The following is a 54,463-nucleotide window of genomic DNA, read 5'->3' as shown; positions in this document are numbered from 1 at the left end:
GCGGTCTGCATCGCTGTGGGTCCTTCTGTCGGTCCAGTGCCCGGGCCGGCCCTCATGGGCACCGGCGCTGCGTTCTGCAGCCAGGCGACGTTAGGGAACATCGCCCAACAAAGTCTTGACGGGCCAAGCGCCTGCCCCGCTTCGCTGTTTCATGTTGAAGAAAGCCTTGACGGCCCGTCCGGCCTCAAGACTGCCGGGCGAGCATCGCGGAAAAGGGGCCATCGTGTCCCGCGAGCTCTGCGAAGCTGCCTTTCTCGACGATGCGGCCGCGCTCCAGCATGTAGATGCAGTCGCAGCTCTGCAGCGTCTCGAGACGATGCGCCACGGCGATGACGGTGATCCCAAGGGCGCGGATGGTGCGGGTGACGGTCGCCTGCGCGACCGGATCGAGCGCGCTCGTCGCCTCGTCGAGGATCATCAGCTTCGGCCGGGTCGCGATGGCACGGGCGAAGAGCAGACGCTGGACCTGCCCGCCCGACAGCATCGGATTGGTGTCGCCGATCACCGTGCCGAGCCCGAGCGGCATCGCGGCGATGTCATCGGCGACACCGGCCAGGCGCAAGGTCTCCCAGATCTCAGCGTCCCGCAGCCCGGCGCCGAGGGCGACATTGTCGCGCAACGTTCCCGGAAACAGGCTCGCCCCCTGCCCGACGATACCGATGCGTCGGCGCATCGCCGCCATGTCGAGCTTGCGGGTATCGACCCCGTCGAGAAAGACGGCTCCCGTTTCGGGCGTGGCAAGCCCCAGGATCAGCCGGATCAGCGTGGATTTTCCAGCACCGGAGGCCCCGACGATGCCGACATACTGGCCCGGTGCGACGGCGAGATCGACACCCTGAAGTACGGCGGGGCTGGCTTCGTCATGGCGATAGGTCAGCGAGACGACCGAGACCGCGCCCTGCGGCTCCGCCAGCGGCTCGCCATCCGCTTCCACGCCTGGCACGCCGAGCAGCAGCGGCCGGGCAATTCGGCGCTGCAATGCCAGCATGGAGAGCTCGGAGGCGCTGGCGATCATGGTCGAGACGGCTCCGACGACGACGCCTGCCGCCACCACGAAGGAGACGGTGCGGTCCGGCTCGCTCAGGACCCCCGCAAGGACCACGGCGCCGATCGCGGCCAGCAGGAACAGGCTCTCGACCGCCGCCCCGATTCCCGCCGACCAGGCGCCCAGCCGCGCCGTCCGCAACTGCTTGACCTGAAGGCTCGAGAAGCCGGCCGCCCAGCGGTTGAACATCGCGGTCTCGGTGGCCGTGGCGCGCACCGTGTCGATGTTGAAAAAGGTCTCGTAGGCGGTCGCCATCCAGCTGACGGGCGAACCGGGGCCCGGCGCGATCATCAGAGCCTGCTGATGCCGACCGATCGACCAGGCGGCCGCGAAGGCGACCGCGCCCACCGCCAGCACCGCCAGCGCCGCGCCAGGCAATGTCGTCGCCATCACGAACAGGCTCGGCAGCGCCATCAGAAGGCTCGCGAGCAGGCCGAGGCCGAGAGACCAGACACCGCGATGCCAGCCTTCCACGGCGCGGATCGCCAGCACCATGATCGGCGGCGGCACGGGCGCATGCTGGCCGGCCGGAATTCTGACCGCGCGGTCGATCGCGGCCGCGCGCAGCATCGAGCCGAGCCTCCCGCGAATCCTGAGCAAGGCGAGTTGCGACGCCATGCTGACGGCCACGTTCACGACCGCGAGCACGCAGAGGAAGAGAGCGATGTCGATCAGCAGACCGAGTTCGCGCCCCGGCACGACGGTGCCGACGATCGTGCCGGTCAGGATCGGGATCAGGGCGGCGACCAGACCTGCGAGGGCCGTCATCAGCGCATAGCCTGCAAGGTCCGGCCAGACGCTCCACCAGCCGAATGTCAGCAGTTCTCGCGGGGTGATCGCCTTTGCCGGCAGCGCCAAACCGATCTGAAAACCGCTCGTCGGCAAGGACGCACGGGCCTGACCGTCGAGGTGTGGCGGCGGAGCCAGGCCGCCGGGCTCGTGCAGCAACCAGCCTCGCCCTTTGCGAACCAGCGCCAACACGGCCCCGTCCGCCCGCCGACCGATCACCGGGCCGCTGCCCGAGGCGAGATACCGATCGTCAAGCGCTACCGGCCTTGCCAGGAGCCCGCCCTGCTCCGCGAGCCGATGAAGCGCGGTGTCCAGCGGCTCTTCGGGCGGCGGAGCCGGAAGCTTCGGCCACGTCGCACCGAGAGCCCGGGCCGCGATATCGAGCGCGCCCAACACGGCATCATCGCCGGCATCGCTGAAGCGGTCGTCCAGCAGGCGTTCGATGCGGTCGAGACGGGCTGACAGCTCGTTCGGCTCCGCCCGGCTGCCCCGCATCGGGCCGTTGCCATCGAGATGCGCTGTCAGGCTCATCGGCTTGCCGCTCCGATGGCGGCTCGCGCCTCGGCCCGATCCGGCCGCGGCAGCGAGGGGTCGGCCGCTGCCATGGTCTCGCGCAGGAGGATCGCCCCCGGCGCGCCGCAGGCGACGATCGCGCCCTGATCGAGCAGGATGGCATCATCGCAGCGCAGCGCGGTGCCGGTGCGGTGGGTGACGATGACCACCGTGGCCCCGCTCAGGCGCAGCTGGTCCAGGATGTCGGCCTCGGCGGCGAAGTCGAGCGCACTGGTGGTCTCGTCCAGCACCAGCACCCTGGGCGCTCGCGACAGCGCCCGCGCCAGAGCGAGGCGCTGGATTTCGCCGCCGCTGAGCGCCGGCGAATGGCCCGACAGAAGCGAGTGCATGCCGTGAGCCCGCGCCGCCACGACGCCGTGCAGCCCGGTCCGGAGGATCGCCTGCGCGCTGTCCTGCTGACGGATCGCGTGGTCCCAGAGATGGAGATTGTCGTCGAGCGATCCCGAAAACACAGCCGCCTGCTGCGGGACATATTGCAGGGTGCGGCGCAGCAGCGGCTGCGGCCAATCCTCCAGACCGATACCGTCCAGCAGGACCCGGCCGGCATCCGGCTCGGTCATGCCGGCGATCAGCCGGGCCAACGTGGATTTGCCGGACCCGGACGGTCCGAGGATGGCGAGGATGCGGCCCGGCGGAATGTCGAGCGTGATGTCGCGCAGGAGCGGTTGACCGGGAGCGAAACCGAACGACACCGCTTCGAGCCGCACATGGCCCGTGATCCGAAAAGGCTGGCGCTCCTGGGCCTGCCGGTCGGGCTCGAACGCGCGGGCCAGCGGATAACGCTGCAGATCGTCGATCCGGGCGAAGGCCCCGCCAGCCTCCTGGAGATGCGGCATGGCGGCGGCGAGCGAGACGACCGGCCCGTTGATGAGGCCTGCGATCATCTGGCAGGCGATCAGCCCGCCCAGCGTCAGAGCGCCGTCCATGACAAGCACCGCGCCGACCGTCAGCACCGCGATGGTCATGGCCAGCCCCGATGCCGCAGGCGCCGCGAGGCCGATCGCGCGAAGAACGCCGATGCGCTGTTCGCGATCGAGAGCCGTATCTTCCGCTGCGGCGATGCGCTCGACCAGAAGCCGCTCGCGCCCATGCAGGCGGTAGGTTGACAGAGCCGCCATGCCTGCCGTCGCAATGCCGGCCGCGGCGCCCTCCGCCACCTGCGCCGCCGCATTGGCCGCGGCCACGCGTCGGCTGAGCGCGGTCATCGAGATCAGGTTGACGCAGCAGACGACCGCCAGAACCGCAGCGAGACCCGGCGAGAAGAGGGCCATCACCCCGAGATAGCCAAGCGCCTGAACACCATCCGGCACCAGCCGGGCCAGAGGCCCGCCGACGATCTCGCCGACGGAGGACCCGAGCCGCAGGCGCGAGACGATCTCGCCAGCGCTGCGCTGGGCGAAGAAGGAGGCCGGCAGATGCAGTGCGCGCCAGAAGCCGGCGACCGCGACATGGGTCGCGATCTTGCTCCGCAAGGCGGCGACGATGCGCTCGCGTAGCACGCCGAGCACGAACTGCAGCAGGCCCGCGCCGAGAATGGCGCCGAGCAGCGCGAGCGCCCAGGCCAGGCGCGACTGCCCGACGACATGATCGGCAAAGACGCCGATCGCTGCCGTCAGGGCGAGCGCCGGCACGATGCCGACCAGCCCGAGCAGCGCCGTCAGCGCGATCGCATCGGGAGAGCGCCGGGCCTCGTCGAGTAGCAGACCGAGCGTGGTGCGGCGCGGAGGCCGGCGCTCGAAACCGGGCCCCGGCTGAAAGCTGAGCGCGACACCGGTAAAGGAGCGCCCGAATTCGGCCCGATCGACGAGCCGCCGGCCGCAGGCCGGATCGAGGATCACGAAGCCGCTGCGCGTAACGCGATCGAGAATGACGAAATGGTCGAAATTCCAGTGCAGGATCAGGGGCATGGGGAGCAACGCCAGATCCTCGGGCTCGCGCCGCAGCCCATGGGTCTCCAGCCCGAAGCTGCGGGCGGCGACGACAAGTCGGGCGGCATCGACGCCGTCGCGAGCGGTCGCGCAGGCTACCCGCGCCTCCTCCAGCGTGATCGGCCGACCATGAGCCGCCAGAACCATGGCAAGGCAGGCCGCGCCGCATTCGGTCGCCTCCATCTGGAGGATGACGGGGGTGCCGCCGCCGAAAATGGACATCAGCCGCGGTCCGTCCAGACCGAGCGAGACGGTTCGAACAGGCGCCGCAGCGCCGGCAGGGCAAGCGAGAGCAGGCTCGTGTGCTCGGTCGTGATCTGCGCCGAGACGGGGGTGCCGCGGGTGAGCGACAGGTTGGGACCTCCTCCCGACGTCCAGGCCAGACGGCTCGGATCGCCGTCGCGCTTCTCCAGCTCGACGACGAGGCGGAAGACCGGCCCTTCGCGGGCGGCCAGTTCGGCGAGCTGTTCGCTGCCGAGCGTCGAGCGCAGGGAATCCCGCGTCGTGACGGTCGAAGAAACCGTGCCCACCCGCCCCAGCAGCCGGTCATGCTCGCCCTGCGGCAGGGACGCGGGCGCGATCAGCACGCGGTCGCCCTGGGAGACGCGTTTGCCGGCGCCGAGCGGCACGAACAGAACCGCCTCGAGATCCTCCGCGCGGCTGCCCCCCTGCGCCATGACAACGACGATGGCCTCGCCGCTGGAGACCGATTCGCCGACACGCGCCGGAACCTCGGCGACGACCCCGTCGACGGGCGCGCGCAGCACCTGGCGGACTGCCTGATTGGCTTCGGCCGCGGCGAGATCGATCGCCGCCTGCTCGATCTTCAGAGCCCGCCCCAGACGCTCCCGCTCGCGCCGCGCCTCGGCCTCGAGCGCGGCCGATTGCAGCGAGCTGCGCTCAAAGCGCATCTGGTCGCGCTCCGCGATCGCCTCCTGCAGCGCGATGCGGGCCGCGATAATGCGGGTCTCTGTCGAGATGCCCTTGCGCAGGAGCTCCGCCTCGGCGTTCTGGCGCTGCTGCAGCCAGCCGATCCGCTGCTCATGGCTGGCGATCCGCGCGTCGAGATTGGCGGCGTTCCGGTCGCGCACGGCCTGCTCGCTGCGCCGGTCCTGCTCGGCCAGGGCGGCCATGGCGAGATCGTCGCGCTTCAGCCCCTCCAATGCGCCGCGCAGGCGCGTGATCGTCTCGGACTGCTCGGGCAGCGTCAGCCGGCCAAGTTCCTGGCCCTTCACGACATGGTCGCCGGCCCGGACTTTCAGCGCCTCGACAAAGCCGCCCGCCGAGGCCGGGACGGCTGTGAGCAGATAGCCCGAGCGGTCGACCACGACGCCGCTGGCGGGAATCTGGATCGGGATGATGACCTGCGTGCTCGCGACCAAGGCCGCCAGCACGGCCAGCGCCACCCCTCCGATCACCGCACGCGTCCAGCTGTCGGTGACATGCATCGTCGTCGGCAGCGCCTCGATGCGGCCGCGCGCATCCAAAGCCTCGCTCCGGAACATCGACGCTGTCGTTGAATCCGCCATTCCACCCTCTTCGGGAAAGCGAAACAGCCGACGACTTCCCCATGGTCATGGTAAACGGACAGGGTTAAGGAAACCTGCAGGCTCACCGGCTGCATCCGATGGCCGACCCGCTCACGGCACTGACGCCCAAGACGACGCAGAGCTGTCCGGTCATCAGCGCTGGCCTGCCGGCCACAGGTGACCGCGGCCTTGCCGTTCCTTATGTCTGCTTCCGGTTGCCGACGCCGCTGCGCCGGCTCGGGTCCCGGTCATCGGAGCGACATCATGAGCAGACTGCGCATCGGCATCGTCGGGCTCGGCATGGCGGTGACGCCCCACGCCAAGGGTCTCGTCGACCTTCAGGACCAGATCGAGGTCGCCGGTGCCTACAGCCCCAGCCCTGAGCGCCGCGCCGCCTTCGGCGCGCGCTTCCCCTTTCCGCTCTGCGACGATCTCGAGGCGCTGCTCGCCGACGAAAGCGTCACGGCGATGCTGGTGCTCACTCCCGCCAACACGCATCTCGACGTCGCCCGGCGCTGCGCGCAGGCGGGCAAGCATGTTCTGCTGGAAAAGCCGATCGACATCACCACCGCGCGGGCGAAGGACCTGGTCGCGACCTGCCGCGCCGCCGGCGTCACGCTCGGCATCGTGCTGCAGCACCGCTTCAAGCCGGCGGCCGTGGCGCTGGCCGAACAGCTCGATTCCGGCCGGATGGGCGAGATCGTCGGCTGCTCGACCGTGATCCGGCTCTGGCGGCCCCAATCCTATTACGATGAGCCCGGCCGCGGCAGCTTCGCGCGCGACGGCGGCGGCGTGCTGCTGTCGCAGGGGATCCATACGCTCGATCTGATGCTGAGCCTGGCCGGCTCCGTTACAGAGGTCTGCGGCTATGCGCTGACCAGCCCGGTCCACCGGATGGAGACCGAGGACATGGTCTGCGCTGCGGTCCGTTTTGCCAATGGGGCGGTCGGCACCATCGATGCGACGACCGCGGCCTATCCCGGTTTCCCGGAGCGGATCGAGCTGATCTGCCGGCACGCGACAGCCTCGCTCGTCGGCACCGCGCTGGACATCGCCTGGCATGACGGCACGCGGACCACGACGGACCCGGACCGGAGCGCCGGCGGCACCGGCGCCGATCCGATGGCGTTCCCCCATGACTATCATCGCGCCGTGATGGCCGATTTCGCTGAGGCCATCCGACAGAAGCGCCCGCCTCGCATCACGGGCGAGGAGGCGCTGCGCGTCCATCATCTGATCGACGCACTCATCGCTGCCGGGCAAAGCTCAGGCCGCGTGATGGTCGCGACCGGCTGAGCAGCGTTCATGGCGTGCGGCTCCTCGGCATGCCGGGAGCATCGAGAAGCGGACCCGCCGGAGGGCGAGCCTGTCTTTCCGGGAATCATTTAACCGGCCATGCACGAAACATTCCGATACCCCCGATTCGACGAAAGAAAATTGCTGCCGAATCATCTCATTTGGAATATTTCTAATCAGCTGCACATTGTTTCGTCGCCGGATTCGCCATGTTTTCCACCCGCAATCTCACCGCCGATCTCGTGCAGCAGGCAGACGTGCCGGCCTGCCTCTCGACCGCCGGTCCCAACGGTTCCCAGTATCTCGCCGCCAATGCCGGCTATCTGCGCCTCGTCGAACGGGTCTGGCCGGAAATCCAGCACAAGGAACTGCTGGCGGCCGGCACGGCCCTGAGCAGCGTGCAGCGTGACCGGCGGCTGTGGCTGCTGGAGACCAACGGTTATTACGACGCCGAACGGGCCGAGGTGCGCAGCGCGACCGGCCGCATCGTCGATGTCGAGATCAGTTCGCAGCGGGTCTGGTGCAGCGGCGTCGCCTGCGATCTCGAATATTTCCTGCCGCTTTCGGCCCCGATACCCCTGGATGCCCGGCCGGGTCCGGGCGCGACCGCACCAAAGCGGGCGGCCTTCACACCGCGCTTCGGCGGCAGCCTGCGGACGATGAGCCTGTTGGACAGGCGCATCGTGATCGGGCGGATCATGTCGCTGGCCGCGGAAGGCGCCGTGCTGGCCCGCAACCTCGCCGGTGCTGCGAAGCCCGGTATGGCGCTGACGGAACTGGTGCAGCGCCTGAGCCCCTTCCAGGTCCCCAACCGCGCCAGCCCGACCACGGTCGGGTTCGATTTCTCCGACCTCGAATACGACGAGATCGAGGATCTGCTGCTGCGCTTCACCGGCGACATCTGGTCGCTGATCATGGCCAGCGAGGATCGCGACATCGTCGACACCCTTCGCTGCCTGGTCTCGAAATACACGATGCCCCGGCCGGTCATCGTCACCTGGTAGGCCGGGCGCGCCGCGGTTGGAACACCGCGGGCACGCCTTCTCTCACTGCTTCGGCACGTCCTTCAGCACCGCCTCCCAGCGCTCGACCTCGGCCTTGACCAGCCGGTCCAGATGCGCGGGGCCACGGACGGAGGCCGGCGGCACCGGAACGGCCAGGCCCTCGAACCGCGTCCGCACGAAATCGGAGGAGAGGCTCTGGTCCAGCGCCGCGACCAGCCGCGCCACGATGGCGGGATTGGTGTCCTTGTGGACGGCAAGCGCGTTCCAGACCTTCATGCCGAAATCGGGCAGCCCGGCTTCCGCGAAGGTGGGCACATCCGGCGCCTGCGGCAGGCGGCTGTCGCCGGTCACGGCGAGTGCGGTGACGGTGCCGGAGGCGTGCAGCGGCAGCAGCGTTGCCGTCTGGTCGATGACGCCATCGACGAAACCGCCGATCAGATCCTGGATCGCCGGTCCCGCGCCCTTATAGGGCACGATCGTCGCCTTCAGCCCCGAGAGATGCAGCAGCAGCCGCGGCGCCAGATCCGAGGTCGCACCGAAGCCCGCCGTACCGAAAGTGACCTTGTCGCCTTCCGCCTTGACCTTCGCGACGAAGGATTTGAGGTCCGCGACCGCACTTTTCTTGCTCGCGGCCATTACCATCGGCACGTCGGCGACGAGACCGATGGGGGCGAGGTCGGTGCGGGGGTCGTAGCGCTGGTCCTTGAAGAGCGCCCGGCTGGCGGCCATCGGCCCCATATTGCCAAAGAGGACGGTGTAGCCGTCCGGCTCGCCCCGGGTGACCCGCTCGGTCCCGGTCCGTCCGCCGGCGCCGCCGACATTCTCGACTACGATGTTCTGGCCCAGCGCCTTGCCCATCTCCTCGGCGAGGATGCGGGCGAGCACATCGGTGGTGCCACCGGCCGCGAAAGGCACCAGCATGGTTACAGGGCGGGTCGGATAGCTCTGTGCCGAAGCGGGCGCGATCGCCAGCGTGGCCGCGGCCATCAGGCCGAGCAACAGGGTTCTCATGAAGCCTCCCATCCATATTGTCGTTAGATTGCCTGCTATCAGACAATCTGTTCGCGCAAGGGTCAAGCGCGGAGATTGACGGTGGCCGCGCGCGCGGCAATGTGTTCGGCATGAACGAGATGAATCTTCGCATCCCGCGGCAGGCGGCCACGCTGCGTCTCCTCGTGGAGGACCGGATCCGCGAGGCGATCGCCTCCGGGCATTTCCGGCCGGGCCAGCGCCTCGTCGAGCGGGAACTCTGCGAGCAGATCGGCGTGGGGCGGACCTCGGTGCGGGAGGCGCTGCGGCAGCTCGAGGCCGAGGGCCTCGTCGTGACGGTGCCTCATCGTGGGCCCGAGGTCTCGTCCATCACCTTCGACGAGGCCCGGCAGCTCTATGAGGTCCGGGCCCTGCTGGAGGGCTTCGCCGGGCGGGCTTTCGCCGAGCAGGGCAGCGACGCGGCGATCCGGGATCTCAAGGAGGCCGTCGCCGGCTTCAAACAGGCGGCCCGCAACGGCGACCGCGCCCAGCTCGTCGCCGCCAAGACGCGCTTCTACAGCGTGCTGATGGAGGGGGCGGGCAACATCTTCGTCAAGCAGTCGCTGACGATGCTGCATAACCGCATCACCCTGCTGCGCTTCACCTCGATGACGCAGCAGGGCCGGCTCGACGACAGCGTGGCCGAGATCGAGGCGATCCATGACGCCATCGCGGCGCGCGACGGCGCCCGCGCGGAACAGGCCTGCCGGCATCACATCGCCATGGCCGCGAAGGTCGCGCTCGCCGTGCTCGAGCGCGAGCCTCGCCGCGGCTGACGCCGCGAATTGACAGATTGTCTGATAGCGCCCAGAAATCCGCCGGACGCCGCGCTGCCCTTGACGCGACGCCGGAGGATCGATCCATGCCTGACAGCGCCAGCTCCCCTGCCCCCATCGCCTTCATCGGGCTCGGCCAGATGGGACTGCCGATGGTGCGACGGCTGATTGCGGCCGGCTTCACGGTGCGAGGCGCGGACCCGGCCGAGGCGCCGCGACAGGCGTTGGTCGAGGCGGGCGGCTTGGCCTTCGCCGATGCGAAAGAGGCAGCCGAAGGCGCCGGCATCCTGATCACCATGCTGCCCAATGGCCGCATCGTGCGCGACGTGCTGCTGGGTGCCGGCGCGGCAGGCGCATTGGCCAAGGGCGCGCTCGTCATCGACATGAGTTCCTCGGCGCCCACCGATACGGTTTCTCTCGCGGCGGACCTCGTTCCGCTGGGCCTGCCGCTGATCGACGCGCCGGTCTCGGGCGGCGTGAAGCGCGCCATCGACGGCTCGCTCGCGATCATGGCGGGCGGACCGGCCGAGGCGGTCGAGCGCGCCCGGCCCGTGCTGGCGGCGATGGGCAAGTCGATCTTCGCCACGGGTCCGATCGGCTCCGGCCATGCGATGAAGGCGCTGAACAACTATGTTTCGGCGGCCGGGCTGGTCGCGGCCTGCGAGGCGCTGCTGGTCGGCGGCCGCTTCGGCCTGGCGCCGGAGACGATCGTCGACGTGCTCAACGCCTCGACAGGCCGCAACAACTCGACAGAAGTGAAGATGAAGCCCTTCGTGATCTCCGAGGCCTTCAATTCGGGCTTCTCGCTCGCTTTGATGGCGAAGGATCTGCGCATCGCCGCCGATCTCGCCGATCATCTCGAGCTTCCGCTGCCGCAGATCCAGTCGGTGGCTACGCTGTGGGAGGCGGCCAAGTGCGGGCTTGGCGCGCAGGCCGACCACACCGAGATCCACCGCCATCTCCAGGCGCTCGCCGCCAGCGGCCCGCGCGGCTGATGGGCCTGCGGGCGCGCATCGCCGCGGCGGCCGGCGACGCCGAACTGCGTCGCCTCGGCGCCGGCCTCGTCGCGGTGCTGCGGATCGAAGGCGCGGGCGACGACATCCTGCTGCGGCTCGATGACGGCGTCGTGGTGTTCGAGGGCACGGCCGCGCCGGACATCGTGCTCTCGGCAGCCGCAGAGGACTGGGCGAGGCTCCTGACCCTGCCGCCGCCGCCGCGCTTCCAGGCCTTCACGGCGCTGGCGATCGCCAACCCCGCCTTCACTCTTTCCGGCGACGCGCGCGTGATCGCGCAGGCGCGGGCCGTGATCGAGCGGCTGTTCGAGCTCGTCGTGCTGTCGCCCCCGGCTCCGGCGCCCTCCGTCACCCGGCGGATGGGCCAGATCGAGGGGCGCTATCACCAGGTCGCCCTGCCGGAGGGCGCAGCCGAGATTTATGTCGAGCGCGCCGGAAGCGGGCGGCCGGTGCTGTTCCTGCACACGGCCGGCGCCGATTCCCGCCAGTTCCACGGGCAACTCGCCGATGTCGCACTGGCCGCGGAGTGGCGCCTGATCGCGCCGGACATGCCCTTCCATGGCCGCTCGATGCCTCCCGAAGGCTGGCAGGGCGAGCCCTACCGGCTCTCGGGCGCGCGCTATCTCGGCTGGTGCGCGGCGATCATCGAGCAGGTGATCGGCGCGAAGGCGATCGTCGCCGGCGGCTCGATGGGCGCGGCGCTCGCCCTGCTGCTGGCGGCGGAGCGGCCCGATCTCGTCGCGGGCGTCATCGCGATCGAGCCGCCCTTCCGCTCGAAGGGGCGGCGCAACCCGTTCCAGCACCATGTCGGCGTCCATGCCGGGCTGCACAACGCCGCCTTCGTGCGCGGGCTGATGAGCCCGACGAGCCCGATCGACAGCCGCCGCCGGGCCGCCTGGATCTATTCGCAGGGCGCGCCCGAGATCTATGCCGGCGACCTTGTCTTCTATTCCGACGAGTTCGACGGGGCGGAGGTGGCGCCCCGCATCGACGCGGCGCGGACACCGGTCTCGCTGCTCTGCGGCACCTATGATTATTCGGCGACGCCGGAGGACGGAGGCAAGCTCGCCGCGCTCATCCCCGGCGCCGATCTGCGCGTCATGGAGGGGCTCGGCCATTTCCCGATGTGCGAGCACCCCGACCTGTTCCGCCCGCATCTGCTGGCGGCGCTGGCCCATGTCGGAGGGCCACTCTGATTAGCGCAGCGGCGGCAGGTGGAGCGCCACCGTCTCGCCCTCCGAGCCCTCGACGGGAGGATGGAGCTCCCGCACCAGCGGGTCGTGGCCGGCGATGATCCGCTCCTCAGCCCCGGCGAGGCGGCGCGCGGCGCGCCAGCCCTGCGCCAGCGCGCCGAGGTCGAAGAAGATCGGGAACGGGTTCTGCCGCTCGATATTGGCCATGAAATGCGCGGCGTCGCTGGCCAGCACCAGCGGCCCGCGGGCGGTCTCGACGCGGACCATCTGCAGGCCGGCGCTGTGGCCGCCGACCTTGTGCAGGCTCAGCCCCTCGTCGATCTCGGCATCGCCGTCATGGAAGACGACACGCTCGGCATAGACCGCACGCACCATCCGCACGACATCCTCGACGTCGAAGGGGTAGCGTATGCAGGCCTGGCACATGTGCCGGCCGGTCGCGAAGCCCATCTCCGCCTCCTGAAGGTGGAAGCGGGCCTTCGGGAAGAGATCGAGATTGCCGGCATGGTCATAGTGGAGATGCGTGATGACCACGTCCTCCACCGTCCCAGGATCCACGCCGAGTTGGCGCAGTGCGGCCTCGACGGGGCGGATCAGGGTGCGGCCACGCTTGGCTCCGCCCTCTGGGGTGAAGCCGGTGTCGACCACGACGACCCGCCCGCCGCGCCGCACGACCCAGACGAAATAGTCCATGGGCATGGGCGCGTCGTGCGGATCGGGCGTGCGGATGAAGTTCTCGAAGGCCCGGCGCTCATGCACGGCATAGCGCAGGGCGAAGACCTCCCAGCCGGCCATCGCCGGTCTCACTTGTCGTTGGGCACGGCCCCCTCGGCCTTCAGCACCTCATGGGCCGCCTTGAAGGCGTCGAGGCCGGCCGGGATGCCGCAATAGACGGTCGCGTGGAGCAGGATTTCCTTGATCTCGTCGACGGTCACGCCGTTGGCGAGCGCCCCCTTGACGTGGAGCTTGAGCTCGGCCGGCTTGCCGAGCGCCGTCAGCATGGCGAGGTTCAGCATCGAGCGGGTCTTGTGCTCGAGGCCCGGCCGCGTCCAGGCATAGCCCCAGCACCATTCGGTGGTGATGTTCTGGAAGGCCATCATGAAGTCGTCGGCCTTGGCCAGGCTGCCATCGACATAGTCGCTGCCCAGCACCTTGCGGCGGACTTCGAGACCCTTGTTGAACTGATCGCTGTGCGACATCGGCCTTGATCCCTTTCGTGGTGGTGTTCGGAGGTCGTCAGAGCCCGAGATAGGCGCTGCGGACGGCGTCGTTTCCGGACAGCTCCGCGCTCGTGCCCTCAAGCACGACCCGGCCGCTTTCCAGCACATAGCCACGGCCGGCGACGGACAGCGCCAGCGTGGTGTTCTGCTCGACCAGCAGGATGGATGTGCCCGTCCGGCTGACGGCCAGGAAGGTGTCGTGGAGTTCGTCGACGATCTTCGGCGCCAGGCCATGGCTCGGCTCGTCGAGCAGGAGAAGCCGGGGCTGGAGCATCAAGGCCCGGCCGATCGCGACCATCTGCTGCTCACCGCCCGAGAGCGTTCCCGCGAGCTGGCCGAGCCGCTCGCGCAGGCGGGGGAACATCGTCAGCACCCGATCGCGCCGCGTGGCGAGATCGCTGGCGGAGCGCACTGCATAGGCGCCGAGCATGACGTTTTCCTCCACCGTCATCTCGGGGAAGACATGGCGACCTTCCGGCACATGGGCGATGCCGAGCGCAGGGATCGCATGCGAGGGGCGGCCGACGAGTTCGGTGCCATCGAAGCGGATGCTGCCGCGGGCGGAGACAAGCCCCGAGATCGTCCGCAGCAGGGTGCTCTTGCCGGCCGTGTTGGCGCCGATCACGCAGACGAATTCGCCCGGGCCGACCGCGATCGAGACGTCGTGCAGCACGTCGAGGCCGCCATAGCCGGCATGCAGCCCGGCGATCGAGAGAAGCGGAGGCTGGCTGGTCATCGCACCCTCCTCACGCCGCCGACCGGCCGAGATAGGCCTCGATCACGGCCGGGTCGCGCGCGATCTCGGCCGGGGTGCCGGTCGCGATCATCTGGCCGAAGTTCAAGACGACCAGCCGGTCGCACAGCGCCATGATGGCGCGCATGTGGTGCTCGACCACGACCAGCGTCAGCCCCTCCTCGCGCAATTGCCGCAGAAGATCCATGAAGGCGTCCATCTCGGCATGGTTGAGCGCCGCCATCGCCTCGTCGAGCAGCAGGACCCGCGGCTCGGTGCAGAGCGCGCGCGCCACCTCGACACGCGCCCGCTCCGGAAAGGAGAGATCGCGCGCGAGTTTGCCGGCGATCGCGCCAATGCCGACGCGCTCGAGGCAGCGCTCCGCCAGCTCGCTGGCCTCGGGAATCGCGTGGCGCATCAGCCCGCCGGTCAGGACGTTGTCGAGGACCGTCGAGTCGAGGAACAGCGCGACGTTCTGGAAGGTCTTGACCATGCCCGCCGCGGCGATCCTGTGCGGCTTGAGGCCGACGAGGTCGCGGCCGTCGAGCCGGATCGTGCCGGAATCGGGCCGGTGCAGGCCGACCAGCGTCGAGAACAGCGTCGTCTTGCCGGCGCCGTTGGGGCCGATCAGCCCGAGGATCTCGCCCGGCGCCACGGAGAGCGACACATCCGACAAGGCCTGCAGCCCGCCGAAGCGCTTGCCGAGCCCGCTGACCTGGAGCAGTGGCGCGACCATTAGCGTTCCTCCCGGCGCAGCAGGCGCCTGATCCGCGGGCCGATCGCCATGAAGCCGCGCGGCTCGACCAGGATCACGAGGATCAGCAGCACGCCGAAAACGAGTTGCGACAGCCCCGCCGCTTGGGCGGAGAAGACCTGGTTGGCGATCTCCTCAAGCGGGATGACGAAGAAGGCGCCGAGGATCGGGCCCGCCGCCGTGCCGATGCCTCCGACGATGGCGATCATCGCCATCCGCACCGAGATCGAGGCGACGCCGAAAACGGTGTCGGGATCGAAGAAGAACTGGAACTGGGCGTAGAGCGTGCCAAGCGCCGCCGTCAGCGCGCCCGAGATCACCGCAGCGATGATCTTGGTGCGGGTGGTGTCGACGCCGATGACCTCGGCCGCGTCGGCATTCTCCTTGATCGCGCGCAGCCGGTAGCCGAGGCGGCTACGCTTGATCGCGACGAAGATCACGGTCACCACGACGAGCGCCCCCAGCATCAGCCAGTAAGAGGCGCGGGTGTCGGCGAACTGCATCAGGCCGAGGCTCGGCTTGGCGTAGGGGACGGAGATGCCCACCGGTCCGCCGGTCAGCCCGCCCCAGCTGTTGCCGATGACGCGCATGACCTCGCCGAAGGCGAGCGTCGCCAGCGCGAAATAGTGGCCGCGCAGTCGCATTGTCGGCAGGCTGATCAGAAGCGCAGCGAGCCCGCCCAGCACCGCCGCCGCCATCATGCCGAGCCAGGGCGTGATGCCGAAATGGATGAGAAGCAGCGTCGAGGTGTAGGCGCCGATGCCGAAGAAGGCGGCGTGGCCGAGCGAGATCTGGTTGGCGAGGCCGGCGACGATGTTCCAGGCCTGCGCCATGGCGGCGAAGAGAAGCGCCAGGCAGAGGATGCGGATGCCGTAGCCGCGCGGCTCGAAGGCGAAAGGCAGGGCGATGGCGAACGCCGCGAGCAGCGCGAGGCCGGCCGTCTGCCGAAGGGATGGCGCGCTCATCGGGCCGCCCCCAGCAGGCCCTTCGGCCGGAAGGCCAGCACCGCGATGAAGACGATGAAGAGGACGAGGTTCTGCAGCTGGATCGGAAAGACGAGCGCCGAGAGCGACTGGATGATGCCGACGGCGAGGCCGCCGACCACCGCGCCCGCGACCGAGCCGAGCCCGCCCAGCACCACCACGGTGAACATCAGCACGGCGAATTGGGTGCCGACCGTCGGCGAGGCCGTCAGATAGGGCAGTATTACCGCGCCGCCGAAGGCGGTGAGCCCGACGCCGAGCGCGAAGGCGAGCATGTGCATGCGGTCGGCATCGATGCCCATCAGCCGCGCGGCCATCGGGTCCTGCGCGGTGGCGCGCATCGCGCGGCCGAACCAGCTCGACTTCAGGAAGAGCCAGAGCGCCAGCCCCGAGGCCACCGACATGGCGAAGGCGGCGAGATAGGGCACGGAGACGAAGAGCGGCCCGAGCTGCAGCGACGAGGTCTGGTAGGGCGTCGAGACGGAGCGGAAGCCCGAGCCGAACATCAGCAGCGCGGCGTTCTCCAGCACGATCAGCAGGCCGACGGTGAGGAAGATCTGCGCCACCTCGGGGGCCTTGAGCACGCGCCTGATCAGCATGTGTTGGAGCGCGGCCCCGAGCAGGAACACGACCGCGAAAGCGAGCGGCGCCGCCAGCAGCGGATCGAGCCCGAGCCAAGCCCAGGCATAATAGGCCACGAACATGCCGAGCATCAGGAATTCCGCTTGCGCGAAGTTCACGATGCCCATCACGCCGAAGACCAGCGTCAGGCCGATCGAGATGACGGCGTAGACACCGCCGATCATCAAGCCGTCCAGGATGGCCTGAACCACCGCCATGAGCGCCTCTCTCCCCTGCCCGGCCGCTGCCGATCGCGGCTCAGCCGGCCCAGACGGCCTTGGCCTTGGCGACGTCAGAGGGCCAGACGGTGACGAGTTCCTTGTTACGCCACTGGACCATGACGGGGACGGAGAGCGTGTTGAGGCCGGTCTTGTCGAACTGGACGGCCCCGCCCGTCATGGCCTTGGTCCAGCCGCCCTCGAAGCGACCGCCATGCAGCGCCTTGCGCAGATCCTCGGATTTGGCCGACTTGGCCTTCTCCATCGCCTGGGCCAGCACATCCATGCAGACGGCGTGCTCGAGCGCCTCATGGACCATGAAATAGCCGAAGCGCTTGCGGAAGCGCTCGGTCAGCTCCGGCGCGAGGTCGTAATTGGCCGGCGAGATCGAGAGCACGCCCTCGGCGAATTCGCCGAGCCCCTTCTCGAAATCCGGAATGACATAGCCGGCCGCGCCACCGATGGCGGGAATGGTGATGCGCTGCTGGCGCATCGCGCGGATGATCTGCAGGGAATCGTTGAGGTAGGAAACCGGGAACACCGCCTGGGCGCCGGAGGCGCGCAGCTTGTTGATCAGCGGCGTGACGTCGGTGATGCCTAGCGGATAGGCGTCGTCCATGACGATCTGGACGCCGGCCGCCTTGGCGCCCTCGCGCAGACCGCCGGCCTGCGAGGTCCCATAGGCGGTATCCTCATACATGATCGCAATGCGCTCGAGCTTCTGGCCGGCACTCGCTGCGATGGCGACCGTGCCGTCGAACTGCGCTTTGCCGATGACCGAGGCCTTGGCGACCACCTGGAAGATGTTCTCGAAGCCGCGGCCGGTGATCTGGTCCGAGAAGGACATGGTGAGCAGCGGCACGCCCCGGCGCTCCGTGACTTCCGAGATCGCGATCGTGAGCGACGAGGCAAAGGCGCCAAGGATCGCTACGACGTCGTTCTGCGTCAGCAGGCGCTGGGCGACATTGGCGGCCGTCGTCGGGGTCGAGGTCGAGTCGGCAACGACGAGATTGATCCGGGCGCCGCCGAGCGCCTTGATGCCGCCTGCGGCGTTGATCTCGTCCGCGACCAGTTCGATGCCATTGCGCGAATTGATGCCGAACTGCGCGTTGGCGCCGGAGAGCGGCAGGATGACGCCGACATTGACGGCCTTGCCCTGGGCGATGGCGTCGCGGACGACATAGGGGGCGGCGATGGCACCGGCGGCGCCGAGCATGAGGCCACGGCGGGTGGGCGACAGCTTGATCATCTCTTCCTCCACGATCTGCCTTCTGCGGGCATCAGCGGGGAGAGGCATCCCACAAGCGTCGACCCCCTGTCAACTGATTGACAGATTGTCTGACGATTAGCGATCTGAGCCGGCGGAGCCTGCGAGCGCTCCGCGGCCGTGGGACCATAACGGCGCGGTTGTCCGCGCCGCCAGGTTCAGGCGGCCAGCGCAGCCGGTCCCGGTGTCGATGCGATATCGATCCAGCCGTCGCCGGCCCGATAACGGGCGGAGACCTGGCCGGAATCGTCCATCGCGAAGAGGGCGAGCCAGCCCTGGTCGAACAGCGCCCGGAGGTCCGGGTGCTTCGCCAGGATGCCGAGGATCGCCTCGCGCGGGGCCGCGACGACCACCGACAGCCGCAGCGGCTCGTGCATCAGGCGTTCGCCGTCATGGACCGACTGCCAGGGCAGACCACCGCGCAGCAGCCCGCCATTGCCCTCGAAGACGCCGATGCCGCCGACGACGTTGTGCAGCAGCTTGTTGCCGGCGCCGAAGGCCGCCGGTGCGACGGCCGAGCCGTAGTATTGCAGGCTGATCCAGCTCGCGACGACGACCGGCGCCGTCAGGATGAGTTCGAGCACCTTGAATTCGGTGTCGGCACGCCAGTCATAGCTGTGCAGGAAGGCGCGCCCGGCGAGCGAAGCGCCTGCCGTGTGCCGGCGCGGTGCGGCGATGAAGGCTTTGCAGCCGGCCAGACCCCATTCCGGCCGCACCTGCGCCCAATCCCGGCCGCGCCGCGCGACGTCGCCCTCGCCCGCCGCGCCGGGCAGCCGCAGCGCCCGCTCGGTCCGGGCGAGCCGACCGGCGGAGGCCAGCAGCGCGTCCAGCTTCGCCAGATCGGCCGCGTGCGACGGCGGAACGGTTTCGCGGTCGAACAGCGTGATCTCGTCGCTGACCGTGTCATGCAGGCCGGCGACGAAGCGCGTATCGGCCGGAACCTCGATCCCCTGCCCCGCCAGCCCGGCGCGGACGTCCGCCTCGTTCAGCAGCCCGGCCAGCAGGCGGGCATTCACGTCGCCGGGAAAGCCGCCGCAGGCGCCGCATTGCAGGGCGCTGGCATGGGCGTTGTTGACCAGCCGCGCGCCATGGCCGGCCAGCAGCACCAGCCGGGCGAAGCCCGAGGTCAGGGACATGCCCCGCAGGACCGCCGCGGCCATCTCCGTCCGCTGCGCCACGGTCAGCGTCGCGTCGAGGCGCGGTGCCGTCCGGTCGCTCTCCGGGCGGTGATCGGCCGTGACGGAGTCGTGGAAGAGCTTCCAGAGATAGAGCGGGCCACTGGCCTCGACGAAGGCGAAGGAGGAGACGGCGGCGCGCTTGAAGCGGCCCCAGGCGCGCTTGGCCCGGGCGCCGATGCGCACCTTCTCTTCCGCGGCCTCGCCCGGAGCGTCGCAGGTGAAAGACCCCAGGCCCGGCTTCAGCAGGACCGGCAACCGCGCCTCGCCGCCCACCGAACCGAGCCGGCGATGCGAGACGCCGATGCCGAAGAAGCCGGCGAAGCCCAGCGTCTCCACGCCGGGATCGAGCGACTCCAGCGCGCGGCGGATGATTTCCGAGCGGACGTCGATGCAGAAGGCCGCCTGGACCGAAGGCCGCGCGGGCGCCGCCTTCGCGGCGGCCGGCTGCCATGCCGCGAAGAACCGGCGCTGGGCAGCGCGGTCATAGGCTTCCTGCAGCAGGGCGTCGATGATCTGGTCGTCGCTCGGCTCGACGGGCGCGGCATGGGCGTCGATCGCCTGCCGCCAGGCCTCGGCGATCTGCCGCCCGAACTGCGCGTGCAGCGCCGCCTCGAAGGCGAGCGCGATGGCCAGCAGATCGGTGATCGTCTGGTCGGTCCCGCCATCGCGCTCCGCCTGCCACTGAAGGTGGCGGGCATATTGGGCCCAGCCGCCGAGCCCTGTCAGCAGCGCCGTGAAGTAGCTCTCGGCCGCCGCCTGCGGCAGACCGAGGGCGAGGCAGGCGCGCCGGATCGCCGCCGGGGCGCCCAGCGGCTCCCGCGAGATGCGCAGGCAGAAGCCCTTCAGCCCCGCGATCTCGGGCGAGAGATCCTGCGTCGCGAAGGCGCGCCAGGATTCATAGGCGCCAGCGGCCTGGGTCTTCGGCCACATCGCCTGACCGAGATCGAAATGGCCCGAGGCCCAGGCGCCGATCCGGTCGGCGATGAAGCCCGGCCAGTCGACGCCGGTGGCCTCGGCGCAGAGCGCCGCGACGGTCGGAATCGGCGCCGCGGGCGCAGGGTTCTCGGACAGGGCCGCCTCGACTACGGCGTGGCCCGGCGCCCCCGGCCGCTCGGCGATCACCTCGGCGAGGTCGGCCGGCGTGATCTCGCCAGCCCGCCAGCGCTCCCGGTAGAAGGACCGCGGCATGGTGACGGGGATGCCGCCGGCCCGGCCGAGGCGCGCCGCCGCGCCGGCCAGCGTCTCCCCCGCCAGACCGAGGAAGGGATTGACCGCGACGGAGGCCGAGAGCGGCCAGAGCGGCGGAATGATGCGGGCGGCACGGTCGGCCTGCGCCATCAGGGCGGCCTGCAGGGCGTCCTGTCCGGGCTGCGCGGTCATGACGGGCTCCTTTCGCTGGTGAGGTGGGATGATGCGGGCCGGGCCCAGCCGCCGGTGAGACGGTCGAAGATGGCGTTGCCGTAAAAGCCGTTGGCGAGATGGACACGCAGGCCCGCGAGAGCGGGATGCCCGGCCCAGTGCGGGAACAGCGCCTGGGCGAAGGCGACGGCCCCGAAGGAGAGCAGCGTCAACACGATCAGCGCCCATTCCAGCGCGGTCGGCGGCGGGATCGGCGGCAGCGTCGGCGAGGTCAGCCACTGCGCGAAGCGCTGCAGCAGGAAGTAGGACAGCGAGGCGGCGATCGAGGCCGCCGACGTCCGCAGCGTCAGCGCGCGCGGTGCGGCGTCGGCGAGGCCCTGCGCGATCAGATAGGCGACACCGAAGACGAGGATGGCGCCGAGCGCGATCGCCTGAGGCGACTTGTCGGCGAAGCCGAAGCTCAGTCCCATCAGCGCATAGAGCGCCAGCGCGAAGGCGAAGGCCTGGGCGACGACGCGGAGGCTGGCGACCGCGACCGGCCCCGGCCGGCGCGTGGCCGCGACCTGCTCCACGGCCCAGCCCGACGACAGGAAGGCATGGGCCTTGTAGAGCGAGTGGGCGACGATGTGCAGCAGCGCCAGCGGGAAGAGCGCCAGCCCGCATTGCAGCACCATGAAGCCCATCTGCGCCACGGTGGACCAGGCGAGCGAGGTCTTGATCGCCGATTGGGTCAGCATCACCAGCCCGCCGAGCAGGGCGGTGAAGCCGCCGATCAGCACCAGCGCCGCCAGCGCGCCCGGCGTCGTCAGCAGCAGGTCCGCGAAGCGGATCAGCAGGAAGCCGCCCGCATTGATGATGCCGGCATGCAGCAAGGCCGAGACCGGCGTCGGCGCCTCCATGACCTCGACCAGCCAGCCATGGGCCGGGAACTGGGCCGATTTGAGCAGCGCCGCCATGACCAGCAGCGCCACCGCCCAGCCCGTTCCGGCGGGCACCGGCCCGCTGCGCGCCTGCGCCAGGATCGCGCCGATGTCACCGGTGCCGTAGCCCGCGAACAGGAGCAGGCAGGCCAGCAGCAGCGCGCCATCCGCCAGCCGGGCGACGACGAACTTCTTCCGCGCCGCGCGCTGCGCCGCCGGGCGGGCGGGATAGAACAGCAGCAGCCGGTGCAGGCAGAGGCTGGTCGCGACCCAGGCGACGAGAAGCTGCAGCAGATTGCCGGCGCTCACGAGCAGAAGCGCGGCGGCGAGCGTGGCGCAGATCCAGCCCGTGAAGCGGCTCTGCCCCGGTTCGCCGGCGAGATAGCTGCGGCTGAAGCGCAGGACGACCCAGCCGACGAAGGTGATCAGCAGCAGCATCGTCACGCCGACGATGTCGAGGCGGGCCGAGAGGCCCAGGCCGCGGGGGGCGAGCAGCGTCAGCGTCGCGGGGCCGAACCAGGCGAGTTGGACGGCAGCGGCAAGCGCCACCACGAAAGCAAGCGCCGCGGCGATCTCGGCCAACGGCCCCGGCCCCTTCGGCGTCGCCTCGCGGCGCAGCAGGTGGAGCGCCAAGGCGGCGAAGATCGCCGGGGCCAGAAGGGGTAGCGCGAGATGGGACATGGCGGTCTCACGGGCTGGTTGATCTCGCACCGCAATATCACCGGGCCCACTGCGCTAAAAATTCATTGTTTGTGCGTTTCCGTTCGCTATCATCGAAGAATGGCTGGCCTCAACTACAACCATCTGCGCTATTTCTGGACGGTCGCCCGGGAGGGCCATCTCGGCCGCGCGGCCCAGCGCCTGAACCTGACGCAGTCGGCGCTTTCGGTGCAGATCAAGCGGCTGGAGGAGCAACTCGGCCACCAGCTGTTCGAACGCGCCGGGCGCGGCTTGCTGCTGACCGAAGCCGGACGGATCGCCCGCGATCATGCCGATATCATCTTCGCGACGGGTGACGATCTGCTCGGCACGCTGCGCGAGAGCGGCCTGTCGCGGCATGTGCTGCGCGTCGGTGCGCAGGCGACGCTGTCGCGCAATTTCCAGCTCGCCTTCCTGCGCCCGATTCTCGGGCGGCCGGATGTCGAGGTGGTCCTGAAGTCGGGCGCGACGCCGGAGCTGCTGCGCGCCCTTGCGGCGCATCAGCTCGACGCGGTGCTGACCAACCAACCCCCGGCCGCGGATCCCGAGCGCGCCTTCCTCACCCACAAGCTGGCCGAGCAGCCGGTGAGCCTGGTCGGCCGGCGCGACCTCGTCGCTGAGGCCGGCGATTTCGAGGCCTTGCTCGCGCGCCATCCGGTGATCCTGCCGCCGCTGCATACGGGCCTGCGCGACGACATCGACGCGCTGATCGACCGGGCGGGCATCACGCTGCGCATCGCCGCCGAGGTCGACGACATGGCGATGATGCGCCTCCTGGTGCGCGAGGGCGTGGGCCTGGGCGTGCTGCCGCCCATCGTGATTCAGGACGAGCTGGCGCAGGGCGTGCTCGCGATCGGAGCCGCGCTGCCCGGCATCGTCGAGCGCTTCTACGCCGTCACAGTGGCCCGAACCTTCCGCAACGCGCTGCTGCAGGATCTGCTCGGACAGCAGGGGTAAGGCGCGCGCCTCAGAGCACCGCCAGCGAGATGGCCGGCACCAGCGCGATGGCGAGCAGGCCGAGCAGCAATGCGCCGAGATAGAACCAGACCGTCTTCATCGCCGCGTCGGGATCGACCTTGCCGATCGAGCAGGCGATGTAGTGGCCGATGCCGATGGGCGGGGTGAACAGGCCGATATTCATCGAGACGACCACGACCATGGCGTAGTGCACCGGGTGGATGCCGAGATCCTTGGCGATCGGGAACATCAGCGGCGCCAGCAGCACGATCGCCGGCAGGCCCTCGAGCAGGCAGCCCAGCGTCAGGAAGACCGCGATCGTCACCGCCATGTAGACGATCCAGCCACCCGGCAGCCCCTTCATCACCGCGGCGAGATACTGCGCGAAGCCGGTCTGGGTCAGCACCCAAGCGGCGGCCGAGGCCGTGCCGAGGATGATCAGGATCGCGCCGGTCATGGCGGCGGTCTCGATCAGCATGCGGTACGTCTGGGCGGCCTTGAGCCCGCCATAGAGGATCATGCCCGCGATCAGCGCGTAGACGACGGCGATGGTCGAGACTTCGGTGGCCGTCGCAACGCCCTCCGTCACCGCGCCGCGGACGAGGAAGGGCAGGACGAGCGCCGGCGCCGCGATCACCAGCGCCTTGCCGATCACCGAGACAGGCGCCCGGCGCACACCCTCCAGCGCCTCTCCCCGCGCCTTCCAGCGGGCGGCGATGGCGAGGATCAGCAGCAGGAAGAAGGCGACGACGAAGCCGCTGGCGAAGAGCGCCGCGATCGAGATGCCCGCGACGGAGCCGATAACGATGAGCACGATCGAGGGCGGCACCGTATCGGCCATGATCGCGCCCGTGCCGAGCAGGGCGACCATCTCCTCGGGCTTGTTGCCGCGGCGCTTCATCTCGGGGAAGAGCGCCGGCGCGACGGTGGCCATGTCCAAGACCTTCGAGCCGGAGATGCCGGAGACCAGATAGAGCGAACCGAGCATCACATAGGACATGCCGGCCCGGACATGGCCGAACATCGAGGCGAGGAAATCGACGATCGCCTTGCCCATGCCCGTCGCATCGAGAATGCAGCCGAGCAGCACGAAGACCGGCACCGAAAGCAGGATCAGGCTCGACATGCCCTCATCCATGCGCCCGACGATTACCGTCACCGGCAGCTTGGTCGAGAAGACGAGGAAAGCCATCGCGCCCGCGCCGAAGCAGAAGGCGATCGGCACGCCCATGGCGAGGCAGAGCGCGATGACACCGACGAGCAGGATCAGGATATTGGCCTTGCCGAGCCCGGCCAGCACCGGCGAGAGCAGCCAGAGCAGCCCGATGGTGGCCGCCACCAGCACCAGCGCTGTCACGAGGTCGCGGCGCGGCGCCTCGGTCCAGAGTTTCACCGCCAGCACGAACAGCATCAGCGCGATGCCGATCGGGATGCCGGCGATCCGCCAGGCGGTCGAGATGTTGAGCGCCGGGGAGGTCACCGGAAACTCGTCGATCCAGTGCTCGATCGCCGAGGGCAACAGCGCGGCGAGGAAGGCGCCGATGACGACGAGGCCAGTCGTCTCCAGCAGCGCGCGGGCGCGCGGGCCAACCGCGTTGATCACCAGCGCCAGGCGCAGATGCTCGCCGCGATCGATGGCGATGACCGCGCCGAGCATCACGATCCAGAGGAAGAGGAAGGAGGCGATCTCGTCGGCCGCCGTGATCGGCGAGGACAGGACATAGCGCCAGAACACGGCGACGAGGACGAGCCCGATCAGCCCGACCAGCAACAGCGCGGCGAACGCTTCCAGCGGCGCCATCAGGAAGCGAAGCCGCGCAGACGGGCGCGGCGGCACCTGTTCCTCGATGGCGAAGGCCTGGGTTTCGCTGATCGGCGTGGCGTCTGTCATCGCTGTCTCGCTGGGGATCGACGCTGGACAAGGCGGCCGCGCCTCTCGGCGCGACCGAATGATGAAGGGCGTCAGGCGAGCGTGCCGACGGCTTCTTCGAGCAGGGCCCAGGGCTCGTCACCGAACTTGCCGCGCCATTCCTTGTAGAAGCCCGCCTTCGACAGCGCGTCGCGGAAGGGCGCCGGGTTCACATCGTTGAAGATCATGCCGGCGGCGGCGAGATCCTTCTGAAGTGCGATGTTCTGGGCGGCGACGTCGGCGCGCTCGGCCTCGCAGGCGCTGTTCAGGACGCGGGAGACAGTCGCCTGGATATCGGCCGGCACCTGGCCCCAGGCGCGGCGGTTGATCAGGAACCACCAGCCATCCCACATATGGTTTGTGACGGAGCAGTATTTCTGCACCTCGAAGAGCTTGGCCGCAGAGATGATCGCCGGCGGATTCTCCTGCCCGTCCACAACCTTGGTCTGGAGCGCCGAATAGACCTCGGCGAAGTTCAGGCCGGTTGGCGAGGCCCCCAGCGACTTGAACAGCGAGAGCCAGAGCGCGCTGACCGGCACGCGGATCTTCATGTTCTTCAGGTCTTCGGGCTGGACGATGGGCTTGGAGCTGTTGGTGATCATCCGGAAGCCATTGTCCCAGATCTTGTCCATGACGACGAAGCCGCCGCGGGTGATCTGCTGGCGCAGATGGGCGCCGAGCTTGCCGTCCATCGCGCTCCAGAGCGCCGGATAGTCCTTGAAGGCGAAACCGACGCCGGAGATCGCAGCGGCGGGAATGATCGTCGAGAGCACGTTGACGCCCGAATTCAGGAAGCATTCGAGCGCACCCGAGCGCAGCTGCGAGAGCATGTCGGAATCGGCGCCGAGCTGGTTATTGGGGAATAGCTGGAACTCGAATTTGCCGTTGGTCTGCTCCTTCACCTGCTCGGCCGCCTTGGTGAGGTGGACGTTCAGCGGGTGCGAGGCGGGAACGTTGGTGCCGATCTTGAACGTGTGCTCGGCAGCGTGGGCATAGCGCAGCGGCAGCGCGGCAGAGATCGCGCCTGCGCCGGCGAGGGTGGCGAAGCGGCGCCGGCTGATGGAAAGCGTCATCGTTGTATCCTCCCGTTTGTTTTTGGTTGGTGGGCCGTTCAGGACGACGGCGCGGCCTTGCCGCCGCGGAACATCAGTCCCGCCTCGCGGAAGCCGCCATCGACATTGAGGGTGTGGCCGTGGACGTAGCGGGCCTCGTCGGAACAGAGGAACACCGCCGCATCGGCGATTTCCTCCGGCGTGCCGTAGCGCGTCATCGGGATCAGGTAGTTGTAGGCGGCGCGGGTGGCTGCATCATGGGCGAACTTCGCCATCTCGGTCTCGATGGCGCCGGGCGCGATGTTGTTGACGTTGATGCCATATTCCGCGAGTTCGACAGCCATCACCTTGGTCAGCAGCTCGAGCCCCGCCTTCGCTGCACCATAGGCGCCGCGGCCATGGCCGCCGCGCTGGCCCGAGAGCGAGGCGATGTTGATGATCTTGCCGGAGCGCTGCTTCGCCATCACCCGCGCGCAGGCCTGGGCGACGAAGAAGGCGCCAGTCAGGTTGATCGCGATGGTGCGGTTCCAGGTCTCGGCGTCGATCTCAAGGAACGGCGTGTTGCCGCCGATGCCGGCATTATTGACGAGGATGTCCAGCCGGCCGTAGCGGGCGACGATGGCGTCGATCAGCGCCGTCACAGAGCCCTGGTCGGCGACGTCGACCGCCGCCGCCATGCCTTCGGACGCGCCAAGACCGGCCAGCGCCTGACGGGCGCCCTCCTCGTTGATGTCGGCGAGCACCGGAACGGCTCCTTGCGCCGTCAGAGCGCGGGCGATGGCGAGGCCGATGCCCCGCGCGCCGCCGGTCACCAGGGCGATCTTACCTTTGAGCCTGCCCATCGCGTCCGTTCCTGTCCCTTGCCCGTTCATGCGGCGCCGCCTCGGCGGACTGCGTCGAAGACATCGTCGCCGCCGACCTGGCCGCCCTTGAGCACCAGTTCGAGCCCGTCCCGCTCCGACTCCGGCGCATGGGCGCGGCAGAGCGGCGCGCCGGGCGCAACCGGCGCGATTGCGGTCAGCGCGTCGATGCCGAGCTGGCCTGCCGCATGGCTCGAGGTGTCGCCGCCCGAGATCACCGCGCGCGTCAGCCGGGTCTCGCGCAGCACGCGATCCAGGATGGTGCCGAGCGCCGCGCCGATCCGGTCGTTGACCGCTTCGATCGTCAGCCCGGCGGTAGCCACCGCCTCGCGCAACCGCGCGACCGCCGGATCGTCGGGCCCCTGGACGGAAAAGACGAGCGGGCTTTGGCCCTCCGCCAGCGCCGCCAGCGCGCGATGGGTCGCAGCCTCGATTTCGCTCTCCCAGGCACGAGCATCGACCGCGCGCTCGGCCGCGATGCGGATCGGCGCGAAACCCCGCTCCTGCGCCGTGGCGATCTGCCGGGCAGTGACCGGGGACACCGAACCGGACACGACCGCGATCTGCACGACCGCCCCCGGCGAGGCCAGGGCCGGCGCGGCCGGCAGCAGGCCGGCGGCGCGCCAATGCGCGACGAGCGCCGCCTCGACGCCCTGCGAGCCGATGGCGAAACAGGGCCGTCCGGCGCGCTGCCAGAGCAGCCGGCCCGCCTCCTCCAGAGTCTGCGCATCCAGGACGTCGATCGAGACGATGGCTGCGCCATCCGCGAGGGCGGTATCGAGCGCGGCGTCGCCCGCGCCCCGCTTCATCGCGACGAAATCGACGAGGCCGATGGGCAGGTTGGTCTGGCGGGCGAGATGGCGGCCAAGATCGGCCTCGTCCATCGGCGTCACCGGATGGCGTGCCATGACGGGATGCCGGTCGAGCCGGTAGCCGCGGCCATGGGACAGCGCGAAGAGATGGCCGAAGCTCTGGAAGCGACCCATGCCGGGTTCGCCGACGACGAGCGGGATCCAGCCCTTGAAGAGCCGCGCACCGATCTCCGCGGCACGGCCGATCGAGCCGATATGGGGGGCGGAGTCGAAGGTGGAGCAGACCTTGTAGTGGAGGATGGGCGCACCGAGCGCCTTTAGCCCGGCGAAGATCGGCGGAAGGTGCTCATCCATCCAGGCCGGGCTGCGCGAGCGCGCGACGCCGGCGATGCCGATACCGCGGCAATGCCGGAAGGCCGCCAGGCGCTCCGGCGTCGGCGGGGTGAGGAACAGCACCGTCTCAAGACCGGCGAAGGCGAGCGCCTCCATCGAGGCGGAGGAGCCGGTGAAATCATCGCCATAGAAGGCGACGAGCGGCCCCGCCGGGAGGGGTCGCAGCGCGCTCACGCCGCAATCTCCAGCGCCCGGCCGAGTTCCGGATGGGTGCGGGCGTGCTCGGCGAGCGGAATGCCGGCGATCGCCGCCGCCCAGGCCTCGCGCAGCGAGCGCACCCCCGCCGCGACCCCGTCGGGATGGGCCATCACACCGCCACCGGCGGTCATGAGCAGGTCGGTGCTGCCGAGCGCGGCATAGGTGCCGTGCGCCTGCCGCACCGTCTGGCCCGACGAGAACACCGGCATCACCGTGCAGGGCTTGTCGGCGAACATCGGCGTCAGGCATTCGCGGGCCGAGGCGATGACGCTGTCGTCGGTCTCCGAGAACTTGTTGGAGAGCCCGTTGACATGCATGTGGTCGGCCCCCGCCAGGCGCCAGAGCTTCTGCCAGGCGACATAGGACCAGCCCAGCATCGGGTGGCGCGAGAGATAGCCCCAGCCATTGCGATGGGCGTGGATCGGCAGCTGGGCGAAGCGCCCGAGCTCGATCATCCCGACGAGGCCGACCGAGTTCAGGCTCGCCATCAGGCAGGTGGCGCCATGGGCGAGCAGCGTGTCGTGGCGGCGGCGCATCTGGTCGAGATCGCCGGTCAGGTTGAAGGCGAACATCGGCTTGCGGCCGGTACGGTCGGCATGGCGCTCGATCACCGCCATCACCGCGGCGACGCGCTGGTCGAAGGGGCAGGCCGGCCCGTCGGACTGCAGCTCGTCGTCCTTGATGAAGTCGATGCCGGCACCGCACAGCTCGTCGACGAGCGCGGCGGTGGCGGCCGGACCGAGCCCGACACTGGGTTTGATGATCGTGCCGATCAGCGGGCGCCCCTCCACCCCGGCGAGGCGACGCGTGCCGGCGATGCCGAAACGCGGGCCGGGATAGGCTGCGGCAAAGGCCGCCGGCAGGCGGATGTCGAGGATGCGCAGGCCGCTGGCGGATTTCAGCTCGAACAGGTTGCCGGCGACGGTGGCGAGCAGATTGGGCAGGGACGGGCCGATATTGGCGAGCGGCCAGGACAGGGTGACGCGCGCCCGGGTGATCCGCTCGTGGGGTGGGCTCGGGACGTTTGAGGGCAGCGAGCGGCCTGGAACGTCGCGCTCCAGGATATCGAGCGCCACCACCCGTGCAGCGGCGCGCGACTTCAGCTCCGGCGTCTCGCCGGGAATGGCGACGAAGGTGCCACTCGACTGCTCGCCCGCCATCGTCTCGGCGGCGCGCGCGGGATCGATCGGGGTCTCCAGCAGATAATCGGCCTCGAAGCGGTCCGTCAGCATCGATCGCGTCCTCTCAGGCCACGCGGCAGGTCAGGCCGCCATCGACCGGCAGCGCCACGCCGTTGATGTAGGCCGCTTCGTCGGAGGCGAGAAACAGCGCCGCATGGGCGATGTCCCAGGCCGTGCCCATCTTGCCCGTCGGGCTGGCGGCGTCGCGGGCCGCGATCATCTCTTCGGTGCTGGCATACTGCCCGGCGATCTGCTGGTGGATCAGCGGGGTGTTCATCATGCCCGGCATGATCGCGTTCACGCGGATGCCGTCGCGGGCATATTGCAGTGCCAGACCCATGGTGAAGTTGTTCACCGCCGCCTTGGCCGCGTAATAGGCGCTGTAGGGATAGCCCGTGTAGCGGATCGCAGCGACCGAGGAGACGTTGATGATCGCGCCCTTCTTCCGGGCGAGCATATGCGGCAGCACATGCTTGGCGGCGAGGAAGCAGGTGGTGACGTTGAGGTCCAGCGTGCGGTGCCAGTCGGCCTCGTCGAGCTCGATCGGCCCGCCCATCCCGGCATAGCCGACATTGTTGTGCAGCACGTCGATCCGACCATGGGCCGCGACGATCCCGGCCACCAGCGTCGCGACCTCGTCGGATCGCGTGGCGTCGCAGGCATGGGCGCTGGCGCGCCCGCCCTCGGCGGTAATGATGGCGACCGTCTCTTCGGCGGCAGCGCGGCTGACGTCGATGCAGGCGACCTGAGCACCCTCCCGAGCGAAGACGGCGGCCGTCGCCTTGCCATTGCCCCAGCCGGGCCCGACCGAACCCGCGCCGAAGACGATGGCGATCTTGTCCTGAAGCCGTCCGGCCATGCGCGCCTCCAGCCGCAGTCCCACGCCACCGCGGATGCGGAGCCTGGACTCATCGGCGTTTCCTCTTGGCGGGCGTCTGACGTTCGCTTGGTCACGCCGTCGGGGCGCTCCCTCTCCTCGCGTCTTCCGAGCCTGCTCGTTCGTCTCGTTGATCACAGGCTAAGACACGAGGCGGCGAGAACGACATCCCAATTCGACGCCGGCTGCTGTAAGGTTTTCTCACAGCAGAAGGCCCCTCCCCGATGGCATCTCCCCGCCTCCCTCTCAATGCGCTGCGCGCCTTCGAAGCGACGGCGCGGCTCAACAGCATGTCCGCCGCCGCAGCCGAACTGGGCGTCACACACGGCGCGATCAGCCGGCATGTCCGCAGCCTGGAAGCCGAGTTCGGCGTGCCGCTTCTGAAGAGACTGCCGAAGTCGGTCGAGCCGACCCAGCAGGGCGGGCAGCTCGCCGCGACGCTAGGCGACGCCTTTGCGCGCATGCAGCAGGGCGTGGCGGCGCTGGCACCCCTGCCCCTCACCCTTTCCTGCTCGGCCACGATCAGCATGCACTGGCTGATTCCCCGGCTCGGCGCGTTCAAGCGCGCCAATCCGGATGTCGAGATCCGGCTGAACCTCAACTATGGCGAGGTCGACTTCCTGCGCGACGAGATCAGCCTCGCCATCCGCTCGACGATGTTCAAGGCGCCGCAGGACGTGATCATCCGGCCGCTGCTGCGTGAGCGCGTCGGCCCGGTCTGCCACCCGGACTATGCGCAGCGGCTCGGGCTGAAGCAGCCCGCAGACCTGGCGCAGGCGAGGCTCCTCGGGACGGCGACGCGAGTCCATGCCTGGCGGGAATGGATGGACGCCTTCGGCTATCGCGGCGAGCCCCTGCAGCCGCAGGACAGCTTCGAGCATTTCTACCTGCAGAACCAGGCGGCGGCCTGCGGGCTCGGTGTCGCGATCGCCCCTGAGATTCTGGTCGAAGGCGAGATTGCGCGCGGCCATCTCCTCGCGCCCTTCGGCTTCGTCGACGGGCCGCACGAGCTCAATCTCTGGATCGCGCCGCATCTGCGCAGCCGGCCCGACGTAAAGCGTCTGGCCAACTGGATCGAGGAGACGATGCGCGCCTGACCCCGCAGCGACGGCCGGATCAGGACAGGCGCCGGTCCTGGATGTCGGCAATGCGCTCGAGCAGCGCGCGATGCTCGGCCAGCAACCCCTGCAGCGGCGTCAGGGGGCGGAAGGCGCGCTGGTCCAGCGCCTCCTCGCCCTCCTCGGCCCAGGCGTCGATCGCCGCATCGGCGGCCGCGAGATGACGGGCTGAGGCCGCAGTGGCGCCCTCTTCCCGGGCGATGACGCCGGCGATCTCGCCGCGCAGCCGCTGCTCCGCTGCGATCACCGCGTCGAGTTCGTCGGTGTATCTCGACACGATCAGGCCGTCGGCTACTGGATGACCCCGCGCTTGTCCAGGCCGTCGATGTTGCAGCGGCAGGGTGCGCCGCGCGGGGCCGGCGGCACCGGGCAAGAGCCACGTGAGGTCACGCAGAACGCGCCACCCCGACCGCCCTCTCGATAGCGCGGACGCTCTTCGTAATAACGGGGACGGTCGTCATAATAGCGAGGACCGCGATCATAGCCCCGGTCATAGCCGCGATCGTAACCCCGGTCGTAGCCACGGTCATATCTCCGGCGATCATCGTCGCGGTCGTAGCGGCCATCGGGCTGGGCCTGCTGCTGCCACTGGCGCTGCGACGGGGGCGGCGGGGGCGGCGCTTCGCGTCCGCCACCCGGACGGATGCTGGCGAAGGGATCGTAGACCTGCGCGCCCGCCGGCAGGGCGCCGAGCAGAAGCGCACCGGCGAGGACGATCCGGACGAGCTTGGACATCATCATGCAGTCTCCTGGCGTGGCCCATCCGCACGCGGTGGCTTGGGGGGATGGCCGTTGTGCCTTTCGTAGCGCAAGCCGGATGAATGGCGGCTGAAACGCGCCGCGGCGCGACGTCGCGCCTCAGGCGTCGTCGTCACGCTCTCGCGACGACGGGCCGTTCTCGTCGAGTTCGAGCGGCGCGCCAGGAATCACATAGCTTCCCTTCAGCCAGCGCCCGAGATCGATGTCGGCGCAGCGCGCCGAACAGAACGGCTTGTAGCGGGGCTGCGCCGGCTTGCCGCAGATGGCGCAGGGCTTGAGCGGCTTCGCCGGCGGCGGTTGGATCGCTGGCGGCGTGTTCTCGTTGTCAGCCATATTTGAGCGTAATCCCTCCATCGACGACCATGTCGAGGCCGGTGACATAGCGCGCTTCGTCGCTCGCCAGGAACAGGGCCGCGTAGGCGACATCCCAGGCCTCGCCCATATGGCCCATCGGCACCTGCGCGTCACGCGCCGCCCACATCGCCTCGACATCACCCTCGCCATAGGCCTGGGCGAGACCGGCGGAGTGCGCGACCATCGGCGTCTTCATCAGGCCGGGCAGGATCGTGTTCACTCGGATCTTCTGCGGGGCGTATTGCACGGCGGTTGTCCGTGTCAGCTGGTTCAGGGCCGCCTTGGTGGCGGAATAGCTGGCATACGGAACGCCAGTGTGGCGGATCGAGGCGATCGACGAGATGTTGATGATCGAACCGCCCTGCCCGCTCTCTTCGAACTGGCGCAGCATGACCGGGATGACATGCTTCATCGCCAGAAAGGCGCCGGTGAGGTTCACCCTGAAGACGCGGTCCCAGACCTCCTCCGGCAGGTCGACGACACCGCCGACCTCAGCGATGCCGACATTGTTGTCGAGGATGTCGATGCGGCCATAGCGGCCGAGCGTCCGCGCGACGAGATCGGCGACCTGCTCGGCCTTGGTGACATCGGCGTGGACGGCGAAGGCCTGGCCGCCCTCGTTCTGGATGATCGCCGCCGTCTCCTCCGCGGCGTCGCGGTTGATGTCCGCGCAGATCACTTTGGCGCCTTCGCGGGCGAAGACGGTGGCGGTGGCCTTGCCATTGCCCCAGCCCGGCCCGATCGACCCCGCCCCGGCCACGATCGCGACCTTGCCCCTCAGACGTCCCGACATGCGCGCTCCTCCCTGTGGCGCGCCTTGTGAGGCTGGCGCGCTGCTCATGGCCGCAGGATCGGGGCTCGGGGCCTGCGGTGCAAGACGCGCGGTTCGTGAGTACTTGTCAGAGCGTGCAGCCGGGGGTCTGATCCGGACAGCCCGAACTTGTCTGTGCCCGCCCCAGGCGAGCGCAGCGAAGGACACGCCGAAGCCCATGTCGCCCGCCGATCGCGCCCCGGACGAGCCGCCCGCGAGAGGGCGCCAACGGGTTTGTCTCGCCGGCGCAACCGGGACGATCGGCCGGGCCACGGCAGCGGCGCTGCTGGGCAGGGGGCATGAGGTGGTCTGTGTCGTGCGGCCGGGCCCACCGGGACGGACCGAACCTCCTCCCGGCGCAGCGATTCGGGTGGTCGATCCGTCGGACCTCGCGGCACTGATGCGCGACGGGTTTGCGGGAGAGCGCTTCGACGCGCTGGTGTCGTGCATGGCCTCGCGCACGGGCGCGCCCGCCGACGCCTGGGCGGTCGATTACCGGGCGCATCTGACCCTGCTGGAGGCTGCCCGGCAGGCGGGCGTCACGCATTTCGTGCTGCTGTCCGCCATCTGCGTTCAGAAGCCGCTGCTGGCCTTCCAGCAGGCGAAGCTCGCCTTCGAAGCGGCGCTGACCGCCTCGGGGCTGCGCTACTCGATCGTCCGGCCGACCGCCTTCTTCAAGTCGCTCTCGGGGCAGATCGGGCGCGTGCGGGCGGGCAAGCCCTTCCTGCTCTTCGGCGACGGGCGCCTCACCGCCTGCAAGCCGATCAGCGACCGCGACCTCGCGGATTTCATCGCAGGCTGCCTCGATGACGAGAGCCGGTGGAACCGCATCCTGCCGATCGGGGGGCCGGGCGAGGCGATCACGCCCCTGCAGCAGGGCGAGGCGCTGTTTGCGCTGCTCGACCGCCCGCCCCGCTTCCGCCATGTCCCCGTCGCGCTGCTCGATGCGATCATCGCGGGATTGAACATCGGGGGCCGGGTGATCCCGTCCCTCGCCGCCAAGGCCGAACTGGCCCGGATCGGCCGCTACTACGCCACCGAGTCGATGCTGGTGCTGGACCCGCAGACGGGCCGCTACGATGCGACGGCGACGCCCTCGACCGGCACGGATACGCTGTTCGACTTCTACCGCGCCGTTCTCAGCGGAGCCGCCGCGCCGGAGCGCGGCGACCACGCGGTGTTCTGACGGGAAGCCCTAGAACTCGTCCCAGCCGCTCGCCTGCGGAGCGCCGTTGACGACCTGCTTCGCGGCCCTCGTCGGGGCGAAAGCCGCCGCCGCGAGTTTGCGCAGTCGCTCGGGCTCGGAGGCCGGGGCGCCGCTTCTGCCATCGCCTCCCGACCGCGCGATGACCGCGAGACCGGCCTGGTGACTGGTGCGGAAGGCAGCGACCAGTTCATTGAGCTCGCCGATCTTCGCGAAGAGCGAACCGGCGGAAGCGGCGCTCTGCTCGGCGAGCGAGGCGTTCTGCTGGGTCATCTGGTCGAGTTGCGCGACGGCCTGACTCATCTCGTCGACGCCCGTGGCCTGCTGCGCGGCGGCGGCCGAAATCTCGACGATCGTGTCCGAGACGGCGCCCGAATCGACCACGATCTGGGTGAGCGCGTCGCCCGCCCGGCGCACCAGCGAGACGCCCTGCTGAACCTGGACGTTCGACGAGGCGATCAGAGCGGCAATGTCCTTGGCGGCCTCGCCCGACCGTTGCGCCAAAGTGCGGACCTCGCTGGCGACGACCGCGAAGCCGCGACCCGCCTCGCCGGCGCGGGCGGCCTCGACCGCGGCGTTGAGTGCCAGCAGGTTGGTCTGGAAGGCGATGTCGTCGATGACGCGGATGATGTCGGAGATCTTGTGCGAGGCGTCCTCGATCATCCCCATCGCCTCGACCGCCTGGGTTGCGATCTCGCCGCCGGAGCGGGCGCTCGACATGGCGCGAGCGGCGAGGTCGGCGGCCTGCCGGGCCGCCTGGGCGGAGGCCTTGACGGAAGCCGCCATCTCCTCGCTCGTCGCCGCCGTTTCCTCCAGGGCCGAGGCCTGCTGCTCGGTGCGCGAGGACAGGTCATGCGCGCCGGACTTGATGTCGGCCGACTTGGCCTGCGCTTCGGCGGACGCCGCCTTGATCGTCGTCATGGTGCGCGCGAGCGTCTCGACGGTGTGGTTGAAGTTGTCCTTCATGCCTTCGAAGATCGTCGGCACCGCGCGATCGATGCGGACGCCGAGATCGCCGGCGGCGAGCCTGTCGAACGCGTCGCCGAAAAGACCAACGACCTCCTGCTGGGAGGTGCGGATCGCCTCCGCCGCGACTTCGGCCTGCTTGGCCTCGGCTTCGAGCCGCGCCTTCTCGGCGGCCTCGAAATAGACGCTGACCGCCAGTTCGATATCGAGCAGAACCACCTTGCTCAGGCTGGCCAGCGAATCGGCGAGTTGGTCGCTGTCGTCGCCGCCTCCGAACCAGCCCTTGCGACGGCTCTGGGCGGAGATGGCGGCACGGATCAGATCCTCGAGGACCAGCGCATAGCCGCCGATATACCAACGGGGTTCAAGGCCGATGCGGGCATGGGTCTGACCAACGGTGGAGACGCGCCGATAGTAATCGTCGCCGAATTCGCCCTCGACGATAATGTCCCAATGCGAGATCTGGCGATCCCGCGCCGACTTCATCATGGTTTCCGAGGAGAAGAACTTGCGCGTCTCGGGATACCGCTTGATGTGTTCGTAAAAGCGCGCCAGAGCGACCGGCATCTGGGCGGCCACGATGGGCTTCAGGCGCTTGACGTCGTCTTTCGTCTTCTGGTCGATCTGCAGAAAGTCCAGGCGGTCGTGAATGGGCGACGTCACAGGGGCTCCTCCAGGGAACGAGAATTATCTGGCATAGTTTTGGGCGAACGGCCGCTGCACGCGCGCCGGCGCCAGCAGGCAACACCCGCCAGCCGACAGATTACAATAAGAAAACACTAATAAATGATTAAATCGAAATTTTAGACACTAACAAACGTGCATTCCATTACGTCATCTCAAATTTACACAGCGTCTATTCAATTTTACACTGCTACCGTCAAATGCTGCTGACACTCTCCCCTGCGGCAGCTCCCGGCCGGGGTTCAGCCGACATTCATCCAGCCGAAGCGGACCGGAAAGCCCTCGCCGCCCAGCAGGTTGACGGTTTCGTGCAGGGGCAGACCGACGACGGCGCTGTAGGAACCGACGAGTTTGACGACGAAGGAGCCGGCGATACCCTGGATGGCATAGCCGCCGGCCTTGCCGCGCCACTCGCCCGAGGCGAGATAGGTCTCGATGTCCTCGGTCGACAGCCGCTTGAAGCGCAGCCGCGTCTCGACGACGCGCTCGCGCACCGCCCCGCCCGGCGTCACCAGGGCGACCGAGGTGTAGACCCGGTGGGCGCGGCCCGAGAGCAGGCGCAGGCAGGCGGCGGCCTCATCGACGATCTCGGCCTTGGGCAGGATGCGGCGACCGACCGCGACGACGGTGTCGGCCGCGACGATGTAGCAGCCTTCGAGGTCCGGCCGTGCGGCGGCGCCGATGCGGGCGGCTTGGGCCTTCTCGCGTGCGAGACGGCGCGAAAGATCGCGCGGACGCTCGCCTTTCAGCGGTGTCTCGTCGAGATCGGCCGGCAGCAGCGCATCGGGCTTGAGGCCGACCTGTTCGAGCAAAGCGAGCCGGCGCGGCGAGGCCGAGGCCAGGACCAGCATCGGGCGCCAGCCGGGATGTTTGGGAGCGGCGAAAAGATTCAAGGGAAACCAACCGGTTGGGCGCGGACCGGGCGCCGCGCGGCACTGCCATGGCTCTAGAGCATTTTTGATGGCGGATAAATCCGCCCTTCTTCGCCCCGCGTCGGACGCGCCTCACTGCCCCGATTTTGGCCACACCATTCCCTGTGCGCATATTTGATGCAGGCCATCGCCCTCTGTGCGATTGCATGTCGCCGACGGCGGGCGCACAGTCACGGGTCGCTGGATCATCAAGGCCCGCCCCGCGTTGGGTTCAGGGCGATCCGCGCAGCCAGTTCCGGAGTCTTCCCCCCATGCCCCCGACACCACGCAAGGCCCGCGCCGCGATCGCGGCGGGCGGAGCAGCGCAGGCGCTGGCCGCGCGGATGGCGACGATGCAGGCCGATGCAGGCCTGACGATCGCGATGCGAATGCCGATCCTGATGCAGGGCGCGCTCGGCGACCGGCGTGGCCAGCGCGAAGCGGCCAAGGCCGTCACGGAGAAAGTCACGGCGGTGCTGGAGAGCGGCTTCGCCGCAGGCCAGGCCGGCGCCCTGTTCTGGTGGGGCCTGATGCTCAGCCCGCCCGGCAGCGTCAACTTCGCAGAAGCGGCGGCCGACATCGCCCATTCGACGCTTGAGCCGTTCTCCCGCCGCACCAGCGCCAACGCCGCCCGGCTGGGCCGCTCGCGCCGCCGCGGCTGAAATCCGGCTCAGGCCGCGGGGGGCTGCCCTTCCGCCGGCGCCGGGGCGGCCGAGATCGACGCCATGTGCTCGCGATCCAGTTGGCGATAGCGCGCGGCGCTGAGCGGGATCAGGGCGAGATAGGCGATCACGACCAGCGCCAGCATCTCGAACGGGTAGGCGAAGAGCAGCCCCGCCACGACCACGACCGCGACGAAGATCGGCAGCACCTTGTCGCGGGGGATGCGCGTGCCGAGCGTCTTGCCGGCGTAGCAGGGGATGCGCGAGATCGTCAGGAAGGCGATGAAGAGGATGTAGAGCCCGACCGGCACCGCGCCGTATTCCTGCACCGGCACGCCGATGAAATGCAGGTAGAGCGGCAGCATGGCCGTGATCGCGCCGGCCGGAGCCGGCATGCCGACGAAGAAGTTCTTCTGCCATTCCGGACGGTTGGGATCGTCGATCATGACGTTGAAGCGCGCCAGGCGCAGCGCCATGGCGCAGGCGAGCGTCAGCACGATGATCCAGCCGAAGGATTTCAAATCGTGCAGGACGAAGATCCACAGCACATAGCCCGTGGCGACGCCGAAATTGACGAAGTCGGAGAGCGAATCCAGCTCTGCGCCGAAGCGCGACGTGCCCTTGAGCATGCGGGCGAGCCGGCCGTCGACGCCGTCCAATGCGGCCGCGATCAGGATGCAGATCGTCGCCGGCTCGAGCTTGCCCTCGACGACGAGGCGCATCGCCGTCAGCCCCAGGCAGAGCGCCAGCAGGGTGATGACGTTGGGCGCGATCAGCCGGAACGGAATCGGCTTGAAGCGGGCGCGCTTCGATTCGACGCGCTCGGGCTCGAAGGGGGGAAACAGGTCGCTCATGCGAGCCGGGATACGCCGTTTTCGAAGCGGAGGCTAGGCGGGGCGCCCGGCCGGGGCGCCGTCAGAGGCCCCGGAAGCTGCGCGGGGCGGGCTCGCTGCCGGCGAAATCGGCCAGCACCGTCTCGCCCGCGAAGGCTGTCTGGCCCTCGCCCACGAGCGGCACGACGCCGAGTGGCAGATAGACGTCGACGCGCGAGCCGAAGCGGATCAGGCCGAAGCGCTCGCCGGTGCCGATGACCTCGCCCTCCTTGACGAAGGGGACGATGCGGCGGGCGATCAGCCCCGCGATCTGGACGACACCGACGATGCCGTGGGCGGTTTCGATCGCCAGCGCGTTGCGCTCGTTGTCGTCACTCGCCTTGTCGAGCTCGGCATTGAGGAAGAGGCCCGGCGTATAGGCCATCTTGACGATGCGGCCCGGCACGGGGGCGCGGTTCACATGGCAGTCGAAGACGTTCATGAAGATCGAGATGCGCGTCATCGGCTCGGCCGGGAGATTGAGCTCCGGCGGCGGCAGGGCCGAGGCGATCTGGCTGACGCGGCCATCGGCCGGCGAGATCACCAACCCCTCGCGCTGCGGCGTGATGCGGACCGGATCGCGGAAGAAATAGCAGATCCAGAGCGTGATGATCGCGCCGATCCAGCCGAAGGGCGACCAGAGATTGGCGAGCACGATCGTCGCGACGAGCGCGATGGCGATGAAGACGTAGCCCTCCTTGTGGATGGGCACGATCACCTTGCGGACGGAATCGACGAGCGACATGGGTTTTGAAATCCGTGATGCGGAGCGCGCGGCCGTCGCGCCTCCCGATGCGGTCTGCGGCGGAACAGGCCGCCTTAGTCTGGGCGCTGTTTAGGGGGTTCGGGCCGCGCAGGGAAGAGCGTCATCGCCGCGCCCCATTCGACGCCGACGCTGTGCCCTCAACAGGAGACCGGCCGTGACGACACTCGACGCCCTCGACATGCCCCCCTCCCCGGGTCTCGTGGAGAGCCGCCGACCGACGCTCTCGGTGATCGCCTCGCTGCTGCGCAACCCGCTGCAGGCGCTGCCGCCGGAGGTCTATCGCGAGCGGCTGGTGCTGGCGAAGACGGGCGGGCGGACGAGCCTCTATGTCTGCGATCCCGCTCTGATCCAGGAGGCGCTGACCCGACAGGCCGGAAAGCTCGGCAAGGGCGAATTGATCCGCAAGGTGCTCGGGCCGGCCATCGGCGAGGGGCTGCTGACGGCCGATGGCGGGCATTGGCGCTGGCAGCGCCAGGCGGTGGCCTCCGGCTTCCAGCACGAGAAGCTGCTTGGCTTCCTGCCGGCGATGATCGAGGCGGCGGAAGCGACACGCGGGCGCTGGCAGGCGGCCACTACCCCGCTCGACATCGGCCATGAGATGATGCGGACGACCTTCGACATCATCATCGAGACGATGCTCTCGGGCGCGCAGGCGCTCGATGTCGGCAAGGTCGAACAGGCGATCTCGGACTATCTTGAGCCGTCCAATTTCATGTTCCTCTACAATCTCTTCGGCCTGCCGGGCTGGCTGCCCTATCCCGGCCGGGCGAAAGCGCGCGCCTCGGTCACCTATTTGCGCGAGAACCTGCGGGCACTGGTGGCGCAGCGCCGGGCCGAACCGCCCGAGCATGGCGACCTGCTCGACATGCTGCTGGCGAGCGTCGACCCCGAGACCGGCCGGGCGATGAGCGACGAGGAGATCGTCGACAATCTGCTGACCTTCGTCACCGCCGGCCATGAGACGACGGCCTTGGGTCTCGCCTGGACCTTCCATCTCCTCGCCCAACATCGCGACTGGGAGGCGCGGGTGCTGGAGGAGATCGCGGCCGTCACGGAGGGCGGACCTCTGCAGCCGCGCCATGTCGCTTCGCTGCCGCTGACAAAAGCCGTGTTCCAGGAGGCGATGCGGCTCTTTCCCCCCGCTCCGGTCATCACACGCGAAGTGGAGGAGCCCTTCACGCTGGGGGGCGTCGCGCTGAAGCAGGGCTGGGTGCTCTATGTGCCGATCCAGGCGGTGCATCGTCACGAGAAGCTTTGGGAGCAACCCGAGCGGTTCGACCCGTCGCGCTTCCTCAGCGAGGCGGGGCGCGGACGCCACCGCTACGCCTATCTGCCTTTCGGCGCGGGCCCGCGCATCTGCATCGGCAGCGCCTTTGCGACGATGGAAGCGGTCGCGATCCTGGCCGTGCTGCTGCCGGCGCTTCGGCTGGAGCCCCTGCCCGGCCAGGCGCCGGAACCAACGCTAAAGATCACGCTGCGGCCCAAGCACCCGCTGCAGATGCGCGCCAGCGCGCGCGGCTGAGATTGCGGCTGCTCAGGTCACCGGGCGGTAGGTGGTGAAGCGCTTGGCCGCCAGCCAGGTCAGGCCGAGGAAAGCCGCGAGGAGTAGCCCCTCGGCGATGGCGAAGGGTGGCTCGGACCCGGTCGGCGCCAGCGCATGGAGCGCCGGCACCTTCTGGAAAAGCTGCGCTAGCAGAACGAAGAGCAGCAGGTAGAAGCTCAGCATCGCCGTGACGGCATAGACGCCGCGCCAGCGGCCCTCGAGCATCCGGGCATAGAGCGCAAAGCCCGCCGCGACGACCAGCACCAGCGCGACGGCGCCGATGATGTGCGAAGGCAACAGGCCGTTGAACGGAAAGCCGAAACCGGTCGCGCTGGTGGCGAAGGCTGTGGAGAGGAAGATTCCCGTCCAGCGCGGGCTGATATGGCCCCTGAGCAGCCCGGCCGCGACCGGGAAGCCGGCGACGATGGCGATGAGGCTGAGCCAGGTGTGGAAGCCGACGAAACTCAGGGGATTGAACATCGCTTCGCCTCGTCGGGTGGGCCGGAGTTGGCGCTGGCAGCATGCAGGAAGCGCGCCGTTGGGGCCAAGCGGACGCGCTCCCCGCCGTCAGGGCGCCAGAGAAACCCGCACGCTCGGCTCTTCCTCGGCGCTGGCACGCTGGAGCGTCGCCTTGGCCTCGTCGACCTGGCGCTGGCGGTTCCAGAGCGAGGCGTAAATGCCCTCCGCCGCCAGCAGCGTAGCGTGGCTGCCGCGCTCGGCGATCAGCCCCTTGTCGAGCACGATGATCTCGTCGGCATTGATCACGGTGGAGAGCCGGTGGGCGATGACCAGCGTGGTGCGGCCGCGGCTGACGAGATCGAGCGCGTCCTGGATTTCCTTCTCGGTGAAGGAATCCAGCGCCGAGGTCGCCTCGTCCAGCACCAGCACGGGCGGGCCCTTGAGGATGGTACGGGCGATGGCGACGCGCTGCTTTTCGCCGCCGGACAGCTTCAGGCCGCGCTCGCCGACCGAGGTGGCATAGCCCTCCGGCAGGGATTTGATGAAGCGGTCGATCTGGGCGAGCCGGGCGGCCTCCTCGACCTCCGCCATGCTGGCCTCGGGCCGGCCATAGCGGATGTTGTATTCGATCGTGTCGTTGAACAGCACCGTGTCCTGCGGGACCATGCCGATGGCAGCACGGAGCGAGACCTGCTGGACGTCGGCGATCGGCTGGCCGTCGATCAGGATGCGGCCCTTCTGCGGCTCGTAGAAGCGGAAGAGCAGGCGCGAGATCGTCGACTTGCCGGCCCCCGACGGGCCGACGATGGCGATGGTCTTGCCCGCCGGCACGGTGAAGGAGATGCCCTTCAGGATCGGCCGCTCGGGGATATAGGCGAAGTGGACGTCCTCGAAGGTGACCTCGCCGGCGGGGACGATGAGCGGCTTCGCGCCCGGCTTGTCCTGGATCTCCGGGTCCTTGCCGATGAGGGAGAACATCTGCTCGATGTCGAGCGTCGCCTGCTTGATCTCGCGATACACGGTGCCCATGAAATTCAGCGGCTGGTAGAGCTGGATCAGCATGGCGTTGATCAGCACGAAGTCGCCGACCGTGAGCGTGCCCGCCCGGAAGCCCTGCACCGCCATCACCATCGAGATCGTCAGGCCGATCGCGAATATCGCCGCCTGGCCGAAATTCAGCCAGGCGAGCGAGGTGTAGGCCTTGATCGAGTTGCGCTCATAGCGCGCCATGGAGAGGTCGTAGCGGGCGGTTTCGCGCGCCTCGGCGCCGAAATACTTCACCGTCTCGTAGTTCAGCAGCGAGTCGATCGCCTTCGAATTGGCGTCGGTGTCGGACTCGTTCATCTGGGTGCGGATGGCGATGCGCCACTCCGTCGCCTTGATGGTGTAGGCCATGTAGGTGGTCACCATCACCACCAGCACGACGACATAGAGCCAGTTGAAGATCGTCAGCAGCACGGCGATGATCAGGACGAGCTCGATCGTCACCGGCACGAGCTGGTTGAGGCCGAGCCGCACCATCTCCTCGATGCCGTTGCGGCCGCGCTCCAGGACGCGCGTCAGCCCGCCCGTCTTGCGCTCGAGATGAAAGCGCAGCGACAGCTGGTGCAGATGGCCGAAGGTCTGCAGGGCGAGCGTGCGCACCGCATGCATGAAGACCGGGGCAAACAGCGCGTCCCGCGCCTGGATGAAAGCGGCCGAGCCGATCCGGGCGAGACCGTAGATCACCGTCAGCGCCAGCGGCGCGCCGACGAGCCAGGGTAGCCAGTCACCCAGGGTCGTCGGCGTCGCGGCCAGCGCGTCCGTCGCCCATTTGAAGGTGAAGGGCACGCCCATCAGCACGACGCGGCCGAGCACCAGCAGCAGGAAGGCCAGCACGACGCGGCGGCGCAGATCGGCGCGATCGGCCGGCCAGAGATAGGGCCAGAGCGCGCGGAAGGTGGCGGCGAAGCCCGAGCCGGGCTGGAGCACGGCCGAACGCGCAAAGGTCGGCGCCGGGGGCGGCGCGGCAGGCGGTGACATCTTGAAACGATTCCAGGTTGGTCCGCCGGTATAGGGGCAAACGCCTCCGAATGCATGGGGGTCAGGAGAACAACCTTCCCCCCACCGCCTTGCTTCGGTCGAAAGCCAGGTGTCAGATCGGGCAGCGCTGCCAGCGCGTCATCGGGGAAACGACACCATGACGATCCACCGACTTGTCCTTGCGGGCCTGCTCGCGCTTCCCACCGGCCTCCTGCCTGCTTCGTTGCCGGCTCTTGCCCAGAGCGCCAAGCCGCCGGCCCAGATCACCGTCACCAACATGCGCTCCGTGCCGCTGACGCTGTTCGAGATCGCCACCGGCGGCGACCAGCCCCGCCTCGTCGGCAAGATCGCCAAGCCGCTGGCGCCGGGCAAGAGCATCGCGGTGAAGCTGAACAAGCCGGCCGGCTGCAGCTATTTCGTGCTGGCGCGCTTCGACGACGCCGTCGAGAGCGACGCCGAGGACATGAATCTCTGCAAGGACAAGGTCATCCGCCTGACGGAGTGAGGGGGAGCAGCGGGCACGCCCTCCCCGTCATCCTGGACCAGCCGCGGAGCGGCGCAGGCCGGGATCCATCATCGGGCTGGACGGCATTCTATGATGGATCCCGGTCGGCCTCCGGCCGCCCAGGATGACAGCGTGGATAGGATGCCTTTTCTACCCCGTCGCGCCGGACCGCATCAGCTTGTAGGTGATCGAGTCGACCAGCGCCTGGAAGGAGGCGTCGATGATGTTGGCGCTGACGCCCACCGTGGTCCAGCGCTCGCCGGTCTCGTCGGCCGACTCGATCAGGACGCGGGTGACGGCATCCGTGCCACCCTGGAAGATGCGGACCTTGTAGTCGACGAGGCGAAGCCCCGCGATCAGCGACTGGTAGCGGCCGAGATCCTTGCGCAGCGCGACGTCGAGCGCGTTGACCGGGCCGGCCGCGCCCTCGGCGGCCGAGATCAGCACCTCGTCGCCGACCTTCACCTTCACGATCGCCTCCGAGAAGGTGACGAGGTCGCCGAGCGCATTGTAGCGGCGCTCGACATTCACCTTGAAGCGCTCGACCTCGAAATAGGCCGGCACCTCCCCCATGATCCGCTTGGCGAGGAGGTAGAACGAGGCATCGGCGCCTTCGAAGGCGTAGCCCTGCGCCTCCTTCTCCTTGACCTCCTCCAGCACGCGCCCGAGCCTCGGATCGTCGCGACCGAGCGTGACGCCGATGCGCTCCAGCTCGGCGACGAGGTTCGATTTGCCGCCTTGATCTGAGATCAGCACCTTGCGGCGGTTGCCGACAGCTTCCGGCGACACATGCTCATAGGTGCGCGGGTCCTTCAGCACCGCCGAGGCGTGGATGCCGGCCTTGGTGGCGAAGGCCGAGGCGCCGACGAAGGGGGCGTGGCGGTTGGGCGCGCGGTTGAGCATCTCGTCGAGGGCGCGCGAGACCTGGCTGAGCTCGCCGAGCTGCTTCTCGTCGATGCCCAGCGCAAAGCGCTCGCGATAGCGCTCCTTGAGCTTCAGCGCGCCGATCAGCGTCACCAGATTGGCGTTGCCGCAGCGCTCGCCCAGCCCGTTCAGCGTGCCCTGGATCTGGCGCGCGCCGGCCTCGATGGCGGCCAGCGAATTGGCGACGGCGCAGCCGCAATCGTCATGGGCGTGGATGCCGAGATGATCGCCCGGCACGACCTTCTCCACCGCGGCGACGATGGTGCCGATCTCGTCGGGCAGCGTGCCGCCATTGGTGTCGCAGAGCACGACCCAGCGGGCGCCGGCCTCATAGGCCGTGCGGGCGCAGGCCAGCGCGTAGTCCGGATTGGCCTTGTAGCCATCGAAGAAGTGCTCGCAATCGAGCATCACCTCGCGGCCGGCGGCCTTCGCCGCCTCGACGCTCTCGCGGATGCCGGCGAGATTGTCCTCGAGCGAAATCTCGAGCGCGACATGGACATGGTAGTCCCAGCTCTTGGCGACGAAGACGATCGCATCCGCCTTCGCCTCCAGCAGCGCGGCGATGCCGGGGTCGTTGGCGGCCGAGCGCCCGGCCCGCTTGGTCATGCCGAAGGCGGCGAATTTCGCGTGTTTCGTCGGCTTTTCGGCAAAGAAGGCGGTGTCGAGCGGATTGGCGCCGGGATAGCCGCCCTCGACATAGTCGATGCCCAGCCGGTCGAGCAGGCCGGCGACCGCCCGCTTGTCGTCGAGCGAGAAATCGACGCCGGTCGTCTGCGCGCCGTCGCGCAGCGTCGTGTCGAAGAGGTGGATGCGGGCCGCGCTCATGCGTCGCGTCGCAGCTTGAAGCGCAGCACGCGCGGCACCACCATCGCCAGCATGACGAGCTTGATGGCAACGGAGAGCGAGCCGGCGGGGCGGATCTTCGGGGTCATGGATTCTTCTTCTTATCTTCGATGAGGGTGATGCAGGCCGAAACGAAGTCCCTGGCCTGCTGGACGGCGAGATCGGCTTCGGCCCGATGCTGGACGCCATCGCCGTAGTCAGCGAACAGCCGCAACTGTTCCTCCCGCCCGATCAGCCGGCCGATTTCTAGGGGCAGATGGCCTGCCTTAACGATGGCGAGATTGAACAGCCGGATGAGCCCGGCATGTGTCTTGACTTCGGCCGTATCGACGCCGGCCACCGTCTCGATGCTGCCTCGCGCCGCATCATAGCAGGCGTAATAGGCGCGATTCACCGCACCGTCGAAGTCCCCGGCATCGAGGAGCAACTCCGCCGAACGCAAGGACTGTCTCGCCTTATCGAGATGCGGTCTCATGCTGCAGGCACCAGCGGCACCGCGTCCCGCCGCGCAGCCTGCAACAGCCCGGCGAAGCGCGCCCCGTCCTGATGGGCCAGCCATTCTGCGCGCGTGAAGGGCCAGGGCTGAATCATCAGGCCATGGTCCGTGAGCGCATCGAAGGCGAGATCAACGAGCCGCATCTTCTCGTCCAGAGCCGAGCCCGAGAACGCACTCAAGACGACGGCAATGTCGGCATCGCTTTCGGGGCGAGCCGAGCCGCGCGCCCGACTTCCGAAAAGGTACACACCCGCCAGCCGATCACCATAGGCTGCCGAGACCAGCCCAGCATAATCGGTCAGGGCGCGTTCGACCGCATGCTCGTCCGGCGCGGCCAGCAGTTCGGCGAGATCCCTCACCGCTTCACCTCCCAGGTCGTGGTCGGCTCGCCGGTCGCGGGATCCTTGCCGTCCTTGAGGGCGATGCCCATCGCGGCGAGCTCGTCGCGGATGCGGTCGGATTCGGCGAAATTCTTGGTGCGGCGGGCAGCTAGGCGGGCAGCGATGCGCGCTTCGACCTGCAAATCATCGATCTTAAGCTCAGCCTTCTTTCGGTCACGCCAAACGACCGGATCGTACTGCAGTAGGCCAAGAATACGGGCAGAAGCCACCACAGCGGAGGCTGTTCTAGGATCATGTATATCCCAACCGAGTACATCACCGGCCACCATTGCACCGGCCGTACTCGATGCGAACAGTGGATAAAGCTGCGAAACGGCGGCAACGGTGTTTAGATCGTCCAGCAATGGCTCAATGACCGCAGCGATGGGAGAAGCGGCATCATCGATCGGAGTCGCGACGAGCCACCCATACCACCGATCCAGCGTCGCCTCCGCCTCCTCCAGCGCCTTCACCGTCCAATCGATTGGCTGACGGTAATTCGTCTTGAGCATCGCGAGCCGCAGCACCTCGCCGGGCCATTTGCGCCCGCCGAATTCATCCGTCTCCAGCAGTTCGTTGATCGTGACGAAGTTGCCGAGCGACTTCGACATCTTCTCGCCCTCGACCTGCAAGAAGCCGTTGTGCATCCAGTAATTCGCCATGCGGCCGCTGCCGTCCGCGCCGCCAAACGCGCAGCAGCTCTGGGCGATCTCGTTCTCGTGGTGCGGGAAGACGAGGTCGATGCCGCCACCATGGATGTCGAAGACGTTCTTCTGCGGATCGTCGCAGGCCAGCCCGCCGCCGAAGGGCTCGAGCAGCTTCGCCATCGACATGGCCGAGCATTCGATGTGCCAGCCCGGCCGGCCGGGCCGGGTGATGCCCTCGGGCGCGCCGTTTGGCCAGAGCCAGCCCGGATCGACGCCATCGCGGCTCGGCTTCCAGAGCACGAAATCCATCGGGTCGCGCTTATAGGGCGCGACATCGACCCGTGCTCCGGCGATCATCTCGTCGAGCGGGCGGCGGGCGAGTGCGCCGTATTTCGGCGCGGCGCGCAGATCCGCCACGGCCGGGACATGGAACAGCACATGCTCCTCGGCGACATAGGCCACGCCGCGCGCGATCAGGCGGTGGATGATCGCCTGCATCTCACCGATATGGTCGGTGGCGCGGGGCTCCTCGTCCGGTGGCAGGCAGCCCAGCGCCGCGATGTCGGCATGGAACTGCGCGGTGGTGCTCTCGGTGACCTTCGCGATCGCCTCGTTCAGCGGCAGGCCGGGGAAATCGCGGGCGGCACGCGCGTTGATCTTGTCGTCGACGTCGGTGAGGTTGCGGGCATAGGTGACGTGATCGGCGCCATAGAGATGCCGCAGCAGCCGGTAGAGCACGTCGAAGACGATGACCGGACGCGCATTGCCGATATGGGCATAGTCGTAGACCGTCGGCCCGCAGACATACATGCGGACATTGGCGGCATCGACGGGGACGAAGTCCTCCTTCGTCCGGGTCAGCGTGTTGTAGAGCCTGAGGGTCGGCATCGGGGTGTTGATCCTGGCGAACGGCGAAAGCGTCACGGCGGGCGATCCTGGCCGCTGGCCGGGGCGCTTTTGCGTCTTTACCGTTTCAGGATGAGGACGTGAGCAGCCGGCCAGCGAGAGCTAGCGGCAAATAATGCAGATAATGTTGAGGGCCCGCGTCATCCCGACACGCTTGCCTTCGCGCGAGCTTTCCGTCAAGAGGGCGCCCCGCTTTTGCCGCCGCCGCGCCGGATGCGGGCCATTTTATTCAAATCTTAACGGTTGGGAACCATCCTCGCGATTCGAGGGTTGAGCGCCCATCGTTTGCGAGGAAGTCACCCCATGCGTCGCGCCGTTGCCCTGGTCGGCCTGTTCGGGATCGTCGGAGCCGGGCTTTCGCTGTCGGTCCTGCCGACGACGAAGACCGAAGCGGCCCCCAAGGGCCAGCGCACCTTCCTGATCCCCGCCAGCGATGGCTACGGCGTCGCCGACTGCATCTCCAGCAACTCCGAATGCGGCAAGATCGTCGCCGACGCCTGGTGCGAGGCGCAGGGCTATGCCCGCGCCAGCGCTTTCGGCTTGGCCTCTCGCGAAGACTTCACGGGCTCGCTCTCGAAGGCGCGGCCTGCCGCTACAGCGCCCGAGCAGCCGCTGGTCATCACCTGCGGCGGCTGAGTCCGGCGTTCACCGGATCCATTCGCCGCACTTCGCCGGCTCGCCGGTGCCGCCCCAGGGCATGATCGGCACGCTCGACGTCGAATTCTTGGGCGATCCGTCGATCAGCTTATCGGAATAGACCATGTAGATCAGGACGTTGCGCTTGGCGTCGCAGCCGCGCACGATCTGCATCTTCTTCCAGATCAGCGAGCGCCGCTCACGGAAGACGACATCGCCCTGCTCGGCCTTCTCCTTGAACCGGATCGGGCCGATCTGACGGCAGGCGAGCGAGACGTCCGAGACCTCTTCGGCCACGCCGAACATGCCCGACACGCCGCCCTTCTCGGGCACAGTATAATGGCAGGCCACGCCTTCGACGACCGGATCATCGACACCGTAGACGGCGAGCTTGTCGTCGGGCGTCAGCATCTTCCAGACGGTCGACTTGCGGAAGATCAGATCTTCCTGCGCCGCGGCTGGCGCAGCCAGACCGGCAAGGGCGAGAGCGCCGGCCAGAAGGGCGGAAGCGAGGGCTTTCATCAGGTGCATCTCTCCAGCGGCGCGACGGCCTCGCGCCGGATATGGTTGCGCTGGTCGGCTCCCGCCAGAGCCGGCGCGGCGTTCAGGCCGCCAGCGGTTTGAAGGCGAGATAGGCCGCGGCGATCGCTCCGGCGATCCCGGCGAGAAACAGCACGAGCTTGAGCTGCGTCATCCGGCTCGCAAAAGCGACGTCGCCGGCCTCGACCTTGGGATATTTGTCGAGCAGGCGGGCGACGGCCAGGTTTTCGGCCACGTCGCAGAGCCCACCGAGCAGCCAGCCGCCGCCGCAGAGCGCCGCCACCCACGAGGGCTGCCCCCGCACGACGAGCCCCGCGATCAGCATCGCGCCGACGATGGCATAGGTGAAGGCGAAGGCGACATCGGCCGGCAGCACCCGGTTGCGATACCGGGCGCGGTGCGTCTCGCCATAGAGGGCAAAGAGCTTCTCGACGTCTTCGGCATTGTAGCCGTTCCAGTCGTTCTCCAGCATGCGCGGCACGCCCTGGCGGCTGGACCAGATGCCCGCGGCCCAGAACAGCACCATCACCAGGACCGGCCCCCAGACGAAGAAGGCGAGCGGGACGGTCTCGGGATAGAAGGCAATGCTGTCGATCATCAGACGTCGGCTCTCGCGGAGGATGGGCGGTCGTGCCGCACGGTAGCGGGCGGCCCTGCAGGCGCCAAGCGGTATGACGCCAAGCCTAGACGCCTGTGGGGCGCCGCGGTTCCCCTCACCCGAGCGGCAGGATCTCCTGCTCGATCGCTCCGAAGATGGAATGGCCCGCAGCGTCCTTCATCTCGACGCGGACGGTGTCGCCGAAACGCAGCGACTGGACCTGCGGCAGCGGCGCAGACCAGGCGATGATCGTTCCCGCCTCGAGCGGATACGGCCCGGCCGCTTGTGCGATCGAGGCCTGCGCATCGGCGGGGCCGGCCACCGCGCCATGCTGCAGCGGCTGCTGATTGATCCGGCAGAGCAGCGGCCGGTCGATGCGGCCCTCGTGCCAGGCGGGACCGATCTCGTCGGGCGTGACGGCGACGGGCGAGAAGCTGAAGCTCACCTCGCCGGCCGGGCCTGCGGCTCCGGCAGAGGGGTCCCTCGTCTCCAGCACGCGGCAGGTCAGCATCACCAGCCGGATCGGCGCAGCGTCTGGCGCGGCCCGGCCGCTTCCCTCACCCGCGATGACGGCCAGCCCCGGCTCGGCGACGAGTCCGGCGGCTTCGTCGCGGGCCCTCACCGGATGGCGCGGCCCCAGCGCGCCGGCCGAGCGAGCCGGTGCGACGCCGCCGGCAGCACCGCTTGCGACGAAGCGACCGAAGGCGCGCGGCAGCGGCGCGGCGCAGTCATGCTCGTGGAAGCGGAAGGAGGGCACCGAGCCATGCTCGAGGGCCTCCGCCAGATCCCCCAGGCGGGGGGCGTGGCGGTCCCAATCGTCGAGCGCGGCCTGCAAAGTCGGCACGACGGGAAAGGCGTCGGTGGCGCGGGTGAGATCGCGCGAGACGACGACGAGGCGGCCATCCCGACCATGCATGAGCGAAGCGAGTTTCATGTCTTTCCAATCCGCGCGCGACACGCCAATAAGAGTTCAACAAGCCCGTGGGAGGATCACCTTATGAAACGCCGCGACTTTTTGAAAACCGGCGCTCTCGCCGCCGCCGCGACCCCGGTCGCGATGCCCGCGGTGGCGCAGTCGCAGCCCGAGGTGCGGTGGCGGCTGACCTCGAGCTTCCCGAAGTCGCTCGACACGATCTTCGGCACGGCGCAGCAATTCGCGAAGCTGGTCAGCGAGGCGACCGACGGCAAGTTCCAGATCCAGGTCTTCGCGCCCGGCGAGATCGTTCCCGGCCTGCAGGCGCTCGACGCCGTCTCCTCCGGCACGGTCGAATGCGCCCATTCGCCGACCTATTTCTACATCGGCAAGGATCCGACGCTCGGGCTCGGCACCGGCATCCCCTTCGGCCTGAACGCCCGCCAGCAGCACAGCTGGTGGTATTTCGGCGGGGGCGAGCAGATCGTCAACGGCGTGCTCGACCGCTTCAACGCCTATTCGATCCCCTGCGGCAATTCCGGCTGCCAGATGGGCGGCTTCTTCCGCAACGAGCTGAAGGGCGTCGACGATCTCAAGGGGCTGAAGTTCCGCATCGGCGGCATGGGCGGCGCGGTGCTCGCCAAGCTCGGCGTGGTGCCGACGCAGATCGCGCCGGGCGACGTCTATCCGGCGCTGGAGCGCGGCACGATCGACGCGGCCGAATTCGTCGGCCCCTATGACGACGAGAAGCTCGGCTTCATCCGCGTCGCGAAATACTACTACTATCCCGGCTGGTGGGAGGGCGGCGCGATGCTGCACCTGATCATCGGCAAGGAGGCCTGGGCCAAGCTGCCCAAGCACTATCAGGCGATCGTCCAGCAAGCTTGCGAAGCGGCCAACAACTGGATGCTCGGCAAATATGACTTCGTGAATCCAGGCGGCCTGCGCCGGCTCGTGGCGCAGGGCGCGCAGCTGCGCCCCTTCCCGCTGCCGGTGATGGAAGCGGCGCTGAAGGCGGCGGAGGAATACTACGCCGAGACCTCGGCCAAGAGCGCCGACTTCAAGGCCGGCTACGATTCCATGGTCGCCTTCCGCGGCGAGAACCTGCTCTGGTGGCAGGTGGCGGAACTGTCCTTCGACAGCTTCATGAACCGGCTGAAGGCGCGCTGAGCGTCCGGCTGAGGGAGGCTTGCGCCGAACCATGACGACCAAGCCCCCCTCTCCCCAGCCGGAAGCGCCGCTCCGGCTGGAACAGTTCCTGCCCTATCGCCTCAATGTCGTGGCCTTCCATTCGGCCCGGGCGCTGGGGCGGATCTACGACGCGCAGTTCGGCATCGGCATTCCCGAATGGCGGGTGGTGGCGCAGCTCGGCGAGTTCGGGCGACTGACCTCGCGCGACATCGGCGAGCTGGCTCAGATGCACAAGACGAAGGTCTCGCGCGCCGTCTCGGAGCTGGAGAAGCGCGGGCTCGTCTCGCGGGCGGAAAACCGTCAGGACCGGCGCGAATCCTTCGTCGCGCTGACCGCGGCGGGCGAGCGCATCTACGCCCAGATCGTGCCGCTGGCGCTCGCCTTCCAGGCGCGCTGGACCGAGGGCATCGCGCCGGCGGAACTGCAGGTCTTCGAGCGCGTGCTCTCGACCCTGACCGAGCGCAGCCGCCACCTCGCCGGCAGCTATCGCGACGACGAGGGCTGACGCTCAGAAAAACCGCGCGAGATTGCGGCGGATGCGCTCCAGCGGCGGTTCGCCGGCCGGCGGCGGATCGAAGGTCTGTCCCGTGATCGTCTCATAGGCGCGCACATAGACGGCCGTGGTCTGCGCGATCAGTTCGGCCGGGATCGGCGGCAACTCTTCCTTATAGGGATCGCAGCGGGCGACGACCCAGTTGCGAACGAAGTCCTTGTCGAAGGAGTCCGGCTTCTCGCCGGCGGCGAACCGTGCGGCGTAGCTGCCCGCCATCCAGTAGCGGCTGGAGTCGGGGGTGTGGATCTCGTCGGCGAGCAGGATGGTGCCGTCGGCGTCGGTGCCGAACTCGTATTTGGTATCGGCGAGGATCAGGCCGCGCTCGGCGGCGAGCGCCTGGCCGCGAGCGAAGAGCGCCAGCGCATAGCGGCTGACGGTGTCCCATTGCTCGCGGGTCAGCAGCCCTTCCTCCAGGATCTGCGCGGCCGAGAGCGGCTCGTCATGGCCGCCGTCGAAGGCCTTGCTGGTCGGGGTGATGATCGCCTCGGGCAGGCGCTCATTGTCGCGCAACCCGTCCGGCAGCGTGACTCCGTACATCGCGCGCTGGCCCTGCTTGTACAGGGTCAGGATCGAGGTGCCGGTGGTGCCGGCGAGATAGCCGCGCACCACGATCTCGACGGGGAGGATGTCGAGCCGCTTGCCGACCACGACGTTCGGATCGGGATATTCGAGGACATGGTTGGGGCAGATGTCGACGGTCTGCTCGAACCAGTGACGCGCCGTCTGCGTGAGGACCTGACCCTTGTGCGGGATGGCGGCAATGGCGCGGTCGAAGGCGCTCAGCCGGTCGGTCGAGATCAGGATGCGGCGCCCGTCGGGGAGATCGTAGTTCTCGCGGACCTTGCCGCGATAATAGTTCGGCAGTTCGGGGATGAAGGCAGCTTCCAGCGCCAGAGGTTCGGTCATGTCGTCATCGCCCGGTCGTGGCGCCGCGCGACAGGCGCGGACGGCTCGCCAGCCTTCTAGACAGTCCGCGGGCGGGCGCCAACCGCTTCCGCCATCGTCGGGGCGCGATTGCTCGGCGGCGGCGGATATGGCATTCGGGCGAGCGTCGGCCGCATCTCCGGCGGCGGCGCTCCATAGTTCCGTCGCGTTTGGCGGCTGTTGTGCTCCGGCGAGCCCGCCAGCCCTGGACAAGGGCCGTCTGGCATTCGAGACCGACAAGCAGGTGACGTGATCCGACCCGCGATGCTCTTCAGACGCCTTCGACTGCGTTCCCCCGGCCGCTTCGGTGCGGCTCTGCTCGCGCTCGCGCTGACCGGCGGCGCGGCGGCGGCGCAGTCGCCGGCCTGCAATGCATGGCGCTCGGAACTCGCCAGCCTGCAGGGCCAGCGCGGCGGCGGGGATCCCCGAGCCGCGCAGATGGCGCAGCGCGTCGGCGCCCAGCTCGCCCAGGCGACGAACCAGTATCGCGCCATGGGTTGCGAGCGCGGCGGATTCACTTTCTTCGGCGAAGGCCCGCCGCGCGAATGCGGGGGCTTGCGCGCGCAGATCGGCCAGTTGCAGGCACAGTATGCCAATCTGCAGCAGATGGCGCAGGGTGGCGCCCTCGAGCAGCGCCGCGCGCAGCTCGTCGCGGCGATCAACGCCAATTGCCGGGCGCCGCAGCAGCGCGGCTTCTTCGAGACGATCTTCGGGCTCGAGCCGCGCCGGGGCGAAATCGATTCGACCCTGCCAGAGCTCGATCCCGAGCAGCCGCTGGAGCCGGAAAAGCCACGCCTCGGCGGCCCGCAGACCGTCTGCGTGCGGACCTGCGACGGCTATTTCTTCCCGCTCGCGAACAATCCGGGCGGCCGCGACAGCGGCGACGAGATGTGCCAGGCGCTCTGCCCCG

At 68.8% G+C, this 54,463-nt stretch carries 53 protein-coding genes (2 of these 53 only partly in view); 15 read left to right on the top strand and 38 right to left on the bottom strand.

Translation table 11 applies throughout. From position 1 onward, the window contains the following. The 4 genes from ACFPN9_RS19130 to ACFPN9_RS19115 all read right to left on the bottom strand — a co-directional run. Positions 1 to 11, bottom strand: partial view of a hypothetical protein gene (locus ACFPN9_RS19130; protein ID WP_377817451.1) — the 5' portion only. It extends 1,213 nt beyond the left edge of the window; 11 of the gene's 1,224 nt are visible here — the first part of the coding sequence; the start codon lies at positions 9 to 11; the stop codon falls past the left edge of the window. 173 nt (positions 12 to 184) lie between these two features. Continuing rightward, positions 185 to 2,365 carry an ATP-binding cassette domain-containing protein gene (locus tag ACFPN9_RS19125; protein ID WP_066717264.1) on the bottom strand — a complete coding sequence of 727 codons (2,181 nt, stop codon included), beginning with the start codon at positions 2,363 to 2,365 and terminating at the stop codon, positions 185 to 187. Next, positions 2,362 to 4,557, bottom strand: coding sequence for a peptidase domain-containing ABC transporter (locus ACFPN9_RS19120; protein WP_066717261.1), 2,196 nt, complete (start codon positions 4,555 to 4,557; stop codon positions 2,362 to 2,364). The genes ACFPN9_RS19125 and ACFPN9_RS19120 overlap by 4 nt, the downstream gene beginning before the upstream one ends. Beyond that, positions 4,557 to 5,864: an HlyD family efflux transporter periplasmic adaptor subunit gene (locus ACFPN9_RS19115; RefSeq protein ID WP_082735206.1), complete on the bottom strand. Its 1,308-nt coding sequence runs from the start codon at positions 5,862 to 5,864 to the stop codon at positions 4,557 to 4,559. The genes ACFPN9_RS19120 and ACFPN9_RS19115 overlap by 1 nt, the downstream gene beginning before the upstream one ends. A gap of 264 nt (positions 5,865 to 6,128) precedes the next feature. Between ACFPN9_RS19115 and ACFPN9_RS19110 the strand changes: the two genes are divergently transcribed. Both ACFPN9_RS19110 and ACFPN9_RS19105 read left to right on the top strand, forming a co-directional pair. Continuing rightward, positions 6,129 to 7,160, top strand: a complete 1,032-nt coding sequence (locus tag ACFPN9_RS19110) for a Gfo/Idh/MocA family protein (protein WP_066725311.1) — start codon at positions 6,129 to 6,131, stop codon at positions 7,158 to 7,160. Positions 7,161 to 7,369: 209 nt separating this feature from the next. Next, on the top strand, positions 7,370 to 8,164 hold the full coding sequence (locus ACFPN9_RS19105; protein WP_377817450.1) for a hypothetical protein: 795 nt from the start codon (positions 7,370 to 7,372) through the stop codon (positions 8,162 to 8,164). A gap of 42 nt (positions 8,165 to 8,206) precedes the next feature. Here the strand turns inward: ACFPN9_RS19105 and ACFPN9_RS19100 are convergent, their stop codons facing one another. Further along, positions 8,207 to 9,175, bottom strand: coding sequence for a tripartite tricarboxylate transporter substrate-binding protein (locus tag ACFPN9_RS19100; protein ID WP_066725353.1), 969 nt, complete (start codon positions 9,173 to 9,175; stop codon positions 8,207 to 8,209). Positions 9,176 to 9,285: 110 nt separating this feature from the next. Here ACFPN9_RS19100 and ACFPN9_RS19095 point away from each other — a divergent pair, with 110 nt between their 5' ends. From ACFPN9_RS19095 to ACFPN9_RS19085, 3 genes are all read left to right on the top strand, one after another. After that, a complete protein-coding gene (locus ACFPN9_RS19095) occupies positions 9,286 to 9,969 on the top strand; it encodes a GntR family transcriptional regulator (protein ID WP_066725351.1) in 684 nt (227 codons plus the stop codon). A gap of 86 nt (positions 9,970 to 10,055) precedes the next feature. Further along, entirely contained in the window at positions 10,056 to 10,964 is a 909-nt protein-coding gene (locus ACFPN9_RS19090; RefSeq protein WP_066725305.1) for an NAD(P)-dependent oxidoreductase, read from the top strand. Then, entirely contained in the window at positions 10,964 to 12,178 is a 1,215-nt protein-coding gene (locus ACFPN9_RS19085) for an alpha/beta fold hydrolase (RefSeq protein ID WP_066725303.1), read from the top strand. Before ACFPN9_RS19090 ends, ACFPN9_RS19085 begins: the two co-directional genes overlap by 1 nt. On the opposite strand, the gene ACFPN9_RS19080 is transcribed toward ACFPN9_RS19085, so the two are convergent. The 9 genes from ACFPN9_RS19080 to ACFPN9_RS19040 all read right to left on the bottom strand — a co-directional run bounded on the left by ACFPN9_RS19080 (position 12,179) and on the right by ACFPN9_RS19040 (position 22,109). Further along, positions 12,179 to 12,970, bottom strand: coding sequence for an N-acyl homoserine lactonase family protein (locus ACFPN9_RS19080; protein WP_066725300.1), 792 nt, complete (start codon positions 12,968 to 12,970; stop codon positions 12,179 to 12,181). A gap of 8 nt (positions 12,971 to 12,978) precedes the next feature. Further along, complete coding sequence (locus ACFPN9_RS19075; protein WP_066725297.1) at positions 12,979 to 13,374, bottom strand: carboxymuconolactone decarboxylase family protein; 396 nt, start codon at positions 13,372 to 13,374, stop codon at positions 12,979 to 12,981. 37 nt (positions 13,375 to 13,411) lie between these two features. Then, a complete protein-coding gene (locus ACFPN9_RS19070; protein WP_066725294.1) occupies positions 13,412 to 14,131 on the bottom strand; it encodes an ABC transporter ATP-binding protein in 720 nt (239 codons plus the stop codon). Positions 14,132 to 14,141: 10 nt separating this feature from the next. Beyond that, positions 14,142 to 14,864 carry an ABC transporter ATP-binding protein gene (locus tag ACFPN9_RS19065; RefSeq protein WP_066725291.1) on the bottom strand — a complete coding sequence of 241 codons (723 nt, stop codon included), beginning with the start codon at positions 14,862 to 14,864 and terminating at the stop codon, positions 14,142 to 14,144. Then, positions 14,864 to 15,847, bottom strand: coding sequence for a branched-chain amino acid ABC transporter permease (locus ACFPN9_RS19060; RefSeq protein ID WP_066725289.1), 984 nt, complete (start codon positions 15,845 to 15,847; stop codon positions 14,864 to 14,866). Before ACFPN9_RS19060 ends, ACFPN9_RS19065 begins: the two co-directional genes overlap by 1 nt. Beyond that, positions 15,844 to 16,704 (bottom strand): branched-chain amino acid ABC transporter permease, encoded by an 861-nt coding sequence (locus ACFPN9_RS19055; RefSeq protein WP_066725275.1) that lies wholly within the window; start codon positions 16,702 to 16,704, stop codon positions 15,844 to 15,846. The genes ACFPN9_RS19060 and ACFPN9_RS19055 overlap by 4 nt, the downstream gene beginning before the upstream one ends. Before the next feature lie 40 nt (positions 16,705 to 16,744). Beyond that, entirely contained in the window at positions 16,745 to 17,953 is a 1,209-nt protein-coding gene (locus tag ACFPN9_RS19050) for an ABC transporter substrate-binding protein (protein ID WP_066725273.1), read from the bottom strand. Positions 17,954 to 18,129: 176 nt separating this feature from the next. Beyond that, on the bottom strand, positions 18,130 to 20,529 hold the full coding sequence (locus ACFPN9_RS19045; protein ID WP_377817449.1) for a YbcC family protein: 2,400 nt from the start codon (positions 20,527 to 20,529) through the stop codon (positions 18,130 to 18,132). Further along, positions 20,526 to 22,109: a proton-conducting transporter transmembrane domain-containing protein gene (locus ACFPN9_RS19040; RefSeq protein ID WP_377817448.1), complete on the bottom strand. Its 1,584-nt coding sequence runs from the start codon at positions 22,107 to 22,109 to the stop codon at positions 20,526 to 20,528. Before ACFPN9_RS19040 ends, ACFPN9_RS19045 begins: the two co-directional genes overlap by 4 nt. A gap of 99 nt (positions 22,110 to 22,208) precedes the next feature. Between ACFPN9_RS19040 and ACFPN9_RS19035 the strand changes: the two genes are divergently transcribed. Next, positions 22,209 to 23,084 (top strand): LysR family transcriptional regulator, encoded by an 876-nt coding sequence (locus ACFPN9_RS19035; RefSeq protein ID WP_066725260.1) that lies wholly within the window; start codon positions 22,209 to 22,211, stop codon positions 23,082 to 23,084. A 10-nt stretch (positions 23,085 to 23,094) separates the two neighbouring features. On the opposite strand, the gene ACFPN9_RS19030 is transcribed toward ACFPN9_RS19035, so the two are convergent. The 6 genes from ACFPN9_RS19030 to ACFPN9_RS19005 form a co-directional block, all read right to left on the bottom strand. Next, positions 23,095 to 24,975: a TRAP transporter large permease gene (locus ACFPN9_RS19030; protein ID WP_066725258.1), complete on the bottom strand. Its 1,881-nt coding sequence runs from the start codon at positions 24,973 to 24,975 to the stop codon at positions 23,095 to 23,097. 71 nt (positions 24,976 to 25,046) lie between these two features. Then, the gene (locus ACFPN9_RS19025; protein WP_066725255.1) at positions 25,047 to 26,066 is read right to left on the bottom strand and encodes a TRAP transporter substrate-binding protein; all 1,020 of its coding nucleotides are present in this window, start codon (positions 26,064 to 26,066) and stop codon (positions 25,047 to 25,049) included. A 38-nt stretch (positions 26,067 to 26,104) separates the two neighbouring features. Beyond that, a complete protein-coding gene (locus tag ACFPN9_RS19020; protein ID WP_066725252.1) occupies positions 26,105 to 26,887 on the bottom strand; it encodes an SDR family NAD(P)-dependent oxidoreductase in 783 nt (260 codons plus the stop codon). Positions 26,888 to 26,913: 26 nt separating this feature from the next. Beyond that, positions 26,914 to 28,284 carry a four-carbon acid sugar kinase family protein gene (locus tag ACFPN9_RS19015; protein WP_066725249.1) on the bottom strand — a complete coding sequence of 457 codons (1,371 nt, stop codon included), beginning with the start codon at positions 28,282 to 28,284 and terminating at the stop codon, positions 26,914 to 26,916. After that, positions 28,281 to 29,540 carry a ribulose-bisphosphate carboxylase large subunit family protein gene (locus ACFPN9_RS19010; protein ID WP_066725247.1) on the bottom strand — a complete coding sequence of 420 codons (1,260 nt, stop codon included), beginning with the start codon at positions 29,538 to 29,540 and terminating at the stop codon, positions 28,281 to 28,283. The genes ACFPN9_RS19015 and ACFPN9_RS19010 overlap by 4 nt, the downstream gene beginning before the upstream one ends. Positions 29,541 to 29,553: 13 nt before the next feature. Further along, entirely contained in the window at positions 29,554 to 30,348 is a 795-nt protein-coding gene (locus ACFPN9_RS19005) for an SDR family NAD(P)-dependent oxidoreductase (protein ID WP_066725348.1), read from the bottom strand. A 242-nt stretch (positions 30,349 to 30,590) separates the two neighbouring features. On the opposite strand from ACFPN9_RS19005, the gene ACFPN9_RS19000 reads away from it, so the two are divergent. Then, entirely contained in the window at positions 30,591 to 31,463 is an 873-nt protein-coding gene (locus ACFPN9_RS19000; protein WP_066725244.1) for a LysR family transcriptional regulator, read from the top strand. A 19-nt stretch (positions 31,464 to 31,482) separates the two neighbouring features. On the opposite strand, the gene ACFPN9_RS18995 is transcribed toward ACFPN9_RS19000, so the two are convergent. The 4 genes from ACFPN9_RS18995 to ACFPN9_RS18980 all read right to left on the bottom strand — a co-directional run bounded on the left by ACFPN9_RS18995 (position 31,483) and on the right by ACFPN9_RS18980 (position 33,390). Then, positions 31,483 to 31,761 (bottom strand): hypothetical protein, encoded by a 279-nt coding sequence (locus ACFPN9_RS18995; RefSeq protein WP_066725241.1) that lies wholly within the window; start codon positions 31,759 to 31,761, stop codon positions 31,483 to 31,485. A gap of 14 nt (positions 31,762 to 31,775) precedes the next feature. Continuing rightward, positions 31,776 to 32,225: a hypothetical protein gene (locus ACFPN9_RS18990; RefSeq protein WP_066725238.1), complete on the bottom strand. Its 450-nt coding sequence runs from the start codon at positions 32,223 to 32,225 to the stop codon at positions 31,776 to 31,778. 117 nt (positions 32,226 to 32,342) lie between these two features. Next, positions 32,343 to 32,576 carry a DNA gyrase inhibitor YacG gene (yacG, locus tag ACFPN9_RS18985; protein ID WP_066725235.1) on the bottom strand — a complete coding sequence of 78 codons (234 nt, stop codon included), beginning with the start codon at positions 32,574 to 32,576 and terminating at the stop codon, positions 32,343 to 32,345. Then, the gene (locus ACFPN9_RS18980; RefSeq protein ID WP_066725233.1) at positions 32,569 to 33,390 is read right to left on the bottom strand and encodes an SDR family NAD(P)-dependent oxidoreductase; all 822 of its coding nucleotides are present in this window, start codon (positions 33,388 to 33,390) and stop codon (positions 32,569 to 32,571) included. The genes yacG and ACFPN9_RS18980 overlap by 8 nt, the downstream gene beginning before the upstream one ends. A 196-nt stretch (positions 33,391 to 33,586) precedes the next feature. On the opposite strand from ACFPN9_RS18980, the gene ACFPN9_RS18975 reads away from it, so the two are divergent. After that, positions 33,587 to 34,594 (top strand): NAD(P)H-binding protein, encoded by a 1,008-nt coding sequence (locus tag ACFPN9_RS18975; RefSeq protein ID WP_066725231.1) that lies wholly within the window; start codon positions 33,587 to 33,589, stop codon positions 34,592 to 34,594. Positions 34,595 to 34,603: 9 nt separating this feature from the next. Here ACFPN9_RS18975 and ACFPN9_RS18970 read toward each other — a convergent pair whose 3' ends face one another. Together ACFPN9_RS18970 and ACFPN9_RS18965 are read right to left on the bottom strand one after the other, a co-directional pair. Next, positions 34,604 to 36,241 (bottom strand): globin-coupled sensor protein, encoded by a 1,638-nt coding sequence (locus ACFPN9_RS18970; RefSeq protein WP_066725229.1) that lies wholly within the window; start codon positions 36,239 to 36,241, stop codon positions 34,604 to 34,606. 263 nt (positions 36,242 to 36,504) lie between these two features. Then, positions 36,505 to 37,113: a Maf-like protein gene (locus ACFPN9_RS18965; RefSeq protein ID WP_066725227.1), complete on the bottom strand. Its 609-nt coding sequence runs from the start codon at positions 37,111 to 37,113 to the stop codon at positions 36,505 to 36,507. A 332-nt stretch (positions 37,114 to 37,445) separates the two neighbouring features. On the opposite strand from ACFPN9_RS18965, the gene ACFPN9_RS18960 reads away from it, so the two are divergent. Further along, the gene (locus tag ACFPN9_RS18960; RefSeq protein WP_066725216.1) at positions 37,446 to 37,835 is read left to right on the top strand and encodes a hypothetical protein; all 390 of its coding nucleotides are present in this window, start codon (positions 37,446 to 37,448) and stop codon (positions 37,833 to 37,835) included. Between the two features lie 8 nt (positions 37,836 to 37,843). Here the strand turns inward: ACFPN9_RS18960 and ACFPN9_RS18955 are convergent, their stop codons facing one another. Then, positions 37,844 to 38,689 (bottom strand): CDP-alcohol phosphatidyltransferase family protein, encoded by an 846-nt coding sequence (locus ACFPN9_RS18955; RefSeq protein ID WP_066725202.1) that lies wholly within the window; start codon positions 38,687 to 38,689, stop codon positions 37,844 to 37,846. 61 nt (positions 38,690 to 38,750) lie between these two features. Continuing rightward, the gene (locus ACFPN9_RS18950; RefSeq protein WP_280939898.1) at positions 38,751 to 39,464 is read right to left on the bottom strand and encodes a phosphatidylserine decarboxylase; all 714 of its coding nucleotides are present in this window, start codon (positions 39,462 to 39,464) and stop codon (positions 38,751 to 38,753) included. 187 nt (positions 39,465 to 39,651) lie between these two features. Here ACFPN9_RS18950 and ACFPN9_RS18945 point away from each other — a divergent pair, with 187 nt between their 5' ends. Further along, the gene (locus ACFPN9_RS18945; protein ID WP_066725345.1) at positions 39,652 to 40,995 is read left to right on the top strand and encodes a cytochrome P450; all 1,344 of its coding nucleotides are present in this window, start codon (positions 39,652 to 39,654) and stop codon (positions 40,993 to 40,995) included. 12 nt (positions 40,996 to 41,007) lie between these two features. Here ACFPN9_RS18945 and ACFPN9_RS18940 read toward each other — a convergent pair whose 3' ends face one another. Next, complete coding sequence (locus ACFPN9_RS18940; RefSeq protein ID WP_197426710.1) at positions 41,008 to 41,496, bottom strand: hypothetical protein; 489 nt, start codon at positions 41,494 to 41,496, stop codon at positions 41,008 to 41,010. A gap of 87 nt (positions 41,497 to 41,583) precedes the next feature. After that, entirely contained in the window at positions 41,584 to 43,497 is a 1,914-nt protein-coding gene (locus ACFPN9_RS18935; protein ID WP_082735207.1) for an ABCB family ABC transporter ATP-binding protein/permease, read from the bottom strand. 157 nt (positions 43,498 to 43,654) lie between these two features. Here ACFPN9_RS18935 and ACFPN9_RS18930 point away from each other — a divergent pair, with 157 nt between their 5' ends. Then, positions 43,655 to 44,002, top strand: a complete 348-nt coding sequence (locus ACFPN9_RS18930; protein WP_066725196.1) for a hypothetical protein — start codon at positions 43,655 to 43,657, stop codon at positions 44,000 to 44,002. Positions 44,003 to 44,152: 150 nt separating this feature from the next. Here the strand turns inward: ACFPN9_RS18930 and cimA are convergent, their stop codons facing one another. From cimA to cysS, 4 genes are all read right to left on the bottom strand, one after another. Continuing rightward, a complete protein-coding gene (gene cimA / locus ACFPN9_RS18925) occupies positions 44,153 to 45,751 on the bottom strand; it encodes a citramalate synthase (protein ID WP_066725193.1) in 1,599 nt (532 codons plus the stop codon). Positions 45,752 to 45,854: 103 nt separating this feature from the next. Next, positions 45,855 to 46,244: a HEPN domain-containing protein gene (locus ACFPN9_RS18920; protein WP_082735208.1), complete on the bottom strand. Its 390-nt coding sequence runs from the start codon at positions 46,242 to 46,244 to the stop codon at positions 45,855 to 45,857. Next, positions 46,241 to 46,624, bottom strand: coding sequence for a nucleotidyltransferase domain-containing protein (locus ACFPN9_RS18915; RefSeq protein ID WP_066725187.1), 384 nt, complete (start codon positions 46,622 to 46,624; stop codon positions 46,241 to 46,243). Before ACFPN9_RS18915 ends, ACFPN9_RS18920 begins: the two co-directional genes overlap by 4 nt. After that, entirely contained in the window at positions 46,621 to 48,180 is a 1,560-nt protein-coding gene (gene cysS, locus ACFPN9_RS18910; protein ID WP_377817524.1) for a cysteine--tRNA ligase, read from the bottom strand. Before cysS ends, ACFPN9_RS18915 begins: the two co-directional genes overlap by 4 nt. Positions 48,181 to 48,501: 321 nt before the next feature. Here cysS and ACFPN9_RS18905 point away from each other — a divergent pair, with 321 nt between their 5' ends. Further along, a complete protein-coding gene (locus tag ACFPN9_RS18905; RefSeq protein ID WP_066725184.1) occupies positions 48,502 to 48,834 on the top strand; it encodes a hypothetical protein in 333 nt (110 codons plus the stop codon). A 9-nt stretch (positions 48,835 to 48,843) separates the two neighbouring features. On the opposite strand, the gene ACFPN9_RS18900 is transcribed toward ACFPN9_RS18905, so the two are convergent. The 3 genes from ACFPN9_RS18900 to ACFPN9_RS18890 form a co-directional block, all read right to left on the bottom strand. Next, the gene (locus tag ACFPN9_RS18900; RefSeq protein WP_082735212.1) at positions 48,844 to 49,356 is read right to left on the bottom strand and encodes a CreA family protein; all 513 of its coding nucleotides are present in this window, start codon (positions 49,354 to 49,356) and stop codon (positions 48,844 to 48,846) included. Between the two features lie 82 nt (positions 49,357 to 49,438). Further along, positions 49,439 to 49,972, bottom strand: a complete 534-nt coding sequence (locus ACFPN9_RS18895) for a hypothetical protein (protein ID WP_066725177.1) — start codon at positions 49,970 to 49,972, stop codon at positions 49,439 to 49,441. A gap of 115 nt (positions 49,973 to 50,087) precedes the next feature. After that, positions 50,088 to 50,906: a fumarylacetoacetate hydrolase family protein gene (locus ACFPN9_RS18890; protein ID WP_066725174.1), complete on the bottom strand. Its 819-nt coding sequence runs from the start codon at positions 50,904 to 50,906 to the stop codon at positions 50,088 to 50,090. A gap of 63 nt (positions 50,907 to 50,969) precedes the next feature. Here ACFPN9_RS18890 and ACFPN9_RS18885 point away from each other — a divergent pair, with 63 nt between their 5' ends. Continuing rightward, positions 50,970 to 52,055: a TRAP transporter substrate-binding protein gene (locus tag ACFPN9_RS18885; protein ID WP_066725171.1), complete on the top strand. Its 1,086-nt coding sequence runs from the start codon at positions 50,970 to 50,972 to the stop codon at positions 52,053 to 52,055. 31 nt (positions 52,056 to 52,086) lie between these two features. Beyond that, the gene (locus ACFPN9_RS18880; RefSeq protein WP_066725168.1) at positions 52,087 to 52,581 is read left to right on the top strand and encodes a MarR family winged helix-turn-helix transcriptional regulator; all 495 of its coding nucleotides are present in this window, start codon (positions 52,087 to 52,089) and stop codon (positions 52,579 to 52,581) included. Positions 52,582 to 52,584: 3 nt separating this feature from the next. On the opposite strand, the gene ACFPN9_RS18875 is transcribed toward ACFPN9_RS18880, so the two are convergent. Next, positions 52,585 to 53,535 (bottom strand): phosphoribosylaminoimidazolesuccinocarboxamide synthase, encoded by a 951-nt coding sequence (locus ACFPN9_RS18875; protein WP_066725164.1) that lies wholly within the window; start codon positions 53,533 to 53,535, stop codon positions 52,585 to 52,587. Positions 53,536 to 53,817: 282 nt separating this feature from the next. Between ACFPN9_RS18875 and ACFPN9_RS18870 the strand changes: the two genes are divergently transcribed. Next, on the top strand, positions 53,818 to 54,463 hold the 5' portion of the coding sequence (locus ACFPN9_RS18870) for a DUF2865 domain-containing protein (RefSeq protein ID WP_066725161.1). Its footprint extends 530 nt past the window's final position; 646 of the gene's 1,176 nt are visible here — the first part of the coding sequence; its start codon is at positions 53,818 to 53,820; its stop codon lies beyond the right edge, outside the window.

The organism is Allobosea massiliensis, assembly GCF_042655245.1.
In the GTDB taxonomy this organism is placed as follows: Bacteria; Pseudomonadota; Alphaproteobacteria; order Rhizobiales; family Beijerinckiaceae; genus Allobosea; species Allobosea massiliensis.
This window is presented reverse-complemented; position numbering and strand designations above follow the sequence as displayed.

What these genes read in the sequence shown, in the direction of transcription:
- ACFPN9_RS18875 (WP_066725164.1), bottom strand. Translation starts at nt 53,535, where the DNA reads ATGACCGAACCTCTGGCGCTGGAAGCTGCCTTCATCCCCGAACTGCCG.
- ACFPN9_RS19040 (WP_377817448.1), bottom strand. Translation starts at nt 22,109, where the DNA reads ATGTCCCATCTCGCGCTACCCCTTCTGGCCCCGGCGATCTTCGCCGCC.
- cimA (WP_066725193.1), bottom strand. Translation starts at nt 45,751, where the DNA reads ATGAGCGCGGCCCGCATCCACCTCTTCGACACGACGCTGCGCGACGGC.
- ACFPN9_RS18885 (WP_066725171.1), top strand. Translation starts at nt 50,970, where the DNA reads ATGAAACGCCGCGACTTTTTGAAAACCGGCGCTCTCGCCGCCGCCGCG.
- ACFPN9_RS18890 (WP_066725174.1), bottom strand. Translation starts at nt 50,906, where the DNA reads ATGAAACTCGCTTCGCTCATGCATGGTCGGGATGGCCGCCTCGTCGTC.
- ACFPN9_RS18920 (WP_082735208.1), bottom strand. Translation starts at nt 46,244, where the DNA reads ATGAGACCGCATCTCGATAAGGCGAGACAGTCCTTGCGTTCGGCGGAG.
- ACFPN9_RS19125 (WP_066717264.1), bottom strand. Translation starts at nt 2,365, where the DNA reads ATGAGCCTGACAGCGCATCTCGATGGCAACGGCCCGATGCGGGGCAGC.
- ACFPN9_RS19095 (WP_066725351.1), top strand. Translation starts at nt 9,286, where the DNA reads ATGAACGAGATGAATCTTCGCATCCCGCGGCAGGCGGCCACGCTGCGT.
- ACFPN9_RS19005 (WP_066725348.1), bottom strand. Translation starts at nt 30,348, where the DNA reads ATGGCCGGACGGCTTCAGGACAAGATCGCCATCGTCTTCGGCGCGGGT.
- ACFPN9_RS19045 (WP_377817449.1), bottom strand. Translation starts at nt 20,529, where the DNA reads ATGACCGCGCAGCCCGGACAGGACGCCCTGCAGGCCGCCCTGATGGCG.
- ACFPN9_RS19115 (WP_082735206.1), bottom strand. Translation starts at nt 5,864, where the DNA reads ATGGCGGATTCAACGACAGCGTCGATGTTCCGGAGCGAGGCTTTGGAT.
- ACFPN9_RS19030 (WP_066725258.1), bottom strand. Translation starts at nt 24,975, where the DNA reads ATGACAGACGCCACGCCGATCAGCGAAACCCAGGCCTTCGCCATCGAG.
- ACFPN9_RS18965 (WP_066725227.1), bottom strand. Translation starts at nt 37,113, where the DNA reads ATGCTGGTCCTGGCCTCGGCCTCGCCGCGCCGGCTCGCTTTGCTCGAA.
- ACFPN9_RS19060 (WP_066725289.1), bottom strand. Translation starts at nt 15,847, where the DNA reads ATGAGCGCGCCATCCCTTCGGCAGACGGCCGGCCTCGCGCTGCTCGCG.
- ACFPN9_RS18935 (WP_082735207.1), bottom strand. Translation starts at nt 43,497, where the DNA reads ATGTCACCGCCTGCCGCGCCGCCCCCGGCGCCGACCTTTGCGCGTTCG.
- ACFPN9_RS19000 (WP_066725244.1), top strand. Translation starts at nt 30,591, where the DNA reads ATGGCATCTCCCCGCCTCCCTCTCAATGCGCTGCGCGCCTTCGAAGCG.
- ACFPN9_RS18990 (WP_066725238.1), bottom strand. Translation starts at nt 32,225, where the DNA reads ATGATGATGTCCAAGCTCGTCCGGATCGTCCTCGCCGGTGCGCTTCTG.
- yacG (WP_066725235.1), bottom strand. Translation starts at nt 32,576, where the DNA reads ATGGCTGACAACGAGAACACGCCGCCAGCGATCCAACCGCCGCCGGCG.
- ACFPN9_RS18905 (WP_066725184.1), top strand. Translation starts at nt 48,502, where the DNA reads ATGCGTCGCGCCGTTGCCCTGGTCGGCCTGTTCGGGATCGTCGGAGCC.
- ACFPN9_RS19075 (WP_066725297.1), bottom strand. Translation starts at nt 13,374, where the DNA reads ATGTCGCACAGCGATCAGTTCAACAAGGGTCTCGAAGTCCGCCGCAAG.
- ACFPN9_RS18980 (WP_066725233.1), bottom strand. Translation starts at nt 33,390, where the DNA reads ATGTCGGGACGTCTGAGGGGCAAGGTCGCGATCGTGGCCGGGGCGGGG.
- ACFPN9_RS19105 (WP_377817450.1), top strand. Translation starts at nt 7,370, where the DNA reads ATGTTTTCCACCCGCAATCTCACCGCCGATCTCGTGCAGCAGGCAGAC.
- ACFPN9_RS19020 (WP_066725252.1), bottom strand. Translation starts at nt 26,887, where the DNA reads ATGGGCAGGCTCAAAGGTAAGATCGCCCTGGTGACCGGCGGCGCGCGG.
- ACFPN9_RS18930 (WP_066725196.1), top strand. Translation starts at nt 43,655, where the DNA reads ATGACGATCCACCGACTTGTCCTTGCGGGCCTGCTCGCGCTTCCCACC.
- ACFPN9_RS19110 (WP_066725311.1), top strand. Translation starts at nt 6,129, where the DNA reads ATGAGCAGACTGCGCATCGGCATCGTCGGGCTCGGCATGGCGGTGACG.
- ACFPN9_RS19120 (WP_066717261.1), bottom strand. Translation starts at nt 4,557, where the DNA reads ATGTCCATTTTCGGCGGCGGCACCCCCGTCATCCTCCAGATGGAGGCG.
- ACFPN9_RS18900 (WP_082735212.1), bottom strand. Translation starts at nt 49,356, where the DNA reads ATGAAAGCCCTCGCTTCCGCCCTTCTGGCCGGCGCTCTCGCCCTTGCC.
- ACFPN9_RS19065 (WP_066725291.1), bottom strand. Translation starts at nt 14,864, where the DNA reads ATGGTCGCGCCACTGCTCCAGGTCAGCGGGCTCGGCAAGCGCTTCGGC.
- ACFPN9_RS18945 (WP_066725345.1), top strand. Translation starts at nt 39,652, where the DNA reads ATGCCCCCCTCCCCGGGTCTCGTGGAGAGCCGCCGACCGACGCTCTCG.
- ACFPN9_RS19090 (WP_066725305.1), top strand. Translation starts at nt 10,056, where the DNA reads ATGCCTGACAGCGCCAGCTCCCCTGCCCCCATCGCCTTCATCGGGCTC.
- ACFPN9_RS18895 (WP_066725177.1), bottom strand. Translation starts at nt 49,972, where the DNA reads ATGATCGACAGCATTGCCTTCTATCCCGAGACCGTCCCGCTCGCCTTC.
- ACFPN9_RS19085 (WP_066725303.1), top strand. Translation starts at nt 10,964, where the DNA reads ATGGGCCTGCGGGCGCGCATCGCCGCGGCGGCCGGCGACGCCGAACTG.
- ACFPN9_RS19100 (WP_066725353.1), bottom strand. Translation starts at nt 9,175, where the DNA reads ATGAGAACCCTGTTGCTCGGCCTGATGGCCGCGGCCACGCTGGCGATC.
- ACFPN9_RS18975 (WP_066725231.1), top strand. Translation starts at nt 33,587, where the DNA reads ATGTCGCCCGCCGATCGCGCCCCGGACGAGCCGCCCGCGAGAGGGCGC.
- ACFPN9_RS19055 (WP_066725275.1), bottom strand. Translation starts at nt 16,704, where the DNA reads ATGGCGGTGGTTCAGGCCATCCTGGACGGCTTGATGATCGGCGGTGTC.
- ACFPN9_RS19050 (WP_066725273.1), bottom strand. Translation starts at nt 17,953, where the DNA reads ATGATCAAGCTGTCGCCCACCCGCCGTGGCCTCATGCTCGGCGCCGCC.
- ACFPN9_RS19010 (WP_066725247.1), bottom strand. Translation starts at nt 29,540, where the DNA reads ATGCTGACGGACCGCTTCGAGGCCGATTATCTGCTGGAGACCCCGATC.
- ACFPN9_RS19080 (WP_066725300.1), bottom strand. Translation starts at nt 12,970, where the DNA reads ATGGCCGGCTGGGAGGTCTTCGCCCTGCGCTATGCCGTGCATGAGCGC.
- ACFPN9_RS19025 (WP_066725255.1), bottom strand. Translation starts at nt 26,066, where the DNA reads ATGACGCTTTCCATCAGCCGGCGCCGCTTCGCCACCCTCGCCGGCGCA.
- ACFPN9_RS19070 (WP_066725294.1), bottom strand. Translation starts at nt 14,131, where the DNA reads ATGACCAGCCAGCCTCCGCTTCTCTCGATCGCCGGGCTGCATGCCGGC.
- ACFPN9_RS18940 (WP_197426710.1), bottom strand. Translation starts at nt 41,496, where the DNA reads ATGTTCAATCCCCTGAGTTTCGTCGGCTTCCACACCTGGCTCAGCCTC.
- ACFPN9_RS18960 (WP_066725216.1), top strand. Translation starts at nt 37,446, where the DNA reads ATGCCCCCGACACCACGCAAGGCCCGCGCCGCGATCGCGGCGGGCGGA.
- ACFPN9_RS18955 (WP_066725202.1), bottom strand. Translation starts at nt 38,689, where the DNA reads ATGAGCGACCTGTTTCCCCCCTTCGAGCCCGAGCGCGTCGAATCGAAG.
- ACFPN9_RS18880 (WP_066725168.1), top strand. Translation starts at nt 52,087, where the DNA reads ATGACGACCAAGCCCCCCTCTCCCCAGCCGGAAGCGCCGCTCCGGCTG.
- ACFPN9_RS19035 (WP_066725260.1), top strand. Translation starts at nt 22,209, where the DNA reads ATGGCTGGCCTCAACTACAACCATCTGCGCTATTTCTGGACGGTCGCC.
- cysS (WP_377817524.1), bottom strand. Translation starts at nt 48,180, where the DNA reads ATGCCGACCCTCAGGCTCTACAACACGCTGACCCGGACGAAGGAGGAC.